Below are 55,964 nucleotides of genomic sequence, written 5' to 3' on the forward strand. Positions count from 1 at the left end.
ACGGGGTCCGGCGTACCGGCGACCAGGGGGGCGCCGGCGCGCTGGGCGATGTGCCGGGCGGCGACCTTGTCACCCAGGTCGCGGATGGCCTGCGGCGGCGGGCCGATCCAGATCAGCCCGGCGTCCAGGACGGCCTGCGCGAACTCGGCGTTCTCCGAGAGGAAGCCGTATCCGGGATGGACGGCGTCCGCGCCGGACTCACGCGCCGCGTTCAGGATCTTGTCGATGACCAGGTAGCTGGTGGCCGGGGTGTCACCGCCCAGAGCGAACGCCTCATCCGCGGCGCGGACATGCAGAGCGTCCCGGTCCGGGTCGGCGTAGACGGCCACGCTCGCGATCCCGGCGTCCCGGCAGGCCCGGGCCACGCGGACAGCGATTTCGCCACGGTTGGCGATGAGCACCTTGCGCACGATTGAGGCTCCCTCCTTGAAACAAGCCGAGTTTAGGGACTGCCGACACGGCACTTCGACCCGTCCCCTGTGGTGAGCTTGCCCACACGGAGCGTGATACGAGGCTCGCTCGACCCGCAAAAGCCCATGTCGCACCTCGGTACGCAGGACTCCTGCGGAAAACCCTAGCCCTGCCATGTGGCCAAGGTCTCTGTGAAGGCGTGCTGCGCCCCACTCGGATTCTTTGTCGAGTCCCTACGAATGGCCCAATGATTCTTTGCTGGCGCCCGAACCCTTGTCCCTGGGTTTACCCGTTAGTAGCGTTCGCGCTGTCTCGAACGTACCTGAGGTAACAGGCTGCTGGTGTGAGAGTGGGTGGGCCCGGTGGTGCGCAGACCGGTGGCAGGGGTCGTGGCGGTCGTCCTCCTGGCGGAGGCCGTCTTCATCGCCGCGCTGAACTGGTTCCTCGGAGTGGTCGTCGACCGGCAGGACATGTCCCTGGCCGGTCTCGACCCGGACGTCATGTCGATGTCCTCGAAGATCGGCGGAGTCGTCTTCGGCCTCTACTTCGCGCTGTGCGCGCTGGTGGCCGTGCTCGTCGCGGTACGGGACCGCGCCCCGGCCGGCCTCGGCCGCGTCCTGCTGATCAGCGCGGCCGTGGTGCACGGGCTGCTCGGCGCCTTCGCCTGGGGCCTGGTCGGCTGGACCGCGTTCCTGTTCATGGTGGTCGTACTCGGGCTGATCGTGCTGCTCCTGATGACGTACGACCGTGCGGGCGGCCCGGAGGGCGCGGCACCCGGCGGTACGCCCGGGGAGGGCGCCGGACCGGCCGCGCGGGCGGAGCCGGGCGCGGCCCCGGCCGGCGCGGGCACGCCGGTGAGCCGTACGGGCGAGCCGCAGGACGGGGACGACGAGCCGCAGGACTCCGTCCCCGCCCAGATCACCGCTCCGGTACCCACAACTCCGTGATGCCCACGCCCAGTTCGGCGAGGAGCTTGCGGACCAGGGGCAGGCTGATGCCGATCACATTGCCGTGGTCGCCGTCGATGCCCTCGATGAACGGCGCCGAACGGCCGTCCAGGGTGAAGGCGCCGGCGACGTGCAGCGGCTCACCGGAGGCCACGTAGGCGGCGATCTCCTCGTCGCTGGGCTCGCCGAACCGGACGACGGTGGAGGCGGTCGCCGACACGTACCGCTTGGCCTCCGTGTCCCACACGCAGTGCCCCGTCTGGAGCACTCCGGCCCGCCCGCGCATGCTCTTCCAGCGTGCGGTGGCCTCCTCGGCGTCGGCCGGCTTGCCGAGCGCCTGCCCGTCCAGCTCCAGCACCGAGTCGCAGCCGATGACCAGGGCGCCCTGCACGTCCGGCTTCGCCGCCACGACGCTCGCCTTGGCCTCGGCGAGGGCCAGTGCCAGCTCCGCCGGGGTGGGCGCGGTGACGGCATCCTCGTCGACACCGCTCACGATCACCTCGGGGGCGAGGCCGGCCTGCCGGAGCAGGGCCAGCCGGGCGGGGGACTGGGAGGCGAGCACGAGTCGCCTGCGGCGTTTGGCAGTCATGCGGTCAGGTTAGTCAGGGTGGGCCGTCCGGCTCACCTCAGGCCACTGACGATCATGAAAAGGACCATGGCCAGGGCCATGAGGAGACCGAGCCGCCGAAGCATGTTCTGCGCGTCGCGCAGTTCCTTCGGCGGTTCGTTCTCCGGGTCTGACCACAGCATTCCACCAGCGTGCGGCTTCGGCCGGGGAGGGCGCCTGAGTACCGGTACTCAATTGGCGCCCCGGGCGTTGCCGCCGGGGCGGGCTTCCCTCAGCTCGGCCAGTAGGTGCGGGTCCAGGACGTCGGGCCCGGCCGGGGGACGCGGTGGGCCGCGATCCGCGACGGGTCGGACCACGCGTCCCTCGTCACCTCCGCGCCGGACGGCGTGGCCGCTGCCGCCGCGGCGCGGGCGCGGACCACCGCCAGGGCGGCGGCCAGCTCCTCCGGGGTGGGGTTGCCTCGTACGACCTTGATGTTCATGACCGCTCCCAGGGTCCGCGGGGCCTAGAGGGGGATGTTGCCGTGCTTCTTCGGAGGGAGGGATTCCCGCTTGGTGCGCAGCTGACGCAGCCCGCGGACGATGTGCGCGCGGGTGTCGGACGGCAGGATCACCGCGTCGATGTAGCCGCGCTCGGCCGCGACGTAGGGGTTGAGGAGGGCGTCCTCGTACTCCTGGATCAGCCGGGCGCGCACCGCCTCGACGTCCTGGCCGCTCGCCTCCGCCTCCGCGATCGTGCGCCGGTGCAGGATGTTGACGGCGCCCTGGGCGCCCATGACGGCGATCTGGGCGGTGGGCCAGGCCAGGTTGAGGTCGGCGCCCAGGTGCTTGGAGCCCATGACGTCGTAGGCGCCGCCGAAGGCCTTGCGGGTGATCACGGTGATGAGCGGGACGGTGGCCTCGGCGTAGGCGTAGATGAGCTTGGCGCCGCGCCGGATGATGCCGTCGTGCTCCTGGCCGACGCCCGGCAGGAAGCCCGGCACGTCCACGAAGGTCAGGACCGGGATGTTGAAGGCGTCGCAGGTCCGTACGAAACGGGCGGCCTTCTCGCTCGCCGCGATGTCGAGGCAGCCGGCGAACTGCATCGGCTGGTTGGCGACGACGCCCACCGGGTGGCCCTCGACCCGCCCGAACCCGGTGAGGATGTTCGGCGCGAACAGGGCCTGCGTCTCGAAGAACTCGGCGTCGTCCAGGACGTGCTCGATCACCGTGTGCATGTCGTACGGCTGGTTGGCGCTGTCCGGCACGACGGTGTCCAGCTCGCGGTCCTCGTCGTTGACGGCGAGGTCGGCCTCCTCCGGGAAGACCGGGGGCTCGGAGAGGTTGTTGGACGGCAGGTACGACAGCAGCTGCTTGACGTACTCGATGGCGTCCTTCTCGTCCCCGGCCATGTGGTGGGCCACACCCGAGGCGGTGTTGTGGGTGCGGGCGCCGCCCAGCTCCTCGAAGCCGACGTCCTCGCCGGTCACGGTCTTGATGACGTCCGGGCCGGTGATGAACATGTGCGAGGTCTGGTCGACCATGACCGTGAAGTCGGTGATGGCCGGGGAGTAGACCGCGCCGCCCGCGCAGGGCCCGACGACGAGCGAGATCTGCGGGATGACACCGCTGGCGTGGGTGTTGCGCCGGAAGATCTCGCCGTACGCGCCCAGGGAGGCGACACCCTCCTGGATGCGGGCGCCGCCGGAGTCGTTGATGCCGATGACCGGGCAGCCGGTCTTCAGCGCGAAGTCCATGACCTTGACGATCTTCTGGCCGTAGACCTCGCCGAGGGCGCCGCCGAAGACGGTGAAGTCCTGCGAGAAGACCGCGACCGGGCGGCCGTCGACCGTGCCGTAGCCGGTGACGACGCCGTCCCCGTACGGGCGGTTCTTCTCCAGGCCGAAGTTGGTCGACCGGTGCCGGGCGAACTCGTCCAGCTCGACGAACGACCCCTCGTCGAGCAGCAGTTCGATCCGCTCACGCGCCGTCAGCTTGCCCTTGGCGTGCTGCTTCTCGACGGCGCGCTCCGAGCCGGCGTGCGTCGCCTCGTGGATGCGGCGCTGGAGATCCGCGAGCTTCCCCGCGGTCGTGTGGATGTCGATCTCTTGGATCTCGTGACGCTCTTCCGGCTCGGACATCGGGATGCGGCTCCCTGCCTGCTCAAAAGGGGGGACGGTTACTCATCCGTAGAGTAGTGGCGGCCCTGCGGATCAGCAGTGCGTCGTTTACCACACCTAGGGTGGCTTGCATGACGCCGCAGAATCCATCAGACGACAGCCGCTGGTCCGACCTGGACCGTCCGCCCCTGAACGCCGCCGCGCTGCGCCGCGCGCTGGTCAGCGAGAAGGGCCTGTACTGCGACATCGAGGTGGTGCAGCGGACCGGCTCCACCAACTCCGACCTGGCCGCCCTGGCCGCCGCCGGGGACGCCGACGAGGGCGCGGTCCTGGTGGCGGAGGAGCAGACGGCGGGCCGGGGCCGGCTGGACCGCCGCTGGACGGCTCCGCCGCGGTCGGGCCTGTTCTTCTCCGTGCTGCTCAAGCCCACCGAGGTGCCGGTGGCCCGCTGGGGGTGGCTGCCGCTGCTGACGGGCGTGGCGGTGGCGACCGGGCTGTCCCGGGCGGCGGGCGTCGACACGGCGCTCAAGTGGCCGAACGACCTGCTGGTGACGGTGGGCGGCGAGGAACGCAAGGCCGGGGGCATCCTCGCCGAGCGGGCCGGTGACGACGGCGTCGTCATCGGCGTCGGCATCAACGTCACGCTCAGGGCGGACGAGCTGCCGGTCCCGCAGGCCGGCTCCCTGGCCCTGGCCGGGGCGCTGGGCACGGACCGGGATCCGCTGCTGCGGGCGGTGCTGCGGTCACTGGAGGACTGGTACGGGCGCTGGCGGGCCGCCAGGGGCGATGCCTCGGCGTGCGGGCTCCAGGAGACCTACACGGCGGGCTGCGCGACCCTCGGGCGGGTGGTGCGCGCGGAACTGCCGGGCGACCGCTCGGTGGTGGGCAAGGCCGTCGCGCTGGACGGGGACGGACGACTGATCATCGTCACGGAGGACGGGGTGCAGGAGCCGGTGGGGGCGGGGGACATCGTGCACCTGCGGCCGGCGTAGGGGGGCCCGGCGTGCCCCGGAGGGGCGCGGGAACTGCGCGAGCGGCCACGACGGATCCGCGGCCGGGTACGACGGGTGCGCTCCCCCGAGTGAGCTGGCGCACACCTGCCGTAGAGTTGAGGCCGGTCGATACCTGACCGCGGCAGATCGGAAGGGCAGCAGGCGTGACCGTCGACGACACGGGCTCCGGCGCTGGCGGGGACGGCCGGGTGGACCCCCACGCCCCCGACACCGGCGACGACCCGCTCGCCCTGCGTCTCGAACAGCTCATCCTGGGCGCCGAGCGCCGCTACACCCCGTTCCAGGCCGCCCGCAGCGCCGGCGTCTCCATGGAGCTGGCGTCCCGGTTCTGGCGGGCGATGGGCTTCGCGGACATCGGCCAGGCCAAGGCCCTCACCGAGGCCGACGTCCTGGCCCTGCGCCGCCTCGCCGGCCTGGTGGAGGCGGGCCTGCTGAGCGAGGCCATGGCGGTGCAGGTGGCCCGGTCCACCGGGCAGACCACCGCCCGGTTGGCGGAATGGCAGATCGACTCCTTCCTGGAGGGCCTGACCGAGCCCCCGGAACCGGGGATGACCCGCACCGAGGTGACGTACCCGATCGTCGAGCTGCTCCTGCCCGAGCTGGAGGAGTTCCTCGTCTACGTCTGGCGGCGCCAGCTCGCCGCGTCGGCCGGCCGGGTCGTCCAGACCGGCGACGACGAGGAGATGGTCGACCGGCGGCTCGCCGTCGGCTTCGCGGACCTCGTCGGCTTCACCCGGCTCACCCGCCGCATGGAGGAGGAGGAGCTGGGAGAGCTGGTCGAGGCGTTCGAGACGACCGCGGCCGACCTGGTGGCGGCGCGCGGCGGCCGGCTCATCAAGACCCTCGGCGACGAGGTGCTCTACGCGGCGGACGACGCGGGGGTGGCCGCGGACATCGCGCTGCGGCTGGTGGAGACCCTGGCGAACGACGAGACGATGCCCGAGCTGCGGGTCGGCATGGCGTTCGGCACGGTGACCACCCGCATGGGCGATGTGTTCGGTACGACGGTGAACCTGGCCTCCCGGCTGACCTCGATAGCCCCGCGCGACGCCGTCCTCGTGGACAGCGCGTTCGCCGAGGAGCTGATCCGCACCGGCGAGGCGCCCGCCTCGGAGGCGGAGGCGGCGGAGGCCGCGGCGGCGGCCGAGAAGGAGGGCGAGGACCCGCCGACGTACCGCTTCGCGCTCCAGCCGATGTGGCAGCGCCCGGTGCGCGGGCTCGGCGTGGTCGAGCCGTGGCTGCTCACCCGCCGCGACGACCGGTCGTAGCCGCCGGCCGTCCGCCGGGCGGGCCTCAGCCGTCCCCGTCGCCGAACACGTCCACGCACAGCCCGATCACCGGCACGCACACCCCGCCCGGACGGGGCTCCGCCGGGCTGCGGCTCGGGGTGGGCGTCGGGGTCGGTGTGGGGGTCGCCGGGGCCGGGCGCGGGGCGGACGACGTCGGCGCGGGCGGCCGGGGTGTGCCGCTTTGCGGGGCCGGGGTGCCGCTCGGCGCGGCGGTCGGTACGGCGGTGTCGCCGGGCGCCGTCGTGGCCTCGCCCGGGCCCGGCGCCGTACGGCCGGGGGAGCCGGTGGGTGTCGGAGCGAGGCTCCGGCCGCCCATGGCGGAGGTCGCCGAGGGCAGTGCGGTGGGGGCGGCGGCGATGGTGGCCGCGGTGTCGGCGGAGCGGTCCGCGGGCCCGCCGCCCGGGCCGATCCGGGGCTCGGCCTCCGCGGTGCCGGGGGCACCGACTCCCGCGTCCGGGGCGGCCCGGACCAGGCTGAGCACGCCCGCGGCCAGCGCGAGGCCGCCGGCGGCGAGGAGCACCTTGCGCGGGCGGGGCTTGCGGTGCCGGCCGCGCCGTACTCCCGGCGTACGCTCCGGCGCGCGTTCCTGCTCCGCGCCGCCGGAGTGTGCAGGTATCGGTGTCATGGGTCCCGCACGCTATGCGCTTGTGTGGGCGGTGTGCGGGGAGAAGGCCGGGATGTCACTCGAACGGGTGTAGCCCCCTGGACTTCACGGGAGGGGACACGGCTGCGATGATCGGGCCGACGACAGTTAACCCGCGTTAACCGGAGGGTGTCATGAGCGAGGAGCGGTTCGGGGAGTTCGTGCTGGTACGACGGCACGGGCACGTCGCGGAGCTGGTGCTGGACCGGCCCAAGGCGATGAACGCGGTCTCCACGGAGATGGCCCGCTCCCTCACGGGCGCGTGCGCCGCGCTCTCCGCCGACCGCGACGCCCGGGTCGTCGTCCTGACCTCGTCCCACGAGCGGGCATTCTGCGTCGGGGCCGACCTGAAGGAGCGCAACTCCTTCACGGACGCCGACCTGGTGCGGCAGCGGCCGGTGGCGCGCGGGGCGTACACCGGGGTGCTGGAGCTGCCGATGCCGACGATCGCGGCGGTGCACGGGTTCGCGCTGGGCGGCGGGTTCGAGCTGGCGCTGTCCTGCGACCTGATCGTGGCGGACCGTACGGCGGTGGTGGGCCTGCCGGAGGTGTCCGTGGGCGTGATCCCGGGCGGCGGCGGCACCCAGCTGCTGCCCCGGCGGGTCGGCGCGGCCCGCGCGGCCGAGCTGATCTTCTCGGCGCGGCGGGTGGAGGCGGCGGAGGCGGCCGAGCTGGGGCTGGTGGACCGGCTCGTGGAGCCCGGCCGGGACCGCGAGGAGGCGCTGGCACTGGGCGAGCGGATCGCCGCCAACTCGCCGGTGGGCTTGCGGGCGGCCAAGCGGGCGCTGCGGTTGGGGCACGGCCTGGACCTGCGGGCCGGGCTGGAGGTGGAGGACGCCGCCTGGCGCTCGGTGGCCTTCTCCGGCGACCGCGCGGAGGGGGTGGCGGCGTTCAACGAGAAGCGCGAGCCGCAGTGGCCGGGAGAGTAGGAGCGCCCCGAAGGGGCGCGGGGAACCGCGCGACCGGCCACGGAGCACCCGCACGCGGCAGCGGTCCGCGGATCCGAGTCCGTGGACGCGCATTCCACCTGATCGCCGCACCCACACCCCCAAACCTCCCATTCCTCCCTAACCTGGAGTAATGGGTGAGGACAAGCGGCTGGCCGCAGTCGTGGCGCTGGCCCAGGGCATGGCGGCGGCGCACACCCCGCGGGAGTCCTGGCAGGCCGCCGCCCTCGGCGCCTGCCACGCGCTGGACGGCAGCTTCGCCGCGCTGTCGGTGTGGGAACGCGAACTCGGCCGGCTCCGGGTCCTCGTGAACGTGGGCGACCGCGCCCCGGACGAAGAGGAGTTCCCGGAGACCGAGACCTACCCGGTGCACCAGTTCCCGGAGATCACCGAGTTCCTGCACGAGCGGTGGGCCGGCGGCGGCGGTCCCAACGCCTGGGTGGAGACGGCCGCGGGCACGGCGAAGGGCACCCCCGGCTACTTCCACCAGCGCGTCGCCGCCCTGCGCCGCCGCGGTCGCGGCTGCTGCGTCGTCGCCCCCCTCGTCCTGCACGGCCGGGCCTGGGGCGAGCTGTACGTGGCGCGGGCGGTCGGCGAGCCCCTCTTCGCACGGGCCGACGCCGACTTCGCGACCGTCCTCGCCGCCGTCGTCGCCGCCGGGATCGCGCAGACCGAGCGGCTGGAGGAGGCCCGCCGGCTCGCGTACACCGACGCCCTCACCGGCCTGGCCAACCGCCGTGCCGTGGACGTACGCCTGGAGGAGGCCGTGGAGCGGCACCGCGCGCAGGGCGTGGTCGTCAGCCTGGTCGTCTGCGACCTCAACGGGCTCAAGCGGGTCAACGACACCCTCGGGCACGCCGTCGGCGACCGCCTCCTCGAACGCTTCGGCTCGGTGCTGTCGCTGTGCGGCGCGATGGTGCCGGGCGCGCTGGCCGCACGGCTCGGCGGGGACGAGTTCTGCCTGCTCGCGGTCGGGCCGCCCGCCGACGAGGTGGTGAAGGCGGCCGACGAACTGTGCCGCCGGGCCGGGGAGCTGGAGCCGGGCGAGGGGGTCGCCTGCGGGGTCGCCTCGACGGAGGACGCGATCGGCGAGGTGCGCGACGCCCGCCGGCTGTTCCGGCTCGCGGACGCCGCCCAGTACCGGGCGAAGGCGCTGCGCCTGGACCGGCCGGTGGTGGCCGGGCGGGAGGGGCCGGACGACCCGGTCGTGCGGCTGGCCGACGCGCCGCCGCCCTCGCGGGCCGAGCGGCGCCGGTTCCGCGGGCGCCGCCCGTGAGGCGAAGCCCACACCGCGCGGTAAGGGGCTCTCCCGGTCCCCACTAGTGACACCGGTGCATTCAATGCGTACGCTCCTGAATATGGATATGCACACTGTGGTGGTGGGGACGTCCGGGGTCACGGCGTCCGACGTTCTCGCCGTGGCGCGCGGCGGTGCCCGCATCGAGCTGTCGGCGGAGGCGGTGGCGGCCCTCGCGGCGGCCCGGGAGATCGTGGACGCGCTCGCGGCCAAGCCCGACCCGGTCTACGGCGTCTCCACCGGCTTCGGCGCCCTGGCGACCCGGCACATCAGCCAGGAACTGCGCGCCCAGCTACAGCGCAACATCGTCCGCTCGCACGCCGCCGGCATGGGCCCCCGGGTGGAGCGCGAGGTCGTACGGGCCCTGATGTTCCTGCGCCTGAAGACCGTCTGCTCCGGGCACACCGGGGTGCGGCCCGAGGTCGCGCAGACCATGGCCGACGTGCTGAACGCCGGGATCACCCCGGTCGTGCACGAGTACGGCTCCCTCGGCTGCTCCGGAGACCTGGCCCCGCTGTCCCACTGCGCCCTCACCCTGATGGGAGAAGGGGAGGCGGAGGGTCCCGACGGCACCGTCCGGCCCGCCGGCGAACTGCTCGCCGAGCACGGCATCGCCCCCGTCGAGCTGCGCGAGAAGGAGGGCCTCGCCCTCCTCAACGGCACCGACGGCATGCTCGGCATGCTGATCATGGCCCTCGCCGACCTCGACACCCTCTACAAGTCCGCCGACGTCACCGCCGCCCTCACCCTGGAGGCGCTGCTCGGCACCGACAAGGTGCTGGCCCCCGAGCTGCACGCCATCCGCCCGCACCCGGGCCAGGGCGCCTCGGCCGCCAACATGCTCGCCGTGCTGAAGGGTTCGCAGCTCACCGGCCACCACCAGGACGACGCCCCGCGCGTCCAGGACGCCTACTCGGTGCGCTGCGCCCCGCAGGTCGCCGGCGCCGGCCGCGACACGCTCGCGCACGCCCGCCTGGTCGCCGAGCGCGAGCTGGCCTCCGCCGTCGACAACCCGGTGGTGCTGCCCGACGGGCGCGTGGAGTCCAACGGGAACTTCCACGGCGCTCCCGTGGCCTACGTCCTGGACTTCCTCGCCATCGCCGCCGCCGACCTCGGCTCCATCGCCGAGCGCCGCACCGACCGGCTGCTGGACAAGAACCGCAGCCACGGCCTGCCGCCGTTCCTCGCCGACGACGCCGGTGTGGACTCCGGCCTGATGATCGCCCAGTACACGCAGGCCGCGCTGGTCAGCGAGCTGAAGCGGCTCGCCGTACCGGCCTCCGCGGACTCCATCCCGTCCTCCGCCATGCAGGAGGACCACGTCTCCATGGGCTGGTCGGCCGCGCGCAAGCTGCGCACCGCCGTGGACAACCTCACCCGGGTCGTCGCCATCGAGCTGTACGCGGCCACCCGCGCCATCGAACTGCGCGAGGGCCTCACCCCGGCGCCCGCCTCGCAGGCGGTCATCGAGGCCGTCCGGGCCGCGGGTGTGCAAGGTCCGGGTCCGGACCGGTTCCTGGCGCCCGACCTGGCCGCCGCCGACGCCTTCGTGCGCGGCGGTGAACTGGTGGCGGCCGTGGAGAAGGTCACCGGCCCGCTCCAGTGAACGCGCGGGGCCCCGGCGGCTGCCGGGGCCCCGAACGCTACGGACGAAACGTCACTTCAGCTTGGCGGCCTGCGCCTTCACCACCGGAGCGGAGACCGTGTAGGCCTTCTTGCTCATCATCGCCCCGATGTTGATCGTGGTGTACGTGGCGAGGGTGTTCCCGTGCCGCACGACCTCGGCGTGCAACGGCAGGGCGCCGTCCTTGCCCGCGTCGTTGGTCGCGGTGAAGGCCACCGACGCGTCACCCGTGCCGGAGGACTTCTCCTCGGCGACCTTGGTGAACGTGCCCTTCTCGCCGTCCTGTTCGCCGGAGAAGCCGCCCGCGCAGGCCTTGACCGCGTCGGAGACCGACTTCAGGGCCTGCTCGGCGCCGTCGCCGTCGTACGAGGCCAGGGTGACCACGGTGACGTCCAGGTCCATGGACTTGTTGATGGCGTCCTCGAACTTGCCGTCGGCCAGGTCGTCCAGGGACGTGGCGTCGTCCGTGGGGTCCTTCTTGTCCTCCGTGGCCATGCGGCTGGTGTGCGCCGCCGGCTCACCGGGCGCGATGCCGGTGAACGCCTGGAGCACCGGCCGGCACTTGGCGTCGTCGGACGTGACCTTGCCGCGGTCGGGGACGCCGCCCTCGACGGGGCCCACCTCGTACCCGGGCACCTCGCCCTTGGCGATGATCAGTTTCTTCAGTTCGGCGGCGCTCAGCGCCTTCGCGGCCGGCTTCGCCGCGTCCGAGCCCTTGGCGTCCCCGGAGTCCTTCGACCCCCCGTCGCCACAGCCCGTGAGGAGGGCGAGCGACAGCGCGCTCACAGCTGCGGTGGCGCACAGCCGCACGCCCGATGATCTCTTCATGAGCGAACTATGGGCGGGCTGTCAAAGTTTCGTCAAGGACGATTAAAAACCCAGGCGCTCCCGGCGCACCGAATACACGACGAATCCGGCACCCACGGCGAGGAAGAGGCTGCCGCCGACGACGTACGGAGTGCTGTCGAAGCTTCCGGTGTCGGCCAGTTCGGTCTCCTCCGCCGCCGCCTGCTCCGTGCCCTCGGCGGTCGCCACCGTCACGGCTCTCGCCTGCGTGACCTGCGTCGGCGCGGGCGTCCGCGCCGGGGTGTCCTGCGAGGCGTTCGCGGACGGGACGAACCACAGGGCGCACAGCAGGGTGCCCGCGGCGGTGGCGGTCAGCAGCGGACGGCGAGCGGATGACACGGAATATCGATCCCCTTGTGACGCTGGCGAATTGGCCGTGTGGGGCGATGTTAGTGAAAGGCGCGGGTCACAGGAAAGTCACGGGAGGTTTCGGCCGTACGCTCCCGCCATGAGCACAGAAGAGACATCACGTTTTGTGCGGCTTCGCGTGGAGCTGGTGCTGGAAGTACAGGACGACGATGAGGTGGCCAAGGCCGCGCTGCGCCGGATCGCCCGGGACCCGGAGCTGCCGGAGGGGGAGCGGGCCCAGGCCGAGGCCGCTGTGACGGAAGACACCGCGGAGGCCCTCGCGTATCTCGTGGACCCGTTCGACCTGGTCAGCGAGGTGCCCGGAGTGGAACTCCAGCAGGCCTCCTGGTCCAGCGAGCGGGTCGACTACGACCCCGATTCGCCCGACTGGGACCTGGACGAGGATGATGGGGAGGACGACGAGGAAGAGGACGGCATCGGCTGAGCGTCACGGGGCACCCAGGACCCCGGACGGCAACCGCCGTCCGGGGTTTCGTCGTCCCAGGGGACGCACGGACCGAGTCCCGCACCACCGCACCGCCGCGGACGCGACCGCGTTCCACGGACGTGGCATGCCCCACAGCCCGACGGGCTGGGGAACGGGTCGGACCGGCCGTAGCGTTGAAGGTTCTTGGCGGGGACTCTCGGGGTTATCGCGACTCGGCAACGATGGAGAAGCTTGTGATGACGAACAGTAGGCGGCGTGGGCTCCTGATGGCCTCGTCCGCTCTGCTCGGTGGTGCGCTCATGCTGACGGCGTGTTCCGGCGGCGACGCCGACGCCTCCTCCGGCGGCAACGACACCTCGCAGGCGAAGGCCGACGAAGCGGCGGCCAAGAAGTCGTCGGAGGCGCAGATCACGATCACGCCCAAGGACGGCTCCAACAACGCGTCGATCAACAACTCCGCCGCCGTCACCGTCCGCAAGGGCACCCTCACCGCCGTCACGATGACCAGCCAGGACGGCAAGACCGTCGCCGGCCGGCTGTCCGCCGACGGGAAGAGCTGGAAGCCCAGCGTCCAGCTGGAGCGCTCCACCACCTACAAGCTCGCCGCGGAGGCCAAGGACTCGCAGGGCCGCATAGCCCACGAGAACGCGTCCTTCACCACGGTCTCCCCGGCCAACAGCTTCATCGGCACCTTCACCCCGGACAACGGCGCCACGGTCGGCGTCGGCATGCCGGTGTCGATCAACTTCGACAAGGCGATCACCAACAAGGCGGCCGTGCAGAAGGGCGTCACGGTCACCTCCAGCAGCGGCCAGGAGGTCGCCTGCCACTGGTTCAACGCCAACCGCATGGACTGCCGTCCGCAGGAGTACTGGAAGGAAGGCTCCACCGTCACCCTGAAGCTCGCCCTCGACGGTGTCCAGGGCGCCAGCGGCGTCTACGGCGTCCAGCAGAAGACGGTCACCTTCCACATCGGCCGCAACCAGGTCTCGTACGTCGACGCGAAGACCAAGCAGATGAAGATCACGCAGGACGGCAAGGTCGTCAAGACCATACCGATCTCCGCCGGCTCGCCCGACAACAAGACGTACGAGGGCCAGATGGTGATCTCCGAGAAGTTCAAGGAGACCCGGATGAACGGCGCGACGGTCGGCTTCACCGACGACGACGGCAAGGGCGAGTACGACATCAAGGACGTGCCGCACGCCATGCGCCTGACCACCTCCGGCACCTTCATCCACGGCAACTACTGGGGCGCCCCCTCGGTGTTCGGCAACGTGAACACCAGCCACGGCTGTGTGGGCCTCCAGGACAAGAAGGGTGCCAACGACCCGAGCACGCCGGCGGCCTGGTTCTACAACCACTCGCTGATCGGTGACGTCGTCGTCGTCCAGAACACCGGCGACAAGACGGTCTCGCCGGACAACGGCCTCAACGGCTGGAACATGGACTGGGCGCAGTGGAAGGCGGGCTCCGCCCTCTGACGCTCCCTCACCCGCTGTGCCGGTGCCGCCCCCAGAGGCGGCACCGGCCTTTTCATGCTCCTCTTATGCGGGGCTTATGGTGCCATCAGGGTCCGTCCCTAGCTTGCGGCCATGTTCTTCACCTACCTGAGGCGCGAACTGCGCCGCCGCAGAAAGGCGGCCCTCGTCGTCGCCTCCGGCCTCGCGCTGGGCATCGCGCTGGTCATCGTGGTCAACTCCGTGTCCAACGGCATGGGGAAGGCCCAGGACAAGGTGCTCCAGTCGCTGTACGGGCTGGGCACCGACATGACGGTGACCAAGGCGGCGTCGGCACCCACCGGCGACGCCCAGCGGCCCCGCTTCCGGTTCGACGCGCGGAACGACGGCGACGACTCCGCCCAGAGCAGCGACCGCGTCATGGTGCAGGGCTTCCAGACCCTGCCGGTCTCCACGGTGACCAAGGTCGGCTCGCAGTCCGGCGTCGCGGACGCGGTCGGCGGGCTGAGCCTTCAGGTCCTCAAGGTCAGCGGGCAGTTCACGCGGGGTCAGTTCCAGCAGAACGGCGGCGGCGGCTTCGAGCGCGGTGGCGGGGACGGCCGGCCGCAGGGTGAGGTGAAGGGCGGCGGCGCCGACTTCGACGTCAACAACTACTCCGTGTACGGCACCGACGTCACCAAGCCCGGCCTCGGCCCGCTGACCTCCTCGAAGATCACCAGCGGCCGTACGTTCAAGGCGACGGAGACGAACGCCAAGGTCGTCGTGGCGGACTCCGCCTACGCCAAGGAGAAGAAGTACAAGGTCGGCTCCACCGTCACCATCAAGGGCGTCACGTTCACGGTGATCGGCATCGCCACCGCCGACAGCGGCGACTCGGCCGCCAACCTGTACATCCCGCTGCGCCAGGCCCAGACCCTCGGCGACGCCAAGGACAAGGTCACCACGATCTACGTCAAGGCGGCCGACTCGAAGAGGATCGACAGCGTCAAGTCGGCGATCCAGAAGAACGTCTCGGGTACGACGGTCACCACCTCCGCCGACCTCGCGGACACCGTCTCCGGCTCCCTGTCCACCGCCTCCTCCCTCGCCACCAACGTCGGCACGTGGCTGTCGCTCGCGGTGCTGGTGGCCGCGTTCCTGGTCGCCGGCCTGCTCACCTCCTCGGCGGTCTCCCGGCGGGTCCGCGAGTTCGGCACGCTGAAGGCGCTCGGCTGGCGGTCGGGCCGGGTGACCCGGCAGGTGGTCGGCGAGGCCATGGTCAACGGCCTGGTCGGCGGCGCCCTCGGCATCGTCCTCGGCCTGGCGGGCGCGTACGCCGTCACCGCCATCAGCCCCGGCCTCCAGGCCCAGCTGGGCGGCGGCACGGGCGGCGGCCCCGGCGGTGGCGGCGCCTTCGGGGGCGGCCCCGGACGGCGGACGGCGAAGACCCTGGAGGTGGCCCTCACGGCCCCGGTGAGCATGACGACGATCGTCCTGGCGGTGGGCCTCGCGGTGGCGGGCGGCCTCGTCGCGGGTGCGTTCGGCGGCTGGCGGGCGTCCAGGCTGCGCCCGGCGGACGCGCTCAGGCGGGTGGAATAGGCCGGCTTCCCGGCGGGCCGGCCGGTCCGGCCGAGGAGCGCGGGGAACCGCGCCCCAGCCCCCACGGACCGGCGGCCGGAAAACAAGCGCGCACCCACCCCGAAACAGACCCCCGGAGCCCCCATGTACGCACTGAACAACGTCACCAAGCGCTACACCCGCGGCAAGGACACCGTCCACGCCCTCGACGGCATCGACCTGACCATCCCCGACGGGGACAGACTCGTCATCCAGGGCCCCACGGGCGGCGGGAAGTCCACGCTCCTGCAGATGCTCGGCGGCCTCGACCGCCCCACCTCCGGTGAAGTCGTCCTGGACGGCACCGACCTGGCCGGGCTGAGCGAGGCCCGGCTGACCCGGGTCCGCAGCGAGAACATCGGCTTCGTCTTCCAGTCCTTCAACCTCATCCCGACTCTCACCGCCCAGGAGAACGTGGAAACCGCCCTCGTCCCCCTCGGCGTCAAGGCGAAGGAACGCCGCGAACTCGCCGCCGAGGCCCTGAAGTCCGTCGGTCTCGGCGAGCGCCTCGGACATCTCCCCGGCGAGATGTCCGGAGGCCAGCAGCAGCGCGTCGCCATCGCCCGGGCCGTCGTGAAGAAACCCAAGGTGCTGCTGGCCGACGAGCCGACCGGCAACCTGGACGAGGGCATGCGGGACGAGATCATGGACGTACTCGAACGCCTCTGGAAGGAGCACGGGCTGACCTTCATCATGGTCACCCACGACTCCACGCTGGCGAGGAAGGCTCCGCGCCTGGCCACGCTGCGCAAGGGGAAGATCACCGTGAAGGAGAACGCGGCCACCTGATGACGCATAACACAGGTGGAACGCGGTGCACTTCGCGGTTCTGTAACGGTGTCCCGGCCGCCGCGTAACAGTTTCCCGGCCCGCTTTCTCACCGTCCTCTCATCTATTGAGTCCGTTGATCACCCCCCGGCATACTGCGTGATCCGGGGGGTTGACGTGCATGTGTGCGAGTCCACCCCCGACCGGGTGAATGGGGAATTCGCCCGGTACTTCATCTCCAGGGGGAGAACTTGCGCAGACAAGTGAAAAGAGCGGCTGCGGCCACCGTGGCAACGGCCGCAGCGGTCGCCCTCGCAGCGGGTATGACCAGCCCGGCGTCGGCGAAGCCCGGACGCGCCTCGGTGGCCGCCACCGCCGCCTCGAAGGCCGCCGTCAAGCACCACGTCACCCTGATCACCGGTGACCGCGTCGCCCTCGACGCCAAGGGCCGTGTCGTCGGCCTGGAGCGGGCCAAGGGCCGCGAGCACATACCCTTCCAGGTCCGCAAGGCCTCGGGACACACGCTGGTCATCCCCGCCGACGCGGCCCACCTGGTCGCCTCCGGCACGCTGGACCAGCGCCTGTTCGACATCACCGAGCTGAACAAGGCCGCCACCCGCAAGGCCCAGAAGAACGGCCTGAAGGTCATCGTCGGCTACCGCGGCTCCGCGACCACGGCCAAGGCCGACGTCCGGGACGCGGGCACCCTGCGCCGCAGCCTGAAGGCGCTCAACGCGGACGCCGTGCAGACCCCGGTCGACGACACCGCCGAACTGTGGGACGCCGTCACCAACGGCGACCGGACGGCCTCCGGCATCGCCCACGTCTGGCTCGACGGCGTCCGCAAGGCCGCCCTCGACAAGTCCGTGCCGCAGATCGGCGCCCCCACCGCGTGGGCCGCCGGCTACACCGGCAAGGGCGTGAAGGTCGCCATCCTGGACACCGGTGTGGACACCAGCCACCCGGACCTCAAGGACCAGGTGATCGAGTCCAAGAACTTCACCCCCGCCGCCGACGCCACCGACCACTTCGGGCACGGCACGCACGTCGCCTCCATCGTGGCCGGCACCGGCGCCAAGTCGGGCGGCAAGTACAAGGGTGTGGCCCCGGACGCCAAGCTCCTCAACGGCAAGGTCCTCGACGACAACGGCTCCGGTGACGACTCCGGCATCCTCGCCGGCATGGAGTGGGCGGCCTCCCAGGGCGCCGACGTCATCAACCTGAGCCTCGGCGGCTACGACACCCCCGAGATCGACCCGCTCGAAGCCGAGGTCAACAAGCTCTCCGCCGAGAAGGGCATCCTCTTCGCGATCGCCGCGGGCAACGAGGGCCCCCAGTCGATCGGCTCGCCCGGCAGCGCGGACGCCGCACTCACCGTCGGCGCCGTCGACAAGCAGGACAAGCTCGCCGACTTCTCCTCCACCGGCCCGCGCGCCGGCGACGGCGCCATCAAGCCGGACGTCACCGCACCGGGCGTGGACATCACCGCCGCCGCGGCCAAGGGCAGCGTCATCGACCAGGAGGTCGGCGAGAAGCCCGAGGGCTACCTGACCATCTCCGGCACCTCGATGGCCACCCCGCACGTCGCGGGCGCCGCCGCCATCCTGAAGCAGGAGCACCCGGACTGGGGCTACGCCGAGCTGAAGGGCGCCCTGACCGGCTCCACCAAGGGCGGCAAGTACACCCCCTTCCAGCAGGGCTCGGGCCGCATCCAGGTCGACAAGGCCATCAAGCAGTCGATCGTCGCCGACCCGGTCTCGGTGAGCTTCGGCGTGCAGCAGTGGCCGCACACCGACGACAAGCCGGTCACCAAGAAGCTGACGTACCGCAACCTCGGCGACAAGGACGTCACGCTCACCCTGAGCAGCACCGCCACCAACCCCAAGGGCGCGGCGGCCCCCTCCGGCTTCTTCAAGCTCGGCGCGACGACGGTGACCGTCCCCGCGCACGGCACGGCCGCGGTCGACTTCACCGTCGACACCAAGCTGGGCGGCACCGTCGACGGCGCCTACTCGGCGTACGTCACGGCGACGGGCGACGGCCAGACCGTCCGCACGGCCGCCGCGGTGCAGCGCGAGGTGGAGTCGTACGACCTCACCCTGAAGTTCATCGGCCGCGACGGCAAGCCGGCCCCGTACTACAACGCCGACGTCAGCGGCGTGGGCGGCCTGGCCAACGGCGTCTGGCTGACCCCGTACGACAAGTCCGGCACGGTGAAGGTGCGCGCGCCCAAGGGAACGTACATCCTCAACACCTCCGTCTTCGCCGACCCCCAGAACGCGTCCAAGGGCATCGACTGGATCGCGCAGCCGAAGCTGACCGTCGACAAGAAGCAGACGATCACCATCGACGCGCGCAAGGCCAAGCCGGTGGACATCACCGTCCCGGCCTCGGGCGTGAAGTCGGAGTTCGCCTCGCCGGAGTTCGACGTCACCATCGGCGACGGCCAGTACGGCTACGGCTGGTTCCTCGACTCGTACAAGAACTTCCGCACCGCCCACCTGGGCCCGCAGCTGCCCGCCGGGTCGCTGTGGCAGCAGTGGGACGGCCACTGGAGCAAGGGCGCGACCGAGGAGTACGACGTCACCTCCGGCGGTGCCGTCAAGCAGCTCGCCACCGGCTACACCAAGCACTACAAGGCCAGCGAACTCGCCACCGTGAAGGCCCGCCTGGGCGCGGCGGCGAGCGGCAAGAAGGGCTCGATCGACGCGGTGGGCTGGCTGCCCGGCAGCACCGGCGCCTCCTCCATCAGCATCCCGCAGAAGCTGCCCGGCACCCGCACCCTGCACCTGTCCGCCACGGGCGGCGTGAAGTGGGGGCTGGAGTTCCAGCAGAACGGCGGCGTCGACCAGGACGGCTTCCCGGTCACCGAGGCCGGCTACGAGCTCGGCCAGTTCACCTTCAAGGGCGGCCAGACCTACACCAAGACGGTCAACACCGCCGTCTTCGGCCCGCACCTCGGCAAGGAGTTCGGCCTGTTCCGCGACGGCAACGAGATCTTCGGTGTGCTGCCGCTGTTCGCCGACTCCGCCAAGCACGCCGGGTCCTCGCAGTTCACCTCGGTGAACACCACGCTGTACCGCAACGGCAGCAAGGTCGGCTCGAACACCGACCCGCTGTTCGGCGAGAAGACCTTCAAGGTGCCGTCCGGTGACGCGGCGTACAAGCTGACCACCTCGGTCAAGCGGTCCGCGAAGGTGTCGGAGGCCTCCACGCGCATCGACGCGGCCTGGACCTTCCGCTCCAAGAAGCCGGCGGACTTCGTCCAGCTGCCCGCCTCCGCGCTCCACTTCGGCGCCACGACCGGCCTGGACAGCCGCGTCACGGCCGGCAAGACGGTCACCTTCCCGGTCACCGTGGAGGGCTCCGCCGCCGGCGGCAACCTGAAGTCCCTCGCCGTCTACGTCTCCTACGACGGCAAGAACTTCAAGAAGGTCACCGTCAAGAACGGCAAGATCACCGTCAAGAACCCGGCGAAGAACAAGGCGATCTCGTTCCGCGCCCAGATCACCGACAAGAAGGGCAACACGTCGGCGATCACCATCTACAACGCGTACTTCGGCAAGTAGGCCGTCGTGGCGTGAGCCGTAGCGCTCCCTGAGGGGTGCACCGGAGGAAGGCCTCCGGTGCACCCCTCATCGCGTTGCCGCGCGCCTCGCGTCGGCACCCCAGCTGGCCAGGAGACGGAGGGAGTCCGCGGAGGAGGAGTCCGGGTCCGCGTGATAGGTGACCAGGGACTGCTCGGAGCCGTCCGTCAGGCGGAAGCTCTCGAAGTTCAGGGCCAGGTCGCCCACCAGCGGATGGTGCAGGTGCTTGACGCCGTGGCTCTTCTCCTTGACGTCGTGCGTGGCCCACAGCCGGCGGAACTCCTCGCTCTTGACGGACAGCTCACCCACCAGAGCCGACAGACGCGCGTCGTCCGGATCGCAGCCCGCGTCCATGCGCAGGGCGCACACGATGTCGATCGCCTTCTGCTCCCAGTCGACGAACAGCTCCCGGTAGTCGGGGCGCAGGAAGACCAGCCGCGCCCAGTTCCGCTCGGCGGCCGGCAGCTCCCCCCAGTCGCCGAAGACCGCCGCCGCCATCCGGTTCCACGCGAGGATCTCCGCGCGCCGGCCCACGATGTACGCCGGTACGGCCTCCATGGTGTCCAGCAGTTGCCGCAGCACCGCCCGCACCTGCTGCTGCCGCGCCGCCGGCTTCTTCTTGTGCGCCTTCGGCTTGGCCAGATGGGTCAGATGCGCGTGCTCGGCGTCCGTCAGCCGCAGCGCCCGCGCGATCGAGTCCAGCACCTCGGCCGACACGTTCCGGCCGTTGCCCTGTTCCAGACGGGTGTAGTACGCCACGGACACCCCGGCCAGCTGCGCCAGCTCCTCGCGGCGCAGCCCCGGCACCCGGCGGTGCCGTCCGAAGTCGGCCAGCCCCACGTCCTCGGGCTTCAGCCGGGCCCGCCGGCTGCGCAGGAACTCGCTCAGCTCCGCCCGCCGGTCCAGGGGCCGCCCGGTGGCCACACTCGCGTCCGGCTGCTCGTCCCTGCTGTCCATGCGTCCAGTATTCCTGGTCGTAGGCCCAGGAGCCTGACCCCGCCGGTGGTAGGAACGGCGGTCGTACGCAAAAGCGTGGTCTGGGTGGGCGGCGCCCCGCGCGACAGGCTGGAGGCCGTGCCCGGCGGAAAGGCAGCCGGGCACAAAACCCCCCGCTAGGAGATCCTCCGCATGACCACTGTTGCCGCATACGCCGCGCCCGCCGCGAAGGCCCCGCTGGAGCGGACGACCATCGAGCGACGCGCGGTCGGCGAGTCCGACGTCCTGATCGACATCAAGTTCGCCGGTATCTGCCACTCAGACATCCACCAGGTCCGCGAGGGCTGGGGCGAGGCGATCTTCCCGATGGTCCCCGGCCACGAGATCGCGGGCGTGGTCGCCGAGGTCGGCCCCGGCGTGACCCGGTTCCAGGTCGGCGACCGGGTCGGGGTCGGCTGCATGGTCGACTCCTGCCGCGAGTGCGAGAACTGCCGGCGAGGCGAGGAGCAGTACTGCCTCAAGGGCATGGTCGGCACCTACAACGCCATCGGCAAGGACGGCGAGCCCACCTACGGCGGCTACTCCGAGAAGATCGTCGTCGACGAGAACTACGTCGTCCGCATCCCCGACGGGCTGTCCCTGGACGTCGCCGCGCCGCTGCTGTGCGCGGGCATCACCACGTACTCGCCGCTGAGCCACTGGAACGCGGGCCCCGGCAAGAAGGTCGCGGTCGTCGGCCTCGGCGGTCTCGGCCACATGGCCGTCAAGATCGCGCACGCCATGGGCGCCGAGGTGACGGTCCTGTCCCAGTCCCTGCGCAAGAAGGACGACGGACTGAAGCTGGGCGCCGACCACTACCACGCCACCAGCGACCCGAAGACCTTCGAGGAACTGGCCGGCACCTTCGACCTGATCGTGTCGACCGTGTCGGCGCCGATGGACTTCGGCGCCCTGCTGTCGTTGCTGAAGACGGACGGCGCCCTGGTGAACGTGGGCGTCCCCGAGGAGCCCGTCTCGCTCAACCTCTTCTCGGTGATCGGCGGCCGCAAGACGCTCGCCGGCTCCATGATCGGCGGCATCCGGGAGACTCAGGAGATGCTGGACTTCTGTGCCGAGCACGGCATCGGCGCCGAGATCGAACCGATCAGCGCGGCCGAGATCAACGAGGCGTACGAGCGAGTGCTGGCGAGCGACGTCCGCTACCGGTTCGTGATCGACACGGCCACGATCTGACCTGCGGTCCGGCTGGGCCGTGGAGCGTCAGCCGGGTGCGGGTCGGGCGCCGGGTGCGGGTCGTCGTGGTCGTTCGCGCAGTTCCCCGCGGCCCTTCGGGGGCTATGCGAGAGCGAAGCTCTCCCCGGCGCCGTACGCCCGCACCAGGGCCGCTCCGTCGCCCGTCGGCCGTACGACATGTGCCCGGCCGGAGCCGGTCACCCGGGCTTCGCCGTCCGCGACCGTGAGCAGCGTGTTCTCGTCGACGGCGACCCCGTACGGCGCGTCCCCCCGCGCCACCGCCGAGACCAGCCGTGGCAGCGTGCCCCACTGGGCCGCGTGCACGTCCACAGCGAACGGCACCAGGCCGAGCCCCGGCCGTACCTCGATCTCCGTCAGATCCTCCCCGGTCTCCTCCGGGCAGACCGGGACCCCGTCCAGCAGCCAGCCGCCGACCACCGCCCGCCGCGCGGCCACGGCGGCACCGGCGGAGAAACCGGCGTACGGCATGGCGCGGGCCGCCAGCAGCGCCGGCAGCCGCTCCAGGCAGTCCGCGAGAGCGTCCTGGTAGGCGGGCGTGAGCCCACCGCACACCAGCAGCCCGTCGATCCCGTCCAGCACGGCCTCCGGCTCGAACCGGCCGCCGAGCGGCACGAGCAACGGCACCGGCGTGCACGGCGGCCCCGCCTTCCGCAGCGCCGCCGTGTACCGCTCGAACTGCGCGTCCCCGTCCCCCTCGTCGAGGATCAGACACCCGACGCGCCGCTCACCGCCCAGCTCCCGCAGGAACGGCTCGTACACCTCGGCGTGGTCCCAGCCCCCACCGATGAGAAAAACCCGACTGCCCATGCCCTCCCCTTCGCTTCCGTGCCGATCCCTCTCGGCACGAGGGGCGAATCTACGGGGAGGAACCGGGAGCCGTCGCCCGAATTAGCCGCCGAGGGTCAGCCCTGGGCCTTGGCGACCCCGATCGGGCAGGACACGCCGGTGCCGCCGATACCGCAGTAGCCCGCGGGGTTCTTGTCGAGGTATTGCTGGTGATATCCCTCGGCCGGGTAGAACGGCCGGCCCTGGGCCGGGAGGATCTCCGTGGTGATCGTGCCGTAGCCGGAGGAGGTCAGGACCTTCTGGTAGGCCTCGCGGGAGGCCTGCGCCGTGGCCGCCTGCTCAGGGGTGTGGGTGTAGATCGCCGATCGGTACTGGGTGCCCACGTCATTGCCCTGTCGGAAGCCCTGCGTCGGGTCGTGGGCCTCCCAGAAGGTCTTGAGCAGGCGGTCGTACGAGATCTGCCGCGGGTCGTAGACCACCCGGACGGCCTCCGTGTGGCCGGTCAGGCCGGAGCAGACCTCTTCGTACGTCGGGTTCTCGGTGTAGCCGCCCTGGTAGCCGACCAGCGTCGTGTACACGCCGGTCGGGAGCTGCCAGAACTTGCGCTCCGCGCCCCAGAAGCAGCCCAGGCCGAAGTCGGCGACCTCCAGGCCCTCCGGGTACGGGCCGAGGAGCGGGGTGCCGAGGACGGTGTGCCGGTCGGGGACCTCGTAGGCGAGCGCGGGTCGGCCCTTGAGTGCCTGCTCGGGGGTGGGCAGCTGGGGCGTGCGGCCGAAGAGCATGGGGTCTCCCTGTCGGTCTGGGGATGGGGTGCCGGCGGCCGTGCCGGCCGGCACCGTGAAAAACGCCCGGGGGGCCCGCCGCATTCCGGTCAGGCAGGCGCCGCCGCGGGTTCCTGCACCGCCCGCACCACGGTGTTGCGGACCTGGCAGTAGTACCCGGCCATGTCGGTCCGGTAGCGCCACGGCAGCGCGTTGACATGGCCGTCGACCAGCTTGAACTGTTCCAGCGCCGCCTCGTTGCGGTCCTGGAGGTGCAGGTAGAACGCCAGCAGGTGCCGCAGTTCCGGCAGCCGCGGGTGGGACGGGTCCGCCGCCGCGGCGTCCTGGAGCGCCGCCTCGACGCGGGCCAGCATCTCCGGCGTGTTGTCGGCCGCGGTGTCCTCCGAGTCGTCGTGCTCGAAGTGCGCGATGAGCGGCAGCGCCGTCAGCAGGCTGCCGAGCGGCGCGTCGGCCGCCGCCCGCTCGGCGAACTCGAAGGCCAGCCGCTGCGAGCCGCGCCACTTCGCGCACCAGTACTGGAGGGCCGAGAAGTGGGCCTCGTAGTGGTGCGGGCCACGGGCGGTGACCTCCGCCCACAGCTTGTCCATCCCGGCGTTCGGATAGCCGAGGCCCAGCGCCACCCATATCTCCGCGACGTACGGCGTCGGGTCGTCCGGGTTCAGGGCCGCCGCCCGGGCGATCTCCTCACGGGCGGAGACCAGCGTGCGGTGGAAGCCCTCGGCCTGCTCCCGGGTCGTGTACTGGGCGGTCTTCGCGCCGCGCAGCTTCCAGGCGAGGATCACCGTGCTGCGCGCCCGGACCACCGCCGCGTCGGGATCGTCGCGCCGCTCGGCCTCCCACGCCAGCAGCCACGCGTCCTCCTCGGCCGCGCGGTCCGCCAGCAGATAGACGAGCGCCGACCGGCGGTCCCAGTCCGGGCCGATCGCCGTGAGCAGGTCGGCGGCCGGCCGCCAGTCACCGAGGCGCACCGCGGTGAGCGCGGCGGTCCACTGCGCCGGCAGGGGCGCGGCGAGGTCGGTGTTCTGCCGCTCCACGGGCAGCAGCCCGAGCTTCTCCGCGGCCTGCGCGGCCTCGGCGGCCTCCATGGCCTCCGCGTCGTCGTCGGGGCTCGGGTGGAACAGCTCCTTCAGGAATACCCAGGCCAGCCAGAGGACGAAGATCAGCGTGGGCACGGCCAGGATGCCCAGGATCCAGAAGAGGACGGTCATCGGGGGTCGGTCCGTTCGTTTCGGGACAGCGGCGGATTCGGAGGGTGGGAGGTACGGCAGTGGGTGGTGTGGTGTGGGCCCGCCGGGGAGCCGGCGGGCCCACGGCCCGTCAGGCGTCCTGGGTCGCCGGGGGCAGGAGCGCTCGCAGCTGCGCGGTGTCGGGGTGGTCGGCGAGCGCCGCGTTCACGGCCGCCTCCAGCGCCGCCTCCGGACCGTCGTCCTCGGTCTCGGAGCCCCAGCCGGGCAGCCGCACCGTCGCGGGTCGGGACCAGGAGAACTCCCAGTGCAGCAGCGAACGGGAACTGAACTCGGCCAGCACCATCGTGCGCAGCGAGCGGCGCAGCGCGGGCCGCGCGAACTCGCGGAACGCCCGCCCCTTCGCGGCGGCCGCCTCCTGCGACAGCGGCAGCTGCTCGGCCAGCCGCCACAGCCGGCCGTCGTCGATGACGTCCAGCAGCGCGGACAGTGTCGCCGGCTGCCCGGTGTACTGGGCCAGCGCCCGGTGCAGCGGGGTCTGCGCCGCCGACAGGCCCGTGGCCATCGAGGCGTCCAGCAGTTCCTCCCAGCCGGCCGCGCGCGGGTAGCGGAGCAGCTCGTCGGCGAGGACGGCGTCCTCCAGGGCGGCCAGGGTGCGCGCCGGGTCGGTCAGCAGGGCCAGCGCGGCCCCCTTGGCCTCGTCGGCGCGGCCGTCGGCGGGCAGTGCCTCGATCCGGCGCACGCGTTCGGCGATCGGCGGGTGCGAGTCGTACGGCCCGGCCGGCTCCTCGGGCAGCTCCGAGCGCATTCCCGCCAGCTCCAGTTCACGGGCCGTCAGCAGCCGGCCGAAGCCGCCGAAGAACTCGCCGCGCGGCGGCAGCAGCCGGGCCTGCAGGCCGAGGGTGGCGTAGGACTCCAGGTAGAAGTCGTGGGAGGCGGACAGGGCCGGGATCTCGCGCAGCGCCGACGCGGTCGCGTCTCGTCCGGCGATCCGGGCGGCGGTCAGGTCGGCGGCGTACTCCTGGCCGCGTGCGGTGGACAGGGACGCACGCAGGTAGAGCTTGCCGTACGCGGTGTAGATCCTCGCCATCGTCCGGTAGGTCGCCCCGACGCCGGTCGTGTCGATCCGCTTGGCCGTCTTGCCCTTGGCGATCCGCTTGGCGGACGCCCGCTCCTGCCGGGCCCGGTCGGCGGCCACCTTGTCGTCCGCCTTCTCGTGGAACTGGCCGATGACCCGGCCGATCTGCACGCGCCCGCGCACCACCAGCGCGGCGAGCCGGGTGTCGCCGCCGGTGAAGTGCCCGAACTCATGGGCGAGCACGGACCGCAGCTGGGCCTCGGTCAGGCCGGTCAGCAGCGGGACGCCGAGGAAGAGCCGGCGCGGGCCGGGGAGCAGGCCGAGCAGCCGCGGACTCTCGCTCACGGCCGCGTTGACCTCGCCGGTGAGCAGGATGCGGTCGGGCGCGCGGGTGCCGGCCGCCGCGGCCAGCTCCCGGACCAGTGCCCACAGCCGGGGCTCGTCGGCCTCGGTGACCGGCACGCCGGGCCCGTCCTCGCCCTTCGGGGTGCGCAGCATCAGCATGCCGCGGACGACGGGGACGGCCAGCAGTACCGTGACGAAGCCGACCTTCAGCGTGAGCGGGCCGTGTCCCCAGCTGAAGACGAGGACGTCGACGCCGATCAGCGCGGCGAGCAGGAGAAGGCTCAGCAGATAGAAGCCGAGCAGCAGGACGAGGGCGCGCAGCGCGCGCAGAGTTGCGCCCATCGGGCAGATCCCCCCACAGGACCTCAGAAAAGGGACATGACGGAGCGCCGGGCCGGCGGCGGGCCGGTCGGTCGCGGGTGGTGCTTGGCGGTGCTGTGTGGTGCTTACGGTGCGGTGTGGGGGGATGCGGAGTATGCCCTACCGCAGGTCAGAAGGGCAATGCGAAGGGTGTGGACGGGCAGGGGCGGGTGGCCCTGGGGCGGGGGAGGGGCGGGCGGCGGTGGCCAGGGCGGCGGGGTGGGGGCCCGCTCGGGCCGGGTCAGCCGGGGAGGCCGGCCGGGCTGCCGCCGTTGGCCTCGTAACCGGCCACCGCCAGCGCGCGGTGCAGGGCGAACTCTGCGGCCGGATCGTTGAACAGGGTCCACGGCAGCGCGCCGACGTGACCGTCGATGTGTATCAGCTGCTGCATGGCCTCCGCCCAGCGCTCGGCGCGGACCAGGAAGAACAGCAGCAGATGCCGGACGTGCGGCAGTGTCGGGTCGTCGGGGTCGGCCGCGTGCACCGCGTGCAGCGCGCCGTGGATCGCCTTGGTGACGACCTCGCTCTGGTAGAAGCCGGCGACCAGGTTGACCTCGGGCAGGTGCTCGAACACCGCGAACAGCGGCAGCGCGGCGAGCAGTGAGCCCTCCGGAGCGCGGGCCGCGGCGGCCTCCGCGAAGGAGTACGCCTGCTCACGGGAGCCGTGCCACTTCTCGCACCAGTAGTGCAGGGCGGCCAGATGCGCGCCCATGTGGTGCGGGGCGCGGTCGAGGATCTTCAGCCACAGCTGGTCGAACTCGGCCTGGGAATAGGCCAGTCCGCGCGCGATGGACAGCTCTGTCACGTAGGGCACCGGGTCACCGGGGGCCAGCAGGGCCGCCTGCGCGCAGGCCTCCCGCGCCTCCTCCATGATGATCCGGAAGTCGTCCGTGCCCGGTGTCGACGTCCGCCAGGCCTGCTGCACCAGGAACTCCGCGTGGACGGCGGCGCCGCCCGCGTCCTTGGGCTGCTCGACCCGCCACACCCGCAGCCACTGGCCGCCCGGCGTCTCGTGGACGCCGCCGGGCCGCTGCTGCAGTTCCAGCGCGGCCGCGCCGGCGAAGGCCTGCACCCGCTGCCAGCGCCGCTCGCCGCCGGACTCCGTGCCGGCCAGCAGCTGGGCGGCGGCCCGGTAGTCCTGGGTGCGCTGCACCAGCTCCAGGACCTGGAGCAGGTCCTCGTCGGGGCCGGGCAGGCGCACGTCCAGCTCCTCCTGGCGCACGAAGCCGTAGGCCGCCGGGTCGGCGGCGTCCGGGTGTCCCGGGGGCACCTGCTCGATCACCCCGCGCCTGCGCCGTATGACCGGGAGCAGCACGAAGCCCAGCAGGAGCAGCGCCATCAGCAGCCAGAGAATCGACATGCCTCAAGCGAACCAGACGCCGCCGACACTTGGCGAACCCCGCCGCCGGGCTGTGGACAACTCCGGACGGTGGCATGACAGCCGGACGCCGGGAAGCAGGAAGTGTCGGCGGAGTGGCCTGGAGTACGCCCGTAAGGGAGCCTTGGCGTGCCGGCATGGCGGCCCGGAGCGTGCCCGGGGAGAAGCGGCCCGGAGCCGGCAGCGGGTTCGGGTGGGCCCGCCGGTGCTCATGGCGGGCGTCACGATCCCGCCGGGCGCATTACGCTCGGTGCACATGAGCGACAGGCACATCAGTCAGCACTTCGAGACCCTCGCGATCCACGCGGGCAACACCGCGGATCCCCTCACCGGCGCGGTCGTCCCGCCGATCTACCAGGTGTCGACCTACAAGCAGGACGGCGTCGGGGGGCTCCGGGGCGGATACGAGTACAGCCGTAGCGCCAACCCGACCCGGACCGCCCTGGAGGAGAACCTCGCCGCGCTGGAGGGCGGTCGCCGCGGCCTCGCCTTCGCCTCCGGCCTGGCGGCCGAGGACACGCTGCTGCGTACGCTCCTCACCCCCGGCGACCACGTGGTGATCCCGAACGACGCTTACGGCGGCACCTTCCGGCTCTTCGCGAAGGTCGCCACCCGCTGGGGCGTGGAGTGGTCGGTCGCCGACACCAGCGACCCGGCCGCCGTGCGGGCCGCGATCACCCCGAAGACCAAGGCCGTCTGGGTGGAGACCCCCTCCAACCCGCTGCTCGGCATCACCGACATCGCCGCCGTCGCTCAGGTCGCCCACGACGCGGGCGCCAGGCTCGTCGTCGACAACACCTTCGCCACCCCCTACCTCCAGCAGCCGCTGTCGCTCGGCGCCGATGTCGTCGTGCACTCCCTGACCAAGTACATGGGCGGCCACTCCGACGTGGTCGGCGGCGCGCTGATCGTGTCCGACCCGGCGCTCGGCGAGGAGCTGGCGTACCACCAGAACGCGATGGGCGCCGTCGCCGGCCCCTTCGACTCCTGGCTCGTGCTGCGCGGCACCAAGACCCTCGCCGTCCGCATGGACCGGCACAGCGAGAACGCCACGAAGATCGCCGACATGCTGTCCCGGCACGCGCGCGTGACGAGCGTGCTGTACCCGGGGCTGCCCGAGCACCCGGGCCACGAGGTCGCCGCCAAGCAGATGAAGGCGTTCGGCGGCATGGTGTCGTTCCGGGTCGAGGGCGGCGAGCAGGCCGCGGTCGACGTGTGCAACCGTGCGCAGGTGTTCACCCTCGGCGAGTCCCTCGGCGGCGTCGAGTCCCTCATCGAGCACCCCGGCCGGATGACGCACGCCTCCGCGGCAGGTTCCGCGCTGGAGGTCCCGGCCGACCTGGTGCGCCTGTCGGTCGGCATCGAGAACGTCGACGACCTGCTGGAGGACCTGCGGCAGGCGCTCGGCGAGTAAGGGGTCACCAGCCGGTGAGCGGTGGGGTCGTCTGCGAGGGCGGCTCCACCCAGGGGTGGGCGTCGGCCGCCCACACGGCGAACGCGACGGCCGCGACGCAGGCCAGCACCCACAGGATCCGGCGGACCAGCCTGCGCTGCCGCAGCAGTCGTTCCCCTCGGCGCACCGCGTCGCCGTACAGCTCCGGCGGCACCGGCGCCCCGCCCTGCTCCATGATCCGCCGTACGGCGGCCTCCCGCTCGCTCCGTTTCACCGCGGCCTCCCGCCGCCGGACCGGCGCTTTCGCGGGACGGGGCCGCCCTGGTGGCGGTCGCCCGGGGGAACGCGCCGCGCGGGGTCGCCGGCGCGGCTCATGACGGTGCCACCCCGGTGTGCGCGGCGCGGGGGGCGGCCGGGCGGACGGGGTGCAGCACATCCGCCGTGGCGCGGTCGCAGAGGGTGTGGACGCGTTCCGCGGGCAGGCCGAGCAGGGCCGCCGTCTGCTCCTCGGCGACACCCTCGTAGAACCGCAGGACGAGGACCAGGCGCTCCCGCGGTGTGAGCGCGGCGAGCGGACTGCGCGGATCCGGCCGGGCGCGGCCGAAGACGCCGTACCGGTGCCAGGTGGTGCGCGCGAACCGGGTGGCGAGGTACTGGCGGGCGCAGTCGTAGGGGTCCTCGCCGCGCAGCCGGTCCCAGCGGGCGTAGGTGTGGGCGAGGGCGAGCGTCAGCAGCCGCCGCGCGCGCGGGCTGGCGTCCGGTGCCTCCGCGGTGAGCAGCACGGCGGCGTGCAGCAGGCGTCCGGCCGCGCCCGCGACGAACGCCTCGAACTCCCGGGCCCGGCGGGCATCACGGGCCACTTGCCGATCCCCCACCGCGCCTCCCCCCGACTGGGTCCCGCCGCGACCCGGGCGGGGCCGGTCTGGACGGGCCCCTCTGCGGACCCGGTCTCATATCAGGCCAGTCGGCCAGCCGGGGTCAAGACCTCGGAGCCTGCGCAGTGCGGTGCGCGGTCAGGAGGCGGGGGGCTGCTCCGCCGCCGGAACGCCCTGCACCGTCATCCGCGCGGAGAGCGCGTGGTTGAAGCGGGTGAGGAGCGTGCAGAACTGCTCGCGCTCCTCCGGCGCCCAGTCGTGTGTCAGCTCGGCCATGAGCTGACGCCGGGACGAGCGCACCTCCTCCAGCCGCGCGGCGCCGCGCGGCGACAGCTGGAGCACCACCGCGCGCCCGTCCTCGGGGTGCGAGGTGCGCTTGACGAGCCCGGTGTCGACCAGGGGCGCCACCTGCCGGGTGACCGTGGAGGAGTCGATGCCCATGCTCGCGGCGAGCGCCTTGACGCCCATCGGGCCCTCTTTGTCGAGCCGGTTGAGCAGCAGGTAGGCGGCGCGGTCCATGGAGTTGCGCACCTGGCCGACGCCGCCGAGCCGCGTCTGTTCGGCACGGCGGGCGAACACCGCCACCTCGTGCTGGAGGGTGTCGAGGAGACCGGTGTCACCGACGGTCGTCATGTCCATCGACATTTCAGGTGTTGTGGGCATGGCCGGAGGCTCGCTTCATGAAGGGCTGCTGGGTTGGGGGACAGGGTACGCGGCCCGGCGCCGGGCCGTACCAGCGCTGCGCAAACCGGTCTCGCTGCTTGGTCACACCCGCCGGGGGCGCACGTGAACTGCGATGCTGGAGTCATGAGCTATCGCACGGCTGACTCCTTGCGCTCCGTGACCCTCGACGATGTGCGCGGCGCCCAGAAGATGCTCTCGGGGGTGGCCCGTGTGACCGCGATGGAGGGCAGCCGGCACCTGTCCCAGCTGGTCGGCGCCCCCGTGCAGCTGAAGTGCGAGAACCTTCAGCGGACCGGTTCGTTCAAGCTGCGCGGTGCCTACGTGCGGATCGCCGGGCTGCTGCCGGAGGAGCGGGCGGCCGGTGTGGTGGCCGCGAGCGCCGGCAACCACGCGCAGGGCGTGGCGCTGGCCTCCTCGCTGCTCGGTGTGCACGCCACGGTGTTCATGCCGAAGGGCGCACCGCTGCCGAAGATCAGCGCGACCCGGGAGTACGGCGCCGAGGTGCGCCTGCACGGTCAGGTCGTCGACGAGACGCTGGACGCCGCCCAGGAGTACGCCGACAGGACCGGTGCGGTGTTCATCCACCCCTTCGACCACCCGGACGTGATCGCCGGCCAGGGCACGGTCGGCCTGGAGATCCTGGAGCAGTGCCGGGAGGTCCGCACGATCGTCGTCGGCATGGGCGGCGGCGGCCTCGCGGCGGGCATCGCGGTGGGGGTGAAGGCGCTGCGGCCGGACGTGCGGATCGTCGGTGTGCAGGCGGAAGGGGCCGCCTGTTATCCGCCCTCGCTGGCGGCCGGGCGCCCGATGTCGCTGCTGAACCCGGCGACGATGGCCGACGGCATCAAGGTGGGGCGGCCCGGCGCGGTGCCGTTCGGGATCGTCGGCGAGCTGGTCGACGAGGTGCGCACGGTCAGCGAGGACCAGCTGTCGGCGGCACTGCTGCTCTGCCTGGAGCGGGCCAAGCTGGTCGTGGAGCCGGCCGGGGCGAGCCCGGTGGCGGCGCTGCTGGCCGCGCCGGACGCCTTCGAGGGTCCGGTCGTCGCGGTGCTCTCCGGCGGCAACGTCGACCCGGTGCTCATGCAGCGGGTGCTGCGGCACGGCATGGCCGCGCAGGGCCGCTACCTGGCCGTCCGGCTGCGGCTGACGGACCGTCCGGGCGCGCTCGCCACGCTGCTCGGGGTGCTGTCGGCGGTCGACGCCAACGTCCTCGACGTCAGTCACGTCCGGACCGGTCCCCGGCTCGGGCTCACGGAGGCCGAGGTGGAGCTGCACCTGGAGACGAAGGGCCCGGCGCACTGCGCCGAGGTCGGCCGGGCCCTGCGGGACGGCGGCTACACCGTCATGGCCTGATCCGCCCCGGCCGGGCACGGCCGTCACCCGTTCGGCTGAAGCCTCTTGAGGGACGCGATACATCGCGTTATGGTGTGTCGTGTGCTCGCCGGCCGGCCTGCCCGGACGGGCGCCGGCGTCCGCGCACACCGGCGTGCGCGTCCGCGAAAACCGCGGGCGCGGCCGGGCGAACATACCTAGCCTTTGCGAAGAATCCGTCCCCGAAATCCCCGACGACGTGGAGACACATATGCCAGGTGCCATCTATGCCGAAGGCCTGGTGAAGACCTTCGGCGACGTAAGGGCACTGGACGGCGTCGACCTCGACGTGCCCGAGGGCACGGTCCTCGGCCTCCTCGGGCCGAACGGCGCCGGCAAGACGACGGCCGTCCGCTGTCTGACGACCCTGCTGCGCCCCGACAGCGGCAAGGCGGTGGTCGCCGGCGTGGACGTGCTGCGGCACCCCGACGCCGTGCGCCGCTCCATAGGCCTGTCCGGCCAGTTCGCGGCGGTCGACGAGTACCTGACCGGCCGGGAGAACCTGCAGATGGTCGGGCAGCTGTACCAGATGAGGGCGAAGGCGGCCAAGGCGCGCGCGGCGGAGCTGCTGGAGCAGTTCCACCTCTCCGACGCCGCCGACCGCCCCGCCAAGACGTACTCCGGAGGCATGCGCCGCCGGCTGGACCTCGCCGCGGCCCTGGTGGTCTCGCCGCCGGTGATGTTCATGGACGAACCGACGACGGGCCTCGACCCGCGCAACCGCCAGCAGCTGTGGGAGGTCATCAAACGGCTCGTCTCGGGCGGTACGACGCTGCTGCTCACCACGCAGTATCTGGAGGAGGCCGACCACCTGGCCCACGACATCGCGGTCGTCGACCACGGCCGGGTCATCGCCCAGGGCACCTCCGACCAGCTCAAGGCCCGTACCGGAGGCGAGCGCGTCGAGGTCGTGGTGCACGAGCGGGACGAGATCGCCGCCGCCGCGGAGGTGCTGCGCGGCTTCGGCAAGGGCGAGACCACGGTCGAGGAGCACACCCGCAAGCTCACGGTGCCCGTCACCGGCGGCGCCAAGCTGCTCGCCGAGGTCATCCGCGAGCTGGACTCGCGCGGGATCGAGATGGACGACGTCGGTCTGCGCCGCCCCACCCTCGACGACGTCTTCCTGTCCCTGACCGGACATGCGGCGCAGAGCGCCGACCAGGAGGAGCAGCGGAACGGCAAGGAGGCCGTGAAATGAGTGCCGTCACCGAGACCGCGCCCGTCACGGCGCCCGGCAACCCCGTGAGCAGATCCGTCCGGGACTCACTGGTCGTAGCCCGCCGGAACCTGATCCGCATGGGCCGGATTCCCGAGATGCTGATCTTCGGGCTGATCCAGCCCATCATGTTCGTGGTGCTGTTCACCTATGTGTTCGGCGGCTCCATCCGGGTCGGCTCGTCCGACTCCACCCAGGCCTACCGCGAGTTCCTGATGGCCGGCATCTTCGCCCAGACCGTCACGTTCGCCACGGCGGGCGCCGGCGCGGGCATCGCCGACGACATGCACAAGGGCCTCATCGACCGGTTCCGCTCCCTGCCCATGGCGCGCGGCGCGGTCCTGACCGGGCGCACCCTCGCCGACCTGGTCCAGACGGCGCTGACCCTGCTCGTCCTCGCGGTCGTCGCCGTGCTGGTCGGCTGGCGCACGCACGAGAACTTCGGCAAGGTGCTCGCCGGATTCGGCCTGTTCCTGCTGCTCGGATACGCCTTCTCGTGGATCGGCGCGCTCATCGGCCTGTCCGTGCGCACCCCGGAGGCGGCGACCTCGGGCGGGCTGATCTGGCTGTTCCCGCTGACGTTCATATCGAACGCGTTCGTGGACGCGAACCAGATGCCGGTCTTCCTGCGGCACATCGCCGAGTGGAACCCCTTCAGCGCCACGGTGCAGGCCTGCCGCGAGCTGTTCGGCAACCTGCCCCCGGGCTTCCGGACGCCCGACGCCTGGCCCATGCAGCACCCGGTCCTGGCCTCGCTGATCTGGTCGGTCGTGATCATCGCGGTCTTCCGCACCCTCGCGGTGCGCAAGTACCGCTCCGCGACCGCCTGACGGCAGCACGGCGGCGGCCACCGGGCCCGCGCGACGGCCCGAAGCATGACAAGGCCCCCGGCGCGCCCTCAGGGCGCCGGGGGCCCGAAGCCGGTCAGGGGGCCGGACTCAGCCCGTGTACGGCTCGGCCTTCAGGATCCGGACCGAGGCCTTCTTGCCGTTCGGCAGCTCGTACTCCGCGTCCTCGCCGACCTTGTGGCCGATGACGCCCGCGCCCAGCGGGGACTGCGGCGAGTAGGTCTCGATGTCGGCGCTCGCGTACTCGCGCGAGGCGAGCAGGAACGTCAGCGTGTCGTCCTCGTCACCGTCGAAGGCGATCGTGACGACCATGCCGGGCGCGACGGCACCGTCCGCGGCCGGCGGCTCGCCGACCTTGGCGTTCTCGAGGAGCTGGGTCAGCTGGCGCACACGCAGCTCCTGCTTGCCCTGCTCCTCCTTGGCCGCGTGGTACCCGCCGTTCTCGCGCAGGTCGCCCTCCTCGCGCGCGGCCGCGATCTTGGCGGCGATCTCCGTGCGCGCAGGACCAGTAAGGTACTCAAGCTCGTCCTTGAGCTTGTTGTACGCCTCCTGGGTCAGCCAGGTGACGTTCTCGCTGGTCTGGGTCACAGGGTGCTCCTCGTCGGTACTGGGAATACAAAGCATCGCCCTACCCAGAAGAATGTTCCCTCATGGATGGGCGAAACCACGAGCCTAACAATTCAACGCCGGAAGGGGGAGGACATAAGCCATCAGAATCACATCAACGCAGGTCAGGGCCTACGCATTCCGGGTGAACCCGGAGGGTGCCCGCGCGTGTCCGGCGCGGATCAGTCGGCGTGGCAGCCCAGCAGCTCGGCCGTCGTCCCCTGGGCCGTCGTACGGAGCGTGACGACCTTGTCGATCCGTGTGGACGACCCGGAGAAGCGGAAGTCGGCCCGGCCCACCTCCGCGCCGTCGGCCGACTGCGAGCGCAGGGTGCAGTAGCCGGACGCGCCGGCGTCCTTGCGGACCTCCAGGTGCACCTTGACCGCGTCGTCGGACGCCTGGAAGGTGATGACCTCGGCGCTGATCTCGTTCTGGGCGACGTAATGGTAGAAGAAGAAGCCGACCAGTGCGAGCAGGACCGCGCCCAGCACCGAGCCGGCGATCCTGAGCTTGCGGTCGGCGCGCTGATCCGAGGAACGGCCGTAGCGGCCCTCGGGCAGCCGCGTGCTCGCGGTACTCATGATCGTCCTCTCCGCGGAATTATTCGCCCCCCGATTCGGTCACTATAGAAGCCGCCGACAGCGCCGCAGACACGGGGCGCCGACTTACCGAGGATTGAGTCTTGACTGACCAGCTGCGACTGATGGCCGTTCACGCGCACCCCGACGACGAGTCGAGCAAGGGCGCGGCCACCATGGCGAAGTACGTGTCCGAGGGGGTGGACGTGCTGGTGGTGACCTGCACCGGCGGAGAGCGCGGGTCCATCCTCAATCCGAAGCTCCAGGGCGACACCTACATCGAGGAGCACATCCACGAGGTCCGCCGCAAGGAGATGGACGAGGCCCGGGAGATCCTCGGCGTCAAGCAGGAGTGGCTCGGCTTCGTCGACTCCGGGCTGCCGGAGGGCGACCCGCTGCCGCCGCTGCCCGAGGGCTGCTTCGCCCTGGAGGACGTCGACAAGGCGGCCGGTGAGCTGGTGAAGCAGATCCGCTCCTTCCGCCCGCAGGTGATCACCACCTACGACGAGAACGGCGGCTACCCGCACCCCGACCACATCATGACCCACAAGATCTCCATGGTGGCGTTCGAGGGCGCGGCGGACACCGAGAAGTACCCCGAGGACGAGTTCGGCCCCGCCTACCAGCCGCTGAAGCTCTACTACAACCAGGGCTTCAACCGCCCCCGCACCGAGGCCCTGCACCAGGCCATGCTCGACCGCGGCCTGGAGTCGCCCTACGGGGAGTGGCTCAAGCGGTGGAACGAGATGGAGCGCACCGAGCGCACCCTGACCACGCACATCCCGTGCGCGGACTTCTTCGAGATCCGCGACAAGGCGCTGATCGCCCACGCCACGCAGATCGACCCGGACGGCGGCTGGTTCAAGGTGCCGCTGGAGCTCCAGAAGGAGGTCTGGCCGACGGAGGAGTACGAGCTGGCGAAGTCCCTCGTCGATACCTCCCTCCCCGAGGACGACCTCTTCGCGGGCATCCGGGACAATGCCTGACATGAGCGCAAGCGTGAGCCTGGCAGTGACGCACCTCGTCCCCCTCGCCAAGGAGGTGGACGAGAACAAGGTCACCCCCGGCGTCCTCGGCTTCATCGTCTTCGCGGTGATGGCCGTGGCCGTGTGGGGACTGATGAAGTCGATGAACAAGCATATGCAGAAGGTCGACTTCAAGGAGTCCCCGGACGCCGACGCGGAGAAGGCCCGGGAACAGGCCGACCCCGCGGCCCCGCAGCGCTGACCCGCCGGGGTCAGCGTCCCGCTGGTACCGCCACCCCCATCACCTCCCGGGCGTGGCGGTCCGGAGTCATGCGCAGCCGCCAGGCCTGCCAGCCGGCCTCCAGCTGGACACCGCGCTCCAGCAGCAGGGCGTACGCCGGGACGTAGTCCTCCAGCTTCTCGTCCCGCAGCGGATGCGCGGCGCGGGCCAGCTGGGCCAGCTCCTCCTGGGCGACGGCCGTGCCCACCTCCACCCCGCCCGGCGCCGCGTACGGCAGCAGGGTGCAGCGCAGGAAGCGGGCCCAGTCCTCGCCGCGCCGGTCGCCGTAGGACGTGAACAGGGTGATCGCCTCGTCGCACAGCGCCAGCGCCTGCTGCGTCCGCGCGTTGCCCGCGTCGACGACCGCCAGCTCCAGGCAGGTCCAGGCCTCGCCGTGGGCGACGCCGATCCGCTGGAAGTCGGCGCGCGCGTCCACCAGGAGCTGACGGGCGAACCCGGAGTTGCGCAGCGAGCCGGTCTGCGCGGCCCGCTGGTCCCGGGTCGCGCGCGCCGAATGGTGCCGGGCGCAGGCCAGGCCGTACACGTCCCGTATCCGGGAGAACATCGTCCGCGACCGCTCCAGTTCGCGCACCGCCTGGTCCAGCTCGCCGGTCTCCTCCAGCGCCTGCCCCAGGTAGTACAGCGTCCACGCCTCGCCGCGCGCGTCCTCGTTCTCCCGGTGCCGGGGCACCGCCCGGCGCAGGCTCTCCACGGCCGCGGACGCGTCACCGGCCACCAGCCGGGCCCGGGCCAGCTGGGTCAGCGCCCACGCCTCGCCGCGGGCGTCCTGCGTCCTGCCGTACCGCTCCAGGGCCGCCCGCAACTCTGTCTCCGCGCGCGGGACGTCCCCCAGCCGCAGGGCCAGCTGGCCCAGCTGGAAGTGCGCCCAGGCCTCCCCGTGCACCGAGCCGCCCTCGCGGTGCAGCACCAGGGAGCGGGTGAGCAGGTCCAGCGCCTCCGCCAGCCGGGCCCGGTCCCGCTGGACGGCCGCCAGCGCGTGCATGGTCCACGCCCGGTCCGTCGCCAGCTCCGGCGCCGCCTGGAGGTCCAGGGCCTCCTGGAGCCTGGCCGCCGCCTCGGTGAGGTTGCCCTGGTGGTGCAGGGTGATCCCGAGCGAGGTCAGCGCGCGGGCCGCCCCCGCCTCATGCTGGGCCTCCCGGTACAGGTCCACGACCGAGGTCAGCGTGGTCCGCGCCTTGTCCAGCTCGCCCAGCTGCCGGGCCGCGATGCCGGTACGCCACTGCACCGAGCGCACCAGCAGCCCCTGGTCCACCGACTGCGCCAGCTCGCTGATCTCGCCGAGCCGGTACAGGTCGCCGCGCAGCAGGCAGTAGTCGCACAGCGCGCCGAGCAGGTTCAGCACGGCCGCCTGGTTCACGCCCTCCGCGTGCCGCAGGGCCGCCGTGATGAAGCTGGACTCGTCGTCGAGCCAGCGCAGCGCCTCGTCGAGCGAGGGGAAGCCGTGCGAGCCGAACTGGTTCGACCGCGTCGACATGTTCCCGTCGACCAGGCGCAGCACCGAGTCCGCCAGCTCCGCGTAGTTCACGATCAGCCGCTCCTGCGCCGCCGCCCGCTCGGCCGGGTCCTCCTCGTCCAGCAGCCGGGCGTGCGCGAAGGCCCGCACCAGGTCGTGCAGCCGGTACCGGCTGCCGCGTACGTGGTCGATCAGGCCCGCCCGCGCGAGCGCCACCAGATGCCGCGTCGCCTCGGCCTCGTCGGTGGCCAGCAGCGAGGCCGCCGCCGCCGCGCCCAGCGAGGCCCGGCCCGCCAACGCCAGCCTCCTCAGCAGCCGGCGGGTGGGTTCCGGCTGGTCGGTGTAGCGCAGCCACAGCGCCCGCTCCACCGGCTCCACCGGGCCGTACGCGCCCAGGTCCGCGGCCAGCTGCCGGGGTGAGCGCGGGCCCAGCGCCGAGCCCGCGATCCGCAGCGCCAGCGGCAGCCCGCCGCACAGCTCGCGGACCCGGTCGGCGGCGTCGGCGTCGTACGGCCCCGACGCGTCCTGCGCCGCCGCGCTCAGCACCTCCTCGGCGCCCGCCGCGTCCAGCGCCCGCACCGGCAGCTCGTGCACCCAGGCCCCCAGCTCCGCGGGCAGGTCGAGGGGCGCACGGCTGGTGACCAGCACCAGGCTGTCGGACCGCTCCGGCACCAGGGCGCGCACCTGCTCCGGGTCCGAGGCGTCGTCCAGCACGATCGTCACCGGCAGGCCGGTCAGATGCCGGTGGTACAGCTCGGCGAGCCGCTTGACCTGCTGGTCGGGGGAGGACCGCTCCCGGAACAGCAGCTGTTCCCGGGGCGCGCCCAGCCGGTTGAGCAGGTGCAGCAGGGCGTCCCGGGTGGACAGCGGCGCCTCCCCCCGGCTGTCGCCGCGCAGGTCCACCACCACCGCGCCCCGGAAGTGGTCCCGCAGCTCGTGCGCCGCGCGCACCGCGAGCGCGGTCCGGCCCGAGCCGGGCTCGCCGTGCAGCACCACCAGCGTCGGCCGGGTCTCGGTGGCCGCACGCGCCGCCTGCGCCCACTGTCTGATCCGCCCCAGCTCCGCCCGGCGTCCCGCGAACGGGCCGTCGGCGTCCGGGAGCTGCCCGAAGGACTGCTCCAGCACCGAACGCCTGCGGGCCGCCGCGCTCTTGTCCGCCCCGCGCAGCGCCGGGCCGCCGCCCTTCTTCTTGGCGCCGGTGGAGGCGCTGAGCACCCGCTGCTGGTCGAGGAACGGGCGGATGCCCCGCACCTCCAGCGCGGTCAGCCACTGCAACCGCAGCTGCTCCGGGCCACCGGGCTGGCCTGCCGCCCCCGCGCGGTGGTGGGCGGCGGGCAGATGCGCACCGGCCACCTTCACCACCGTCGCCGCGGCGCCCACCGCCGCCGCGGTGACGCCCGCGCCGAGGGCCGTGCCGGTACCGGTGCCGAGGGTCAGGTCGGCCACGGCGGCGGCGACGGCGGCGACCGCCGCGACGAGCAGGGCCGTCCCGGCGCCTTCGCGCGCGTACCGCTGGCCGAAGGTCAGCCGGCCGGCCTCCGCCTCGTCCAGTGCGCGCGTGTAGGCCTCGTACTCCTCGCCGGCCGCTCCCGCCATCGCGTCCAGCGCGCCGCGCGCCCGCGACAGCAGCAGCTGACCGTCGATCCGCCCGCCCGAACGCCGTACCTCCTCCTCCACGGCCCGCACCAGCAGCCGCTCGGCCTCCGCCCGATGACCGTCCCGCATGTCCCGTCCCCCTCCGGCGGCAACTCCGTTGCCTATGAGTGTCCTTCGGGCGGGGCGCGATGGCGAGGAGGTGGCGATCAGCGGGGGTGGTGAGGGTTTCGTGTCGACTCCCGCCGCCCCCGGCAGGCGAAACCGGAGTTCACCGTCCGGGCCTGACGCCCCCCTCGGGGATTGCTGCGGCAGGATGGGGTCATGCCGAATCGACTGGCCCATGAGACGTCCCCGTATCTCCTCCAGCACGCGGACAACCCCGTCGACTGGTGGCCGTGGTCCGGCGAAGCCTTCGACGAGGCCCGCAGGACCGGCAGGCCCGTCCTGCTGAGCGTCGGGTACAGCAGCTGCCACTGGTGCCATGTGATGGCCCACGAGTCCTTCGAGGACCAGGCCACCGCCGACTACCTCAACGAGCACTTCGTCAGCATCAAGGTCGACCGCGAGGAGCGGCCGGACGTGGACGCCGTCTACATGGAGGCCGTCCAGGCGGCCACCGGGCACGGCGGCTGGCCCATGACCGTGTTCCTGACCCCGGACGCGGAGCCGTTCTACTTCGGCACCTACTTCCCGCCCGCGCCCCGGCACGGCATGCCCTCCTTCCGGCAGGTGCTGGAGGGCGTCCAGCAGGCCTGGACCACCCGCCACGACGAGGTCGCCGAGGTCGCCGGGAAGATCGTCCGCGATCTCGCCCAGCGGGAGATCGTCCGGCAGGCCGCCGAGGCCCCCGGGGAGCAGGAACTCGCGCAGGCCCTGCTCGGGCTCACCCGCGAGTACGACCCGCAGCGCGGCGGATTCGGCGGCGCGCCCAAGTTCCCGCCGTCCATGGTGCTGGAGTTCCTGCTGCGCCACCACGCCCGCACCGGTGCCGAGGGCGCCCTCCAGATGGTCCAGGACACGTGCGAGCGGATGGCCCGGGGCGGCCTCTACGACCAGCTCGGCGGCGGGTTCGCCCGGTACTCCGTGGACCGCGACTGGGTCGTGCCGCACTTCGAGAAGATGCTGTACGACAACGCCCTGCTGTGCCGGGTGTACACCCACCTGTGGCGGGCCACCGGCTCGGATCTCGCCCGGCGGGTCGCCCTGGACACCGCCCAGTTCCTGCTCCGCGACCTGCGCACCGACGAGGGCGGGTTCGCCTCGGCCCTCGACGCCGACAGCGACGACGGCAGCGGACGGCACGTCGAGGGGGCGTACTACGTCTGGCGGCCCGATCAGCTGCGCGAGGTCCTCGGCGACGACGCCGATCTCGCCGCCCAGTACTTCGGCGTGACCGACGAGGGCACCTTCGAGCACGGCCAGTCCGTCCTGCAACTCCCGCAGACGGAGGGCGTTTTCGACGCCGAGAAGATCGCGTCCGTCAAGGACCGGCTCCTCGCCGCCCGGGCGCGGCGCCCCGCACCCGGCCGGGACGACAAGGTCGTCGCCGCCTGGAACGGTCTCGCCATCGCCGCGCTCGCCGAGACCGGCGCCTGCTTCGGCCGGCCGGACCTCACCGAGGCCGCCGTCGCCGCCGCCGATCTGCTGGTCCGCGTCCACCTGGACGAACACGGCCGGCTCGCCCGCACCAGCAAGGACGGCCGGGTCGGCCCCAACGCGGGCGTGCTGGAGGACTACGCCGACGTCGCCGAGGGCTTCCTCGCGCTGGCCTCCGTGACCGGCGAGGGCGTCTGGCTCGACTTCGCCGGACTGCTGCTCGACCACGTCCTCGCCCGCTTCACCGACACCGAGACCGGCGCCCTGTACGACACCGCGTCCGACGCCGAGCAGCTCATCCGCCGGCCCCAGGACCCCACCGACAACGCCGCCCCGTCCGGCTGGACCGCCGCTGCCGGCGCGCTGCTGAGCTATGCCGCCCACACCGGCTCCGAGCCGCACCGGGCCGCCGCCGAGCGGGCGTTGGGGGTCGTGAAGACGCTCGGGCCGCGGGTGCCCCGGTTCATCGGATGGGGGCTGGCCGTCGCCGAGGCGCTGCTCGACGGGCCGCGCGAGGTGGCGGTCGTCGGGCCGGCGGACGACGAGCGGACGGCGGCCCTGCACCGTACGGCGCTGCTGAGCACCGCCCCGGGTGCCGTCGTCGCCTGCGGCACCCCGGACAGCGACGAGTTCCCGCTGCTCGCCGGCCGCACCCTCATCGACGGCGCGCCGACCGCGTACGTCTGCCGCGGCTTCGTGTGCGACCTGCCGGTGACGGAGCCGGACGCCTTGCGGGCGAAGCTGACGGCTTCCTGAACGGCCCGGCGGTCAGCCCAGCGGGTCCGGCACCGGGTCCGGTACCGGCTCCGCCGCGACCGGGCCGGCCGGTACGGCCGCGGGAGCCGGGGTCCGCACCCGCAGCCGGCGGTACAGCCAGCGGTCCACGACCAGGAAGCGGGCCGTGAAGACGATCGCCATGCTGAGCGCGGTGGCGGGCAGCGGCGTCATGCCCGCACCCGCGATGAGCAGGGCGGCGAGCGGGATCCGGGCCACCAGGTCGGCGTTGCCGACGGCCGCGAAGGTGAGCAGCCGGACCGCGCGCCGGTGAGGGCGCCGCTGGTCGCGGTAGACGACGGAGTCGATCAGGGCGAAGTTCCACAGCAGCCCGGCCTGGTTCGCGACGATCTCGGCGACCGCGTACGGCAGTCCGGGCCCCGCGACGGTCAGCAGCCACAGCAGGGCGAGGTTGGGCACGAAGCCGGACAGGCCGACCAGCCCGAAGACGACCGCGCGGGCCCGCGGGTCGGCGGTGCGCAGGACGATCAGCCGGCGCAGGAAGCGCATGCCCTGCTTCGCCGGGGACCCGGACGTGCCCGCGTGCCGCTCGCCGACGGCGCGCGGCACCTCGGCGATCCCGCGCGGCCGGCACCGTACGGCCAGCTCCAGCAGGGTCCTGTGGCTCAGCGGCGGGAGGCCCTCGTCCTCGGCGGCGGCCCGGTCCACCGCCGTACGGCGGATGGCGAAGAAGCCGCTCATCGGGTCGCTGAGCCCGCTCAGGGCGCGCGGGAACAGGGACTTGGCCAGCAGGGCGGAGGAGCCGGAGACCAGTGTGCGGTAGCCGCCGCCGGCGGCGTGACGGCCGGCCACGACCAGCTCCGCGCCGGCCGACTCACCCCGCGCGACCAGCTCGAAGATCAGCTCCGGCGGGTGCCGCAGGCCGGCGTCGACGACGACGATCCAGGGGGCCGTGGCACGGCCGAGGCCCTCCACGACCGCCGCCTCCTTCTCGATCGCCTCGCCGGTGTGGTCGGGGGAGTCGCCGGTGAAGACCACCTCGACGCGGACGCCGTCCGGGACGGCGGCGGCGATGCGGGTGAGCAGCGCGGGGAGGGTGCCGGCTTCGGCGGAGGCCGGGACGACGACCGAGACGTCGGCGGGCAGCGCCGTCACCGGGCCTCCTGGGGCTGGGGGCTCTGCACGGGCAGGTGGGCGCCGACGTGGGAGGTCAGCTCCCAGTCGTGCCGCCCGGTGTACTCGCGCCAGACGGCGCGCAGCGCGGCGGCGGCCAGGACGACCGCGTACACCGGCCCGCCGGCGATGAGCTTGACGTAGTGCAGGACGCCGATGCGGAACCCGTACTCCTTGCCGAAGTCGTGCAGTGCGACGGCCTCGAAGACGACCATCGCGGCCATCGGGATCATGGGCAGCCAGGCGAACAGCGAGAACGGCAGCGGTACGCCGCCGATCAGGGCGGCGAGGATGCCGAGCGGGATCATCACGCCGGTCGCGGCCTGCACGAACGGGGTGCTCAGCGTGTAGCGGGCGAGCAGCCGCTGGCCGACGCCGGGCAGCCGGCGCCACTCGCCCTTGCGCAGCACCTGGAGGAAGCCCTGGTTCCAGCGGGTGCGCTGCTTGTAGAGGCCCTTGAGGGAGTCGGGTGTCTCCTCGCGGGTGACGAGCGCGGAGTGGTAGGCGACGACGACCTTGGCGCCGCCGCTGGACAGCCGGACCCCCAGGTCGCAGTCCTCGGCGAGGCAGTCGCCGTCCCAGCCGCCGGTGGCCCGCAGCAGTGCGGAGCGGACGAAGACGGTGTTGCCGCCGAGCGGGATGAAGCCCTTGCGGGCGTGCAGGTGCAGCCGGCTGCGGAACCAGAAGAAGTACTCCAGGCAGTTGCGCAGGCTGTACCAGCTGCTTTCGTAGTTGATCAGCTGGACGCCGCCCTGGACGACGTCGGCGTTCTCGCGCCGGAAGGCGAAGTCGACGTGTTCCAGCAGCTCGGGGTGGACGACGTCCTCGGCGTCGAAGACCCCGATGACCTGGCCACGGGCGTGCGGCAGCGCGGTGTTGAGGGCGCGCGGCTTGTTCTTCACCTCGTGGGTGTCGACGACCGTGCGGACCTTGTCCGGGTGCTCCCGGGCGAGTTGCCCGGCGATGGCGGCGGTGCCCGGGTCGTCGTGGCCGACGATCACCAGGATCTCGTAGGACGGGTGGTCGATGCGCAGCATCTGCTCGACGGTGTGCCGCAGGACGGCCTCCTCGTGCCGGGCCGGGACCAGCAGCGAGAAGGACAGGCCGGGCTTGCCGTCGGGCTCGGCGAACGCCGTGGACTCGAGTGTCTCCGGGGTGCGCCAGGCATGGAGCATCCACCACAGCGTGACGCCGGCGGCGACCATCAGGACGACGGAATCGATGAACAGGACAGCGGAGACCACGAATTCCCCCCTTGGTTCCCTGGTCTTCCTTGTGCGCGCGCGGCGGAACGCGATCGCGGGCCCCTCTCAACCCCCCGGTTCCCCCCGGGCCCACTTCCCCCGGGTCTTCCGGGGTGATTTCCCGCGTGATCGGAAAACGATCGCGGCGCGCTTTCCAGCGAAGCTAGCAGGTTCACCAATTCCCCGGCAATGCGGCACCGGTGCACGAGCGGAATCTCAGGTTCCTCTCATGTGGGGGGTCGACCTGTGCCATGATGCTGCGGCCTGCCCGATTTCCAGGGGGTTCGAGGGGGAGGTCCCTGGGTCGAGTCGGGCCATAAGTGGGGGTGGGGGATTCCGTATGGGGACTGCCGTTGTTCTCCGGCCGGAGGCGGAGAATTCGCAGGACGATCGGCCGGCGGTGCGTCGCACATTGTTTCGGCCGGATTATTTCTGGGTTGCTCCGGTAATCATCATCGCTCTCGTACTGCGCGCGCGGGGAATCGGGAAATACCCGTTCCCCAACGACGACGAGGGCACCTATCTCGCGCAGGCCTGGGCCGTCCGGCACGGGGGACTCGCGCACTACACCTACTGGTACGACCATCCGCCGCTCGGCTGGATACAACTCTCGGGCGTCTCCTGGCTGCCCGGCCTGCTCCTGCCCGACGTGCCCACGTTCGCGCAGGGCCGGATCGCCATGCTCCCGGTGGCCGCCGTCACCTGCGTCCTCGTCCACGTCGTCGGCCGCCGCCTCGGCCTCGCCCGGCCCACCGCCGCGGGCGCCGCCCTGCTGTACGCGCTGTCGCCGCTCGCGGTCGTCCTGAACCGGCAGATCTACCTGGACAACTTCGCCGTCCTGTGGGCGCTGGCCGCGTTCGCCTTCGCCCTCTCGCCGCGCCGCCACCTGTGGCACCACGTGGCGGCCGGCGTCTGTTTCGCGGTCGCGGTGCTCTCCAAGGAGACCATCGGCGTGCTGCTGCCGGTGCTGCTGGTGGCGATGTGGCAGGGCAGTCACCCCAGCACCCGCAAGTTCTCCCTGGCCGGCTTCCTCTCCGGCTTCGTGCTGACCGGGCTGTTCTATCCGCTGTACGCCCTGCTCAAGGGCGAACTGCTGCCCGGCGCCGGCCATGTCTCGCTGCTCGGCACCCTTGAATTCCAGCTCGGCGGGCGCGCGGGCAGCGGCTCCGCCTTCCAGGCCGGCACCGACGCCCACCGGCTGTTCGCGGACTGGCTCGCCCGCGACCCGTACCTGCTGATCGGCGGGGGGATCGCCGCGCTGTGCGCGCTGCCGGTACGGCGGCTGCGGCCCGCCGCCCTCGGCGTGCTGGTGCTCGCCCTGGTCGCGCTCCGGCCCGGCGGCTATCTGCCGCAGATGTACGTCGCGCAGCTGCTGCCCTTCCTCGCGCTGACCCTCGCCGGGCTCGTCCAGGTCCTGATCGAGCGGCTGCCCGGGCGGCCCCGGCTGCGGTCCACCGCCGCCCTCGCCGCGCTCCTCGCCGCCGCGGCGGCCGCCGGCCCCGCCTGGTACCACCAGGACCGGCTCGCCACCACCGCCGACGACAACCGCGTCTACCGAGACGCCGCCCGCTGGCTGCGCGAGACGGACACCGGCGACCGCGCCGAGGTCCGCCTGGTCACCGACGGCGTGCTCTGGCTGGACGCCGTCGACGCCGGATACCGGCCCGGCACCGGCGTCATCTGGCACTACAAGCTGGACCAGGACCCGGCGGTCACCAAGACCCTGCCGCACGGCTGGAAGGACATCGACTACGTGGTGTCCACACCCGCCCTGCGCGGCGAGCGCGAGCATCTGCCGACCCTGCGCGCCCTGTTCGCGCACGGCACGCCGGTCGCCACCTTCGGCGAGGGCGGCGGCCGGATCGACATCCTCCGCATCGGCCGCGCGGGCTGATCCGGAGGACCCGTCACCGACAGAGGGGGGATCTCTTTGCCGTACACCGTCATGCGGTACCGCCCGGGCATGCCCTACCGCCCGCCGAGACCGGGCGGAGCCCGGCCGACCCGCACCCGTCTGCTGCTGACCGCGCTGCTGCTGTTCACCGCCGCGCTCGGCCTCGGCCCGCTCGGTACGCAGCACGCCACCGCGGCGAGCAACCTGGTGAGGAACCCCGGCCTGGAGGTGCTCGACGGGCCGTCCCAGTTCCCGCAGTGCTTCGAGAAGTCGGGCTGGGGGAACAACGACTTCTCCTTCGCCGTCACCGACGACGCCCACAGCGGCAGCCGCGCCGTCCGCGTCCAGCTCACCCGGCGCGCCGACGGCGACCGCAAGACGATGATGCTGGAGAACTCCTGCGCCCCGCAGGTCACGCCCGACCACCAGTACGACCTGTCGTTCTGGTACAGGTCGAGCACCCCGGACGTGGCGTTCACCCTGTTCCGGCACGACACCGCCCAGGGCTGGGTGTACTGGACCGACCTCAAGACCCTGCCCCAGTCGGCCGGCTGGACCCGCACCGAGGTGCGCACCCCGCTCATCCCGCCGAACACCGACCAGATCACCTGGGGCGGCGCGCTGTACGGCGTGGGCACCCTCACCACCGACGACTACGCGATGACCGACGCCACCGTGCCCTCCGCGCCCGACCCCTGCGCGGCCGGCGGCACCGGACCGGAGTGCCGGGGCAAGTGGACCGTACAGTCCGTCAACTCCCCGGTGCGGGCCATCCACTCGGTGCTGCTGCACACCGGCAAGGTGCTGCTGATCGCCGGCTCCGGCAACGACCGGAACGCGTTCGCCGCCGGCACCTTCAAGACCACCCTGTTCGACCCGGCGACCGGCTCGTACACCGACATCCCGACCCCGGAGGACTTCTTCTGCGCCGGGCACGTCCAGCTTCCGGACGGCCGGGTGCTGGTGGTCGGCGGCAACAAGGACTACGCCGCACCGGACGGCAGCGTCGGCTACAAGGGCCTGCGGACGAGCTATGTCTTCGACCCGGCGCAGAACAGGTACGTCAAGGTCAACGACATGCTGGCCGGGCACTGGTACCCGTCGGCGACCGCGATGGGCAACGGTGACGTCATCGCGCTCGGCGGTCTCGGCGAGGACTCCGCCGGCACGGTCGTCAACGAGCACTTCTCCTACGCCCGGAACCAGTGGCTGCCGATGGGCGAGGCCAGGCAGGCCTGGTCCTTCTGGGGGCTGTACCCGTCGATGATCCTGCTCCAGGACGGCCGCCTCTTCTACACCGGCAGCCATGTCTTCGGAGGCGGCCTGCCCGGCACCGGCGCCTCCGTCTACGACTACGACGCCGGGACGATCAGCGAGGTGCCCGGGCTGCGCAGGAAGGACGAGCGCGACCAGTCCATGTCGGTGCTGCTGCCGCCCGCCCAGGACCAGAAGGTCCTCACCATGGGCGGGGGCAACCACACCGTCTCCCCGGACGCCCACCGGCTGACCGACCTGATCGACATGAAGGCCGCCTCACCGCAGTACGTGCCCGGCCCCGACCTGCCGCAGGGCCACTACGCCGACGGCAGCCCGCAGACCGGCGGCCAGGGCAAGGTGTACGTCTCCGCCGTGATCCTGCCCGACGGCACGGTCCTGGAGACCGGTGGCGCCCTGCACACCTACCGGGAGGACCCCGTCTTCGAGGCCTCCCTGTACGACCCGGCGACCAACACCTTCCGGGCGGGCCTGGCCACCGACCCGGTGCCGCGGACCTACCACTCCTCCTCCACGCTGCTGCCGGACGGCCGGGTGCTCAGCGTCGGCAACAACCCCGGTGACGGCTCCTTCGACCAGCGCGTGTCGATCTACGAGCCGCCGTACCTGTTCAAGGGCGCCCGGCCGCGGATCACCTCGCTCGCGAGCACCCGCTGGACGTACGGCACCTCCCAGCGCATCACCGTGGACAAGCCGGTCGTGAAGGCGTCCCTGATCCGCCCGGCCGCCGTCACCCACTCCTCCGACCCGAACCAGCGCTACGTCGACCTGCCGATGACCGTCGACGGCGACACCGTCGACCTCAGCCTGACCAGCAACCCGAACCTGGCACCGCCGGGCTGGTACATGCTGTCGGTGGTCGACGCGAACGGCGTGCCGTCGGTGTCGAAGTGGGTGCGCGTCGGCTCCGAGGGACAGGTCGCCGCGGCGCGCGTGCAGTCCTTCGCCGACGAGCTCCGGCCGAGCACCACCCAGGGGGGCACGCACGAGCACCACCAGGGCGTGAAGATGGCCGAGGGCTACGACGGCTGCGACCACGCCTACGGCCGCATCAACCAGTGCGTGCCGTGGACGTTCCCGAAGATGCCCCGGGCCGAACGCTGCGCCTGGCTGCTCGACAAGGGCTACGGCCGCCTCGAGGTGCACGGCCGCGACCGCCACCACCTGGACCGGAACAAGGACGGCATCGCCTGCGGGAAGGGCGATGTGAAGAAGCGTTAGCGCTCCTTCAGGGCGCGCTCCACGATGGCTTCGAGCTGGTCGTGGTGCGCGCCCTTCCAGTAGGCGCGGCCGCAGGCCGTGCACTGGGCGAAGACGTCGTACGAGCGCTGGGTGCCGCCCTTGAGCTGGTCGGCGACCTCCGCCTTGGTGACCTCCTTCAGCAGGCCGTTGCAGGCGGTGCAGCGGGTCCAGGGGCGCAGGTCGGGGGCGAAGCGGTCGAGGACGTCGTGGAGCTGGTCGTCGGGGCGGGTGCTGTAGACGAACGCGCCGGCCCACAGTTCCCGGCGGCGCAGCAGGCCCCGGTCGCGGCTGAGCATGACCCGCTTCTCGGCCGCCGAGCGGGCGGCGAGCGCCGGGTCGCCGATGTCCGCCGACTCGTACGCCGTGTCCACGCCGAGCAGCCGCAGCCGGCGGGCCAGCGTGCCGAGGTGGACGTCGAGGAGGAAGCGGAGGGGCGCGCCCGGCACCCGCTGCGGGCGCGCCACCGGCCGGACGACCAGCCGCTCGGCCGGCCGCGGGACGTGCGAGGGCGGGACCTCGCGGCCGTCCACGAGCAGCGCGCCGACCTCGGTGAGCGGTACCCCGAGGGACTCGACGACATGGCCGAGGGACGAGACGCCGTCGGTGACGAGCGTCCGGTGCGGCTTCCGCTGGACGAACAGGGCCAGCTCGGGGGCGAACTCGACGTGGATCTCGGGACCGTTCACCCGGTCAGGATGTCACGGCGGCGGGCCGTGGCCTCAGGGTTTTCCGGTGGGCAGGCCGTGCTCCAGGACGTCCAGGGCGCGGTCCGTCAGGGCGCGGAAGTCGTCCTGGAAGCCGTTCTCCGCCCAGGACATGGTGACCTCCATCAGGCCGCCGACGAGGGCCGTGGCGTAGACGCGCACTTCGAGGCTGTCCGCGGCCAGGCCGGAGCGCTCGGCGAGGGCCGCGCGGAGCAGGCGGCCGGTCTCCGACATGCTCTCGGCCATCCGGGAACGGACGGCGGGGACCTGCACCGCGAGGTGCGCCCGCACCCGCACCACCTCGGGGTCCTCCGCCATCATCGCGTCGACGGCCTGGTGCATCACGTGCCGCACCGAGTCCATCCACGGCTCTCCCGCCGGCCGGGCGCGCAACTCCTCCAGCATCAGCGGGTCGTACTCGTCCGCGAGGACGATGTCCTCCTTGGTCGGGAAGTACCGGAAGACGGTCGACGGTGACACCTCGGCCCGGTCGGCGATCTGGTCGATCGTCGTGGCGTCGTAGCCCTGCTCCCGGATCAGCGCGTAGGTCGCGGCGCGGATCGCCTCCCGGGTCTTGATCTTCTTGCGTTCCCGCAGGCCCAGCTGAGGGCGGCCGGCGGGGGAGAGCGGGGAACGTGCGGGCCTCATGCCGGCCATTCTCCGGCATCGGCCGTGGTGGGGCGCTGCTGCTGACCGGTGGAGGGTGGAAGGAAGTGGGAGCCGCCATGAAATGGCAGTGGCTTTCCAAAGACTGAAGGTGTCAACAACTAAGGGCCACGGCGCGGCGGCCGTGGCCCTGGGGGCGGGGGACGAACTACGCGTGCTGGTAGGCCACCAGCGAGATGCCGACGTAGTGGACGACGAAAGCCGCCAGCGTGAAGGAGTGGAAGACCTCGTGGAACCCGAACCAGCGCGGTGACGGGTTCGGGCGCTTGATGCCGTAGATCACGCCGCCGGCGCTGTAGAGCAGCCCGCCGGCGACCACCAGCACCAGGACCGCGATGCCGCCCGTGCGCAGGAAGTCGGGCAGGAAGAAGACGGCTGCCCAGCCCATCGCGATGTAGCACGGCGTGTACAGCCAGCGCGGGGCGCCGACCCAGAAGACGCGGAAGACGATGCCGGCCGCCGCCGCGGCCCAGATGCCCCACAGCAGCCACTGGCCCTTGGCGCCGGGCAGGAGCAGCAGGGTCAGCGGGGTGTAGGTGCCCGCGATGATCAGGAAGATGTTGGCGTGATCGAGGCGGCGCAGCACGCCGTCCATGCGCGGGCTCCAGTTGCCGCGGTGGTAGAGCGCGCTGACGCCGAAGAGGAGGCAGGCCGTCAGGGCGTAGATGCTGCAGGCGACGCGGCCTCTGGTCGAGTCGGCGAGGGCGGTGAGCACGAGGCCCGCGATGAGTACGGCCGGAAACATGCCGAGGTGCAGCCAGCCGCGGAGCCTGGGCTTGACCGGATGCGGCAGGGAGAGCGCCACGGGGCCGCGGCCGGCGGCCGGCGTGTCCGTGGGCGCGTCGGAGGCGGACGCAGTCATGGCCGCATGGTACCGACGCCGCCGTAAGTCGCTCGTCAATGCACGTTCAACCAAGTCATCCGGCAAAAAGTCCTTCAGCTGAACCCAACGTGGACGCAAAGAGTCGTGGTAACCGTGGGATTCCTCACGCCGCTCACTTGTGATGCCCTCTGGACAGATGGGCACTAGACTCGGATGATCAAATGAGTGCGGTCGGCACCGGATGAGCGGGCTACGAAGCATCCGGGTCGCGGCCCCCACGGGGCGAGAACACAAAAAATCCCTCACTTAGGAGCAATCGTGGCGCGCGACATCGCGGCTCCCACCGTCGTCCCCACCAATCACCAGGAACTGATCTCGTGGGTCAACGAGATCGCCGAACTGACGCAGCCGGACAGCGTGGTCTGGTGTGATGGCTCCGAGGCCGAGTACGAGCGACTGTGCGAGGAGCTGGTCGCCAAGGGAACGTTCAAGAAGCTCGACCCCGTCAAGCGCCCCCACTCCTACTACGCCGCCTCCGACCCGTCCGACGTCGCGCGCGTCGAGGACCGGACCTTCATCTGCTCGGAGAAGGAGGAGGACGCGGGCCCGACCAACCACTGGAAGGCCCCCGCCGAGATGCGGGAGATCTTCACCGGCGACAAGGGCCTGTTCCGGGGCTCCATGCGGGGCCGGACGATGTACGTCGTGCCCTTCTGCATGGGTCCGCTCGGCTCCCCGCTGTCCGCGCTGGGCGTGGAGATCACCGACTCCGCCTACGTCGCCGTCTCGATGCGCACGATGACGCGCATGGGCCAGGCCGTCCTGGACGAGCTGGGCGACGAGGGCTTCTTCGTCAAGGCCGTCCACACGCTCGGCGCCCCGCTGGAGCCCGGCCAGGAGGACGTCCCCTGGCCCTGCAACCAGACCAAGTACATCTCGCACTTCCCCGAGTCGCGCGAGATCTGGTCCTACGGCTCCGGCTACGGCGGCAACGCGCTGCTCGGCAAGAAGTGCTACGCCCTGCGCATCGCCTCCGTCATGGCCCGCGACGAGGGCTGGCTGGCCGAGCACATGCTGATCCTCAAACTCACCCCGCCGCAGGGCGAGTCCAAGTACGTCGCCGCCGCCTTCCCCTCCGCCTGCGGCAAGACCAACCTCGCCATGCTGGAGCCCACCATCTCCGGCTGGACGGTGGAGACCATCGGCGACGACATCGCCTGGATGCGGTTCGGCGAGGACGGCCGGCTGTACGCGATCAACCCGGAGGCCGGCTTCTTCGGCGTCGCGCCCGGTACCGGTGAGCACACCAACGCCAACGCGATGAAGACCCTGTGGGGCAACGCGGTCTTCACCAACGTCGCGCTCACCGACGACGGCGACGTGTGGTGGGAGGGCATGACCGAGGAGCCCCCGGCCCACCTGACCGACTGGAAGGGCAACGACTGGACGCCGGAGTCCGGGACCCCGGCCGCCCACCCCAACGCCCGCTTCACCGTGCCGGCCGCGCAGTGCCCGATCATCGCGCCCGAGTGGGAGGACCCGAAGGGCGTGCCGATCTCGGCGATCCTCTTCGGCGGACGCCGGGCGACCGCGGTACCGCTGGTGACGGAGTCCTTCGACTGGAACCACGGCGTCTTCCTCGGCGCCAACGTGGCCTCCGAGAAGACCGCCGCCGCCGAGGGCAAGGTCGGTGAGCTGCGCCGCGACCCGTTCGCGATGCTGCCGTTCTGCGGCTACAACATGGGCGACTACATGGCCCACTGGGTCGACGTGGCCAAGGACAAGGACCAGTCCAAGCTGCCGAAGATCTACTACGTCAACTGGTTCCGGAAGAACGACGAGGGCAAGTTCGTCTGGCCGGGCTTCGGCGAGAACTCCCGGGTCCTGAAGTGGATCGTGGAGCGGCTGGAGGGCAAGGCCGAGGGCGTCGAGACCCCGATCGGCATCCTGCCGGCGAAGGACGCCCTGGACACCGACGGCCTCGACCTCTCCGCGTCCGACCTGGAGTTCCTCCTCACCGTCGACAAGGAGGTCTGGCGCGAGGAGGCCGCGCTGATCCCCGGGCACCTCGACACCTTCGGCGACCACACCCCGAAGGAGCTGTGGGACCAGTACCGGGCGCTCGTGGAGCGCCTGGGCTGAACAGCCCACCGATGACTCCGCGGCCGGTCGCCGTGCCCTGACCAGCGATCGTCACGACCGGCCGCGGTGAACGACCCACCGGGCCCCGCACAACGGCGTGCGGGGCCCGGTCGTACACCCCCCTGACGACGACCACCCGCACCCCGGGCGCCCACGGCACCGGCCCCGGTGTACGTCAGGCGCTGAGCTCGCCGTCCCCCGTCCCGCCCCGGTCCTCCAGGTACCGGGTGTGGGACTCCTGGCGGCGGGCCTCGGCCTCGCCGAGCTCGGCCGCCAGCCGCTCGGCCTCCTGCCGCAGCAGATCGAGCTGCCGCTCCAGATGGCGCTCGGGCGGCTCGGTACCCGGCGTGAGCCGCGTCCACCAGCGGGTGCGGACGAAGGCGTCCACGGCCTCCGGGATGTCCCGCCGCACCGCCCGGGAGACGGTGTGCACGCCCTCCGGGTCCCGGGCGAGCGCCTCGGCGACCCAGCCCGGTTCCAGCAGCGCGGCCAGCAGCCCGGTCAGTGCGCCGAGCCGGGCGGCGGCCTCGGGCGGCAGGTCGACGTCCGCGAGGTAGCCGCGGAGCCTGCCGAGGTCGGCGCGGACCTCCTCCAGCTGGTCCGACGGGGTCGGGAAGTCCGGCGGGGCGGGCCGTTCCGGCGGGGCGACGAGCGCACCCGCGCCGTACAGCCCGGCCACCACGGCCGGCCAGTACGGTCCCGCCACCCCGGCGAAGGTCAGCACCAGGCCGAGCAGCCCGCAGGCGCTGCCGGTGAGGTTCTTGCGGGACTCCAGGTAGCCGAGGACCTTGGTGCCGGGGACCTTACTGGTAGCCACGGATCTCCTCGAAGGCGCCGTCCAGCGAGCCCTGCCGGGCGTCGAAGAGCCGGCCGCCGGTCAGGTCGGCGATGTGCTGGAGTGCGGAGCGGGAGGAGTCGCCGAACAGGATCGGGAAGACGGGGATGTCCCGCCGGTCGGGGCCGAGGGCGCGGTAGAAGCCGTCGAAGTCGCCGGCCCCGGCGCCCGCGGTGTTCTCGCCGTCGGTCATCAGCACGATCGAGGTGAACGTGTCCCGGCCGGTCCCCAGATGGTCGTACGCCCGCTCCAGCGAGGTGTAGACGGCGGTGCCGCCGTCGGCGGTGAGCGCGTCGGTGTCCCGGCGGATCGCGGCCAGCCCGGCCCCCGGGTCCTTCGGGTCGACGACGTGGGTGCGCACGCTCTTCACGTCCGAGCCGAACGGCATCAGCGTCACCTCCTCCCGGTCCCGGAAGTCGCCGGTGAGCCCCGCCAGCGCCTTCTTCAGCGCCGCGAGCCGGTCGCCCTCCATGGAACCGGAGGTGTCCAGGACGTACACCGTGCGCGAGGGGCGGCGCAGTTCGTTCTCGTACGAGTCCAGCAGCCCGTCGGCCACCGAGCGGCTGCCCGGGAACGGCAGTTCACGGCGTCGGCCGGTGTCGAGACCGGCGGCGGGACGCACCGAGGGCACGACCGGGCGGCGGTGGGTGGTGTCGGTGATCAGCTTCTGCACGGCGTCGGTGCGCAGGTCCGCGGTCACCTTGCGGACGTCCTCGCGGGTGCGGGCGTCGGTGGACGCCAGGGAGGACAGCGGGTAGTCGGCGGTGACGACGCCGTCGCGGGGGCGGATCACGGTGAGGCCCGGGATGCCCTTGAGGACGGACTCGTAGTTCAGCAGGGCGTCGACGGTGCCGCGCCGCCGGTAGGCCGCGGCGAGCCAGCCCGACGAGCCCGAGGTCAGCTTCTGCCCCCGGAAGAACTCCTTCAGCCGGGGCGTCGCCTTCGCCACGTCGGCGTCGGTGAGCGCGGACTGCGCGCCGGACAGGGCGGAGGCGACCGAGACGAGCGTGGCGAAGCCGGAGTTGGAGCGCGCCGGGTCGGTCATGCCGTAGGTCAGCTCGCCGTCCTGGACGGCCTGCTCCACCTGGGACCAGGTGACGTCCTGCGGCGTCCAGCCGAGCGCCCGCACGGTGGCCGGCCTGACGCCGACGGCGACCGGGCTGGACATGACCGGCGTCTCGGACACCACCCTCTTCGCCGCGTCCGGCCGCAGCCGCAGATAGTCGTCCGAGGACAGCCACAGCGCGTCGTACGCCCCGTCCGCCTTCCCGCGGGCCAGCAGGTCGACGGCGTCCAGGGTGCCCATGTAGGTGGGCCGGACGGTGACGCCGGTGTCCTCGCGGACGCGGTCGAACACGGCGGTCATGTCGCTGAGTTCACTGGAGGCGAGGACCCGGAGCGTGCCGGGCTCCGGCGCGTTCGAGTCCTCCTTCGGGTCCTTCGAGGTGCACGCGCTCAGCAGGCCGGCGGTGACGGCGACGACGGCGAGCAGGGATCGTCGTCTCATCCGAGGCCCCCCTCCAGCGCGCCCTGGGAGCGGCTGCGCTCCAGGTGGGCGGAGGCGCTGTGCAGTTCGTCCGTGAGCGACTGGACGGTGCTCGCCATGACCTCGGTCGCCTGCGCCTTGTAGGTGTCGATGGCGTCGAGGGTGCGGTAGATCTGCTGGAACGCGGCGCGCAGGGTCTCCGCGCCGACCGCCGGGTCGGCGGCGATCCGCTGGATCTCGCCGCTCTGCGTGGCGAGCATCTCGGCGTTG

50 protein-coding genes (1 of these 50 running past the window's edge) are annotated in these 55,964 nt (G+C 72.2%); 22 read left to right on the forward strand and 28 right to left on the reverse strand.

Annotation, left to right across the window (positions count from 1 at the left end; all coding sequences use genetic code 11):
* A partial coding sequence (locus ABZV94_RS14775; RefSeq protein WP_356340637.1) for a biotin carboxylase N-terminal domain-containing protein occupies positions 1-410 on the reverse strand: 410 nt, incomplete at its 3' end.
* A gap of 363 nt (positions 411-773) precedes the next feature.
* Here ABZV94_RS14775 and ABZV94_RS14780 point away from each other — a divergent pair.
* Positions 774-1,358, forward strand: coding sequence for a hypothetical protein (locus tag ABZV94_RS14780; protein WP_356340638.1), 585 nt, complete (start codon positions 774-776; stop codon positions 1,356-1,358).
* Here ABZV94_RS14780 and ABZV94_RS14785 read toward each other — a convergent pair.
* From ABZV94_RS14785 to ABZV94_RS14800, 4 genes are all read right to left on the reverse strand, one after another.
* Positions 1,330-1,947: a nucleoside triphosphate pyrophosphatase gene (locus ABZV94_RS14785; RefSeq protein WP_356340639.1), complete on the reverse strand. Its 618-nt coding sequence runs from the start codon at positions 1,945-1,947 to the stop codon at positions 1,330-1,332. The two genes, ABZV94_RS14780 and ABZV94_RS14785, sit on opposite strands and share 29 nt — an antisense overlap.
* Before the next feature lie 32 nt (positions 1,948-1,979).
* Positions 1,980-2,108 carry a hypothetical protein gene (locus ABZV94_RS14790; RefSeq protein ID WP_356340640.1) on the reverse strand — a complete coding sequence of 43 codons (129 nt, stop codon included), beginning with the start codon at positions 2,106-2,108 and terminating at the stop codon, positions 1,980-1,982.
* An 89-nt stretch (positions 2,109-2,197) separates the two neighbouring features.
* Positions 2,198-2,407 (reverse strand): acyl-CoA carboxylase epsilon subunit, encoded by a 210-nt coding sequence (locus ABZV94_RS14795; protein ID WP_356340641.1) that lies wholly within the window; start codon positions 2,405-2,407, stop codon positions 2,198-2,200.
* A 24-nt stretch (positions 2,408-2,431) separates the two neighbouring features.
* Positions 2,432-4,045 carry an acyl-CoA carboxylase subunit beta gene (locus ABZV94_RS14800; RefSeq protein WP_356340642.1) on the reverse strand — a complete coding sequence of 538 codons (1,614 nt, stop codon included), beginning with the start codon at positions 4,043-4,045 and terminating at the stop codon, positions 2,432-2,434.
* A gap of 110 nt (positions 4,046-4,155) precedes the next feature.
* On the opposite strand from ABZV94_RS14800, the gene ABZV94_RS14805 reads away from it, so the two are divergent.
* On the forward strand, positions 4,156-5,016 hold the full coding sequence (locus ABZV94_RS14805; RefSeq protein ID WP_356340643.1) for a biotin--[acetyl-CoA-carboxylase] ligase: 861 nt from the start codon (positions 4,156-4,158) through the stop codon (positions 5,014-5,016).
* Between the two features lie 164 nt (positions 5,017-5,180).
* Positions 5,181-6,305, forward strand: coding sequence for an adenylate/guanylate cyclase domain-containing protein (locus ABZV94_RS14810; protein ID WP_356340644.1), 1,125 nt, complete (start codon positions 5,181-5,183; stop codon positions 6,303-6,305).
* A gap of 25 nt (positions 6,306-6,330) precedes the next feature.
* On the opposite strand, the gene ABZV94_RS14815 is transcribed toward ABZV94_RS14810, so the two are convergent.
* Entirely contained in the window at positions 6,331-6,951 is a 621-nt protein-coding gene (locus tag ABZV94_RS14815) for a hypothetical protein (protein ID WP_356340645.1), read from the reverse strand.
* Positions 6,952-7,103: 152 nt separating this feature from the next.
* On the opposite strand from ABZV94_RS14815, the gene ABZV94_RS14820 reads away from it, so the two are divergent.
* The 3 genes from ABZV94_RS14820 (at position 7,104) to hutH (ending at position 10,819) form a co-directional block, all read left to right on the forward strand.
* Entirely contained in the window at positions 7,104-7,898 is a 795-nt protein-coding gene (locus ABZV94_RS14820; RefSeq protein WP_356340646.1) for an enoyl-CoA hydratase-related protein, read from the forward strand.
* Positions 7,899-8,049: 151 nt separating this feature from the next.
* The gene (locus ABZV94_RS14825) at positions 8,050-9,192 is read left to right on the forward strand and encodes a GGDEF domain-containing protein (protein WP_356340647.1); all 1,143 of its coding nucleotides are present in this window, start codon (positions 8,050-8,052) and stop codon (positions 9,190-9,192) included.
* Between the two features lie 88 nt (positions 9,193-9,280).
* Entirely contained in the window at positions 9,281-10,819 is a 1,539-nt protein-coding gene (gene hutH / locus ABZV94_RS14830; protein ID WP_356340684.1) for a histidine ammonia-lyase, read from the forward strand.
* A gap of 51 nt (positions 10,820-10,870) precedes the next feature.
* Here the strand turns inward: hutH and ABZV94_RS14835 are convergent, their stop codons facing one another.
* Complete coding sequence (locus ABZV94_RS14835; protein WP_356340648.1) at positions 10,871-11,665, reverse strand: hypothetical protein; 795 nt, start codon at positions 11,663-11,665, stop codon at positions 10,871-10,873.
* Between the two features lie 42 nt (positions 11,666-11,707).
* On the reverse strand, positions 11,708-12,022 hold the full coding sequence (locus ABZV94_RS14840) for an LAETG motif-containing sortase-dependent surface protein (protein ID WP_356340649.1): 315 nt from the start codon (positions 12,020-12,022) through the stop codon (positions 11,708-11,710).
* Between the two features lie 109 nt (positions 12,023-12,131).
* On the opposite strand from ABZV94_RS14840, the gene ABZV94_RS14845 reads away from it, so the two are divergent.
* The 5 genes from ABZV94_RS14845 to ABZV94_RS14865 all read left to right on the forward strand — a co-directional run bounded on the left by ABZV94_RS14845 (position 12,132) and on the right by ABZV94_RS14865 (position 19,872).
* The gene (locus ABZV94_RS14845; RefSeq protein WP_356340650.1) at positions 12,132-12,476 is read left to right on the forward strand and encodes a hypothetical protein; all 345 of its coding nucleotides are present in this window, start codon (positions 12,132-12,134) and stop codon (positions 12,474-12,476) included.
* 239 nt (positions 12,477-12,715) lie between these two features.
* Positions 12,716-13,963 carry an Ig-like domain-containing protein gene (locus ABZV94_RS14850; RefSeq protein WP_356340651.1) on the forward strand — a complete coding sequence of 416 codons (1,248 nt, stop codon included), beginning with the start codon at positions 12,716-12,718 and terminating at the stop codon, positions 13,961-13,963.
* 111 nt (positions 13,964-14,074) lie between these two features.
* A complete protein-coding gene (locus ABZV94_RS14855; RefSeq protein ID WP_356340652.1) occupies positions 14,075-15,517 on the forward strand; it encodes an ABC transporter permease in 1,443 nt (480 codons plus the stop codon).
* Between the two features lie 123 nt (positions 15,518-15,640).
* On the forward strand, positions 15,641-16,324 hold the full coding sequence (locus ABZV94_RS14860; protein ID WP_356340653.1) for an ABC transporter ATP-binding protein: 684 nt from the start codon (positions 15,641-15,643) through the stop codon (positions 16,322-16,324).
* 242 nt (positions 16,325-16,566) lie between these two features.
* Positions 16,567-19,872, forward strand: a complete 3,306-nt coding sequence (locus tag ABZV94_RS14865) for a S8 family serine peptidase (protein WP_356340685.1) — start codon at positions 16,567-16,569, stop codon at positions 19,870-19,872.
* Between the two features lie 66 nt (positions 19,873-19,938).
* Here the strand turns inward: ABZV94_RS14865 and ABZV94_RS14870 are convergent, their stop codons facing one another.
* A complete protein-coding gene (locus ABZV94_RS14870; protein WP_356340654.1) occupies positions 19,939-20,847 on the reverse strand; it encodes a helix-turn-helix transcriptional regulator in 909 nt (302 codons plus the stop codon).
* 171 nt (positions 20,848-21,018) lie between these two features.
* Here ABZV94_RS14870 and ABZV94_RS14875 point away from each other — a divergent pair, with 171 nt between their 5' ends.
* Positions 21,019-22,059 carry an NAD(P)-dependent alcohol dehydrogenase gene (locus tag ABZV94_RS14875; RefSeq protein WP_356340655.1) on the forward strand — a complete coding sequence of 347 codons (1,041 nt, stop codon included), beginning with the start codon at positions 21,019-21,021 and terminating at the stop codon, positions 22,057-22,059.
* Between the two features lie 102 nt (positions 22,060-22,161).
* Here the strand turns inward: ABZV94_RS14875 and ABZV94_RS14880 are convergent, their stop codons facing one another.
* From ABZV94_RS14880 to ABZV94_RS14900, 5 genes are all read right to left on the reverse strand, one after another.
* The gene (locus ABZV94_RS14880; protein ID WP_356340656.1) at positions 22,162-22,887 is read right to left on the reverse strand and encodes a hypothetical protein; all 726 of its coding nucleotides are present in this window, start codon (positions 22,885-22,887) and stop codon (positions 22,162-22,164) included.
* 95 nt (positions 22,888-22,982) lie between these two features.
* Complete coding sequence (gene msrA, locus ABZV94_RS14885; RefSeq protein WP_356340657.1) at positions 22,983-23,648, reverse strand: peptide-methionine (S)-S-oxide reductase MsrA; 666 nt, start codon at positions 23,646-23,648, stop codon at positions 22,983-22,985.
* Positions 23,649-23,737: 89 nt separating this feature from the next.
* Positions 23,738-24,856 (reverse strand): hypothetical protein, encoded by a 1,119-nt coding sequence (locus tag ABZV94_RS14890; protein WP_356340658.1) that lies wholly within the window; start codon positions 24,854-24,856, stop codon positions 23,738-23,740.
* A 109-nt stretch (positions 24,857-24,965) separates the two neighbouring features.
* Positions 24,966-26,597, reverse strand: coding sequence for a M48 family metalloprotease (locus ABZV94_RS14895; RefSeq protein ID WP_356340659.1), 1,632 nt, complete (start codon positions 26,595-26,597; stop codon positions 24,966-24,968).
* 259 nt (positions 26,598-26,856) lie between these two features.
* On the reverse strand, positions 26,857-27,975 hold the full coding sequence (locus tag ABZV94_RS14900; protein ID WP_356340660.1) for a hypothetical protein: 1,119 nt from the start codon (positions 27,973-27,975) through the stop codon (positions 26,857-26,859).
* 274 nt (positions 27,976-28,249) lie between these two features.
* On the opposite strand from ABZV94_RS14900, the gene ABZV94_RS14905 reads away from it, so the two are divergent.
* Positions 28,250-29,407, forward strand: coding sequence for a cystathionine gamma-synthase (locus tag ABZV94_RS14905; RefSeq protein ID WP_356340661.1), 1,158 nt, complete (start codon positions 28,250-28,252; stop codon positions 29,405-29,407).
* Positions 29,408-29,411: 4 nt separating this feature from the next.
* On the opposite strand, the gene ABZV94_RS14910 is transcribed toward ABZV94_RS14905, so the two are convergent.
* The 3 genes from ABZV94_RS14910 to ABZV94_RS14920 form a co-directional block, all read right to left on the reverse strand.
* On the reverse strand, positions 29,412-29,660 hold the full coding sequence (locus tag ABZV94_RS14910; RefSeq protein ID WP_356340662.1) for a hypothetical protein: 249 nt from the start codon (positions 29,658-29,660) through the stop codon (positions 29,412-29,414).
* A 97-nt stretch (positions 29,661-29,757) separates the two neighbouring features.
* Complete coding sequence (locus ABZV94_RS14915) at positions 29,758-30,261, reverse strand: sigma factor-like helix-turn-helix DNA-binding protein (RefSeq protein WP_356340663.1); 504 nt, start codon at positions 30,259-30,261, stop codon at positions 29,758-29,760.
* A gap of 138 nt (positions 30,262-30,399) precedes the next feature.
* Complete coding sequence (locus ABZV94_RS14920) at positions 30,400-30,906, reverse strand: MarR family transcriptional regulator (RefSeq protein WP_225826950.1); 507 nt, start codon at positions 30,904-30,906, stop codon at positions 30,400-30,402.
* Between the two features lie 162 nt (positions 30,907-31,068).
* Here ABZV94_RS14920 and ilvA point away from each other — a divergent pair, with 162 nt between their 5' ends.
* From ilvA to ABZV94_RS14935, 3 genes are all read left to right on the forward strand, one after another.
* On the forward strand, positions 31,069-32,298 hold the full coding sequence (gene ilvA / locus ABZV94_RS14925) for a threonine ammonia-lyase (RefSeq protein WP_356340664.1): 1,230 nt from the start codon (positions 31,069-31,071) through the stop codon (positions 32,296-32,298).
* A gap of 229 nt (positions 32,299-32,527) precedes the next feature.
* The gene (locus ABZV94_RS14930) at positions 32,528-33,514 is read left to right on the forward strand and encodes an ATP-binding cassette domain-containing protein (RefSeq protein WP_356340665.1); all 987 of its coding nucleotides are present in this window, start codon (positions 32,528-32,530) and stop codon (positions 33,512-33,514) included.
* Positions 33,511-34,362: an ABC transporter permease gene (locus tag ABZV94_RS14935; protein ID WP_356340666.1), complete on the forward strand. Its 852-nt coding sequence runs from the start codon at positions 33,511-33,513 to the stop codon at positions 34,360-34,362. The genes ABZV94_RS14930 and ABZV94_RS14935 overlap by 4 nt, the downstream gene beginning before the upstream one ends.
* Before the next feature lie 108 nt (positions 34,363-34,470).
* Here the strand turns inward: ABZV94_RS14935 and greA are convergent, their stop codons facing one another.
* Both greA and ABZV94_RS14945 read right to left on the reverse strand, forming a co-directional pair.
* A complete protein-coding gene (gene greA / locus ABZV94_RS14940; protein WP_030989689.1) occupies positions 34,471-34,968 on the reverse strand; it encodes a transcription elongation factor GreA in 498 nt (165 codons plus the stop codon).
* Between the two features lie 200 nt (positions 34,969-35,168).
* Positions 35,169-35,567, reverse strand: a complete 399-nt coding sequence (locus ABZV94_RS14945; protein WP_356340667.1) for a DUF4307 domain-containing protein — start codon at positions 35,565-35,567, stop codon at positions 35,169-35,171.
* A gap of 101 nt (positions 35,568-35,668) precedes the next feature.
* Here ABZV94_RS14945 and mca point away from each other — a divergent pair, with 101 nt between their 5' ends.
* Together mca and ABZV94_RS14955 are read left to right on the forward strand one after the other, a co-directional pair.
* Positions 35,669-36,550 (forward strand): mycothiol conjugate amidase Mca, encoded by an 882-nt coding sequence (gene mca / locus ABZV94_RS14950; RefSeq protein ID WP_078611806.1) that lies wholly within the window; start codon positions 35,669-35,671, stop codon positions 36,548-36,550.
* Positions 36,543-36,791 carry a hypothetical protein gene (locus ABZV94_RS14955; RefSeq protein ID WP_356340668.1) on the forward strand — a complete coding sequence of 83 codons (249 nt, stop codon included), beginning with the start codon at positions 36,543-36,545 and terminating at the stop codon, positions 36,789-36,791. The genes mca and ABZV94_RS14955 overlap by 8 nt, the downstream gene beginning before the upstream one ends.
* Positions 36,792-36,801: 10 nt before the next feature.
* Here the strand turns inward: ABZV94_RS14955 and ABZV94_RS14960 are convergent, their stop codons facing one another.
* Positions 36,802-40,008 carry a tetratricopeptide repeat protein gene (locus ABZV94_RS14960; protein WP_356340669.1) on the reverse strand — a complete coding sequence of 1,069 codons (3,207 nt, stop codon included), beginning with the start codon at positions 40,006-40,008 and terminating at the stop codon, positions 36,802-36,804.
* Positions 40,009-40,200: 192 nt separating this feature from the next.
* On the opposite strand from ABZV94_RS14960, the gene ABZV94_RS14965 reads away from it, so the two are divergent.
* Complete coding sequence (locus tag ABZV94_RS14965; RefSeq protein ID WP_356340670.1) at positions 40,201-42,231, forward strand: thioredoxin domain-containing protein; 2,031 nt, start codon at positions 40,201-40,203, stop codon at positions 42,229-42,231.
* Positions 42,232-42,243: 12 nt separating this feature from the next.
* Here the strand turns inward: ABZV94_RS14965 and ABZV94_RS14970 are convergent, their stop codons facing one another.
* Both ABZV94_RS14970 and ABZV94_RS14975 read right to left on the reverse strand, forming a co-directional pair.
* The gene (locus ABZV94_RS14970) at positions 42,244-43,365 is read right to left on the reverse strand and encodes a GtrA family protein (RefSeq protein ID WP_356340671.1); all 1,122 of its coding nucleotides are present in this window, start codon (positions 43,363-43,365) and stop codon (positions 42,244-42,246) included.
* Positions 43,362-44,588 (reverse strand): glycosyltransferase family 2 protein, encoded by a 1,227-nt coding sequence (locus tag ABZV94_RS14975; protein ID WP_356340686.1) that lies wholly within the window; start codon positions 44,586-44,588, stop codon positions 43,362-43,364. The genes ABZV94_RS14970 and ABZV94_RS14975 overlap by 4 nt, the downstream gene beginning before the upstream one ends.
* A 439-nt stretch (positions 44,589-45,027) precedes the next feature.
* On the opposite strand from ABZV94_RS14975, the gene ABZV94_RS14980 reads away from it, so the two are divergent.
* Positions 45,028-46,521, forward strand: a complete 1,494-nt coding sequence (locus ABZV94_RS14980) for a glycosyltransferase family 39 protein (RefSeq protein WP_356340672.1) — start codon at positions 45,028-45,030, stop codon at positions 46,519-46,521.
* Between the two features lie 69 nt (positions 46,522-46,590).
* Positions 46,591-49,017 carry a galactose oxidase-like domain-containing protein gene (locus ABZV94_RS14985; protein WP_356340673.1) on the forward strand — a complete coding sequence of 809 codons (2,427 nt, stop codon included), beginning with the start codon at positions 46,591-46,593 and terminating at the stop codon, positions 49,015-49,017.
* On the opposite strand, the gene ABZV94_RS14990 is transcribed toward ABZV94_RS14985, so the two are convergent.
* The 3 genes from ABZV94_RS14990 to ABZV94_RS15000 all read right to left on the reverse strand — a co-directional run bounded on the left by ABZV94_RS14990 (position 49,014) and on the right by ABZV94_RS15000 (position 51,270).
* On the reverse strand, positions 49,014-49,724 hold the full coding sequence (locus ABZV94_RS14990) for a Mut7-C RNAse domain-containing protein (RefSeq protein WP_356340674.1): 711 nt from the start codon (positions 49,722-49,724) through the stop codon (positions 49,014-49,016). The two genes, ABZV94_RS14985 and ABZV94_RS14990, sit on opposite strands and share 4 nt — an antisense overlap.
* Positions 49,725-49,757: 33 nt before the next feature.
* A complete protein-coding gene (locus ABZV94_RS14995; protein WP_356340675.1) occupies positions 49,758-50,390 on the reverse strand; it encodes a TetR family transcriptional regulator in 633 nt (210 codons plus the stop codon).
* A 166-nt stretch (positions 50,391-50,556) separates the two neighbouring features.
* A complete protein-coding gene (locus ABZV94_RS15000) occupies positions 50,557-51,270 on the reverse strand; it encodes a hemolysin III family protein (protein ID WP_356340676.1) in 714 nt (237 codons plus the stop codon).
* Positions 51,271-51,549: 279 nt separating this feature from the next.
* Between ABZV94_RS15000 and ABZV94_RS15005 the strand changes: the two genes are divergently transcribed.
* Positions 51,550-53,373, forward strand: a complete 1,824-nt coding sequence (locus ABZV94_RS15005) for a phosphoenolpyruvate carboxykinase (GTP) (RefSeq protein WP_356340677.1) — start codon at positions 51,550-51,552, stop codon at positions 53,371-53,373.
* Between the two features lie 175 nt (positions 53,374-53,548).
* Here the strand turns inward: ABZV94_RS15005 and ABZV94_RS15010 are convergent, their stop codons facing one another.
* The 3 genes in view from ABZV94_RS15010 to ABZV94_RS15020 are tightly spaced (each overlapping or abutting the next) and all read right to left on the reverse strand, a layout consistent with a single transcriptional unit that may run on beyond the window.
* Positions 53,549-54,190, reverse strand: coding sequence for a hypothetical protein (locus tag ABZV94_RS15010; protein ID WP_356340678.1), 642 nt, complete (start codon positions 54,188-54,190; stop codon positions 53,549-53,551).
* Positions 54,177-55,715, reverse strand: coding sequence for a substrate-binding and VWA domain-containing protein (locus ABZV94_RS15015; RefSeq protein ID WP_356340679.1), 1,539 nt, complete (start codon positions 55,713-55,715; stop codon positions 54,177-54,179). Before ABZV94_RS15015 ends, ABZV94_RS15010 begins: the two co-directional genes overlap by 14 nt.
* Positions 55,712-55,964: the final stretch of a toxic anion resistance protein gene (locus tag ABZV94_RS15020; RefSeq protein WP_356340680.1), read on the reverse strand. Its footprint extends 911 nt past the window's final position; the window shows 253 of its 1,164 coding nt (coding positions 912-1,164); the start codon falls outside the window, past its right edge — the gene reads right to left on this strand; it ends in the stop codon at positions 55,712-55,714. Before ABZV94_RS15020 ends, ABZV94_RS15015 begins: the two co-directional genes overlap by 4 nt.

Source organism: Streptomyces sp. NPDC004658 (assembly GCF_040609555.1).
GTDB lineage: Bacteria > Actinomycetota > Actinomycetes > Streptomycetales > Streptomycetaceae > Streptomyces.

What these genes read in the sequence shown, in the direction of transcription:
- ABZV94_RS14785 (WP_356340639.1), bottom strand. Translation starts at nt 1,947, where the DNA reads ATGACTGCCAAACGCCGCAGGCGACTCGTGCTCGCCTCCCAGTCCCCC.
- ABZV94_RS14790 (WP_356340640.1), bottom strand. Translation starts at nt 2,108, where the DNA reads ATGCTGTGGTCAGACCCGGAGAACGAACCGCCGAAGGAACTGCGCGAC.
- ABZV94_RS14795 (WP_356340641.1), bottom strand. Translation starts at nt 2,407, where the DNA reads ATGAACATCAAGGTCGTACGAGGCAACCCCACCCCGGAGGAGCTGGCC.
- ABZV94_RS14800 (WP_356340642.1), bottom strand. Translation starts at nt 4,045, where the DNA reads ATGTCCGAGCCGGAAGAGCGTCACGAGATCCAAGAGATCGACATCCAC.
- ABZV94_RS14805 (WP_356340643.1), top strand. Translation starts at nt 4,156, where the DNA reads ATGACGCCGCAGAATCCATCAGACGACAGCCGCTGGTCCGACCTGGAC.
- ABZV94_RS14815 (WP_356340645.1), bottom strand. Translation starts at nt 6,951, where the DNA reads ATGACACCGATACCTGCACACTCCGGCGGCGCGGAGCAGGAACGCGCG.
- ABZV94_RS14820 (WP_356340646.1), top strand. Translation starts at nt 7,104, where the DNA reads ATGAGCGAGGAGCGGTTCGGGGAGTTCGTGCTGGTACGACGGCACGGG.
- ABZV94_RS14825 (WP_356340647.1), top strand. Translation starts at nt 8,050, where the DNA reads ATGGGTGAGGACAAGCGGCTGGCCGCAGTCGTGGCGCTGGCCCAGGGC.
- hutH (WP_356340684.1), top strand. Translation starts at nt 9,281, where the DNA reads ATGCACACTGTGGTGGTGGGGACGTCCGGGGTCACGGCGTCCGACGTT.
- ABZV94_RS14835 (WP_356340648.1), bottom strand. Translation starts at nt 11,665, where the DNA reads ATGAAGAGATCATCGGGCGTGCGGCTGTGCGCCACCGCAGCTGTGAGC.
- ABZV94_RS14845 (WP_356340650.1), top strand. Translation starts at nt 12,132, where the DNA reads ATGAGCACAGAAGAGACATCACGTTTTGTGCGGCTTCGCGTGGAGCTG.
- ABZV94_RS14850 (WP_356340651.1), top strand. Translation starts at nt 12,716, where the DNA reads ATGACGAACAGTAGGCGGCGTGGGCTCCTGATGGCCTCGTCCGCTCTG.
- ABZV94_RS14855 (WP_356340652.1), top strand. Translation starts at nt 14,075, where the DNA reads ATGTTCTTCACCTACCTGAGGCGCGAACTGCGCCGCCGCAGAAAGGCG.
- ABZV94_RS14860 (WP_356340653.1), top strand. Translation starts at nt 15,641, where the DNA reads ATGTACGCACTGAACAACGTCACCAAGCGCTACACCCGCGGCAAGGAC.
- ABZV94_RS14870 (WP_356340654.1), bottom strand. Translation starts at nt 20,847, where the DNA reads ATGGACAGCAGGGACGAGCAGCCGGACGCGAGTGTGGCCACCGGGCGG.
- ABZV94_RS14875 (WP_356340655.1), top strand. Translation starts at nt 21,019, where the DNA reads ATGACCACTGTTGCCGCATACGCCGCGCCCGCCGCGAAGGCCCCGCTG.
- ABZV94_RS14880 (WP_356340656.1), bottom strand. Translation starts at nt 22,887, where the DNA reads ATGGGCAGTCGGGTTTTTCTCATCGGTGGGGGCTGGGACCACGCCGAG.
- msrA (WP_356340657.1), bottom strand. Translation starts at nt 23,648, where the DNA reads ATGCTCTTCGGCCGCACGCCCCAGCTGCCCACCCCCGAGCAGGCACTC.
- ABZV94_RS14890 (WP_356340658.1), bottom strand. Translation starts at nt 24,856, where the DNA reads ATGACCGTCCTCTTCTGGATCCTGGGCATCCTGGCCGTGCCCACGCTG.
- ABZV94_RS14895 (WP_356340659.1), bottom strand. Translation starts at nt 26,597, where the DNA reads ATGGGCGCAACTCTGCGCGCGCTGCGCGCCCTCGTCCTGCTGCTCGGC.
- ABZV94_RS14900 (WP_356340660.1), bottom strand. Translation starts at nt 27,975, where the DNA reads ATGTCGATTCTCTGGCTGCTGATGGCGCTGCTCCTGCTGGGCTTCGTG.
- ABZV94_RS14905 (WP_356340661.1), top strand. Translation starts at nt 28,250, where the DNA reads ATGAGCGACAGGCACATCAGTCAGCACTTCGAGACCCTCGCGATCCAC.
- ABZV94_RS14920 (WP_225826950.1), bottom strand. Translation starts at nt 30,906, where the DNA reads ATGTCGATGGACATGACGACCGTCGGTGACACCGGTCTCCTCGACACC.
- ilvA (WP_356340664.1), top strand. Translation starts at nt 31,069, where the DNA reads ATGAGCTATCGCACGGCTGACTCCTTGCGCTCCGTGACCCTCGACGAT.
- ABZV94_RS14930 (WP_356340665.1), top strand. Translation starts at nt 32,528, where the DNA reads ATGCCAGGTGCCATCTATGCCGAAGGCCTGGTGAAGACCTTCGGCGAC.
- ABZV94_RS14935 (WP_356340666.1), top strand. Translation starts at nt 33,511, where the DNA reads ATGAGTGCCGTCACCGAGACCGCGCCCGTCACGGCGCCCGGCAACCCC.
- ABZV94_RS14945 (WP_356340667.1), bottom strand. Translation starts at nt 35,567, where the DNA reads ATGAGTACCGCGAGCACGCGGCTGCCCGAGGGCCGCTACGGCCGTTCC.
- ABZV94_RS14955 (WP_356340668.1), top strand. Translation starts at nt 36,543, where the DNA reads ATGCCTGACATGAGCGCAAGCGTGAGCCTGGCAGTGACGCACCTCGTC.
- ABZV94_RS14960 (WP_356340669.1), bottom strand. Translation starts at nt 40,008, where the DNA reads ATGCGGGACGGTCATCGGGCGGAGGCCGAGCGGCTGCTGGTGCGGGCC.
- ABZV94_RS14965 (WP_356340670.1), top strand. Translation starts at nt 40,201, where the DNA reads ATGCCGAATCGACTGGCCCATGAGACGTCCCCGTATCTCCTCCAGCAC.
- ABZV94_RS14975 (WP_356340686.1), bottom strand. Translation starts at nt 44,588, where the DNA reads ATGGTCGCCGCCGGCGTCACGCTGTGGTGGATGCTCCATGCCTGGCGC.
- ABZV94_RS14985 (WP_356340673.1), top strand. Translation starts at nt 46,591, where the DNA reads ATGCCCTACCGCCCGCCGAGACCGGGCGGAGCCCGGCCGACCCGCACC.
- ABZV94_RS14995 (WP_356340675.1), bottom strand. Translation starts at nt 50,390, where the DNA reads ATGAGGCCCGCACGTTCCCCGCTCTCCCCCGCCGGCCGCCCTCAGCTG.
- ABZV94_RS15000 (WP_356340676.1), bottom strand. Translation starts at nt 51,270, where the DNA reads ATGACTGCGTCCGCCTCCGACGCGCCCACGGACACGCCGGCCGCCGGC.
- ABZV94_RS15015 (WP_356340679.1), bottom strand. Translation starts at nt 55,715, where the DNA reads ATGAGACGACGATCCCTGCTCGCCGTCGTCGCCGTCACCGCCGGCCTG.